The following is a 57,671-nucleotide window of genomic DNA, read 5'->3' on the forward strand; positions in this document are numbered from 1 at the left end:
GAAACTGTTTTTTCAACGCAGTCGCAATATCATCTCTGCAGCATCGCAATGACAATCAAAGCCACAACGCACACATTCATAGCCGTTTAGGCTGTCTTCACGCCACTTGTCTGGATGAATTTTCACCAGTTTGCCGCCATGTTTACTGAAATAGCGTACTGCAGCATTGCCTGGGCTTTGCACCCACAAATGGGCCACGCCGGCCAATGCACCCTGAGCGATAAAAGCCTGTATCGATATCTTCAACAATGCGCCACCAACGCCACTGCCTTGCAGGTCTGGCCGTACCGTATTGCATTTGAAATAACCCACTTGCTCTACCGGGATCCCCCAAAGCGCTGGGCTACACCATTGATCTGGCTGCCATTGACCCGGCGCAAATGCCAGCCGGAAGCCAGCTAAGCCCTGATCATCCAACGCTACCACGCCGGCATTGTGGTGGTTTTTCAGGCCTTGCTGGTAATACGTATTGATAAGTTCCGTCGAAAGATAGCCATCGCCATGCACCTGGTTGCCTAAAGCAATGACCGCAGCAAAATGCGTCGGTGACAGCGGTTGATAGTCGATGGTGGTGGTGTGACGATGAGCCTCTGACATAACAGATCCGAATGGCTTGGAAATTGCGTTTTATCTTGCCATGATGCATCAGGAATTGCAGTAATCAGGGTTTTCTTATGTACGATCCGCTTCACGACCTGTCACCTGGCCAGAGTCAGCCTTATCCCGACAGCTACTGGGCTGCGCATTCCGGGCCGGCACCGGCCGACGATGGCGCGCTGACGCAGGATTGCACCGTTGATGTCGCGATTATCGGCGCCGGTTATACCGGTTTATCTGCGGCTTATCATCTGGCGACGGAACATGGCGTCAAAGCGTTGGTATTAGAAGCGAATCAGACAGCCTGGGGCTGCAGCGGCCGTAACGCTGGTTTTGTGCTGAAATCCAGTGGTCGCAAACCCTATGCCCAGATGCAGAAGCAATGGGGTGAAGCGGTGATGCGCGGCGTTTACCAGGAGTTTAATGCCGGTTTGGACCGGGTGCGCCAGCTGATCAGCCTCGGCATTGATTGTGATCAACAGGAGCCCGGTTATCTGCGGATGGCGCATAAACCGTCGATGGTGCCGACATTACAGGCGCAGGCCCGCTTGCTGCAGCAGACTTTTGGCGCCGAAGTGGAGCTGTTAAGCCGCAGTGAAGTACATCAGCAGTATGTCGCGGACCAGCAAAGTTTTGGCGCGTTACGTTTTGCCGATGCCTTTGGCGTCAATCCGCTGAAATTGGCCTGGGGCTATCAGCAACTGGCCCGCAATGCCGGTGTGATGATCCATACTGCCAGTCCGGTGCAGCAATGGCAGACAGATGGACGCACGCAAGTACTGCATACACCACAAGCTGTAGTGCGGGCCCGCAAGGTTATCTTGGCTACTAATGGCTATACACCGAAACAACTGCATCCGGGCGTGCAATCACGCACTTTGCCGGTATTGTCGCAGATCATCGTGACTGAGCCACTCAGCGCAGCCCAGCTGGCGGCCTGTAATCTATTGACCAGTCAGGTGGTGATGGATACCCGGGCGCTGAAATACTACTATCGAAAATTGCCCGACAACCGGATTTTGTTTGGCGGGCGCGGTGCTATTACCGGCCGGGATGCGGAAAACCCATTTTATGCCGAGCGATTGCTTGAGGTGTTAAAGCTGAGTTTCCCGGCATTACACAATCTGCGTTATGACTACCAGTGGTCCGGTTGGATTTGTATGTCATTAGATGATATTCCCCATATTTATCAGGCGGATGCGCATGCGGATGTCGTGTACAGCATGGGGTATTGTGGCAGTGGTTTGTCATTTTCAGTGCAGGCGGGGAAACGGCTGGCGGATAAAGTGATGGGACTAACGCAACCGGATTTACCGCTATTTCAGTCAGCATTACCAAAATTTCCATTGGCACCGCTGCGCCGGGTGGGTCAGTGGGGTTATTTTCATTACGGTAAGTTAAAAGACCAATGGTGGTGATTATTTAATTGACGTAAATATGGTAAATATATTGTTGCAATGCATTTAGGCTAGCGCTATGGTGAGATCTCTTCATGGATTAGGAGATGTCACAATGGAATTGTTGACTATGGACTGGTCAGGCTTTGTCCTCACGTTTTTCTTCATCTACGGCTTGTATGCGCCTTGTCTGCTGACACTGCTTGATCAGCGGCACGGGCTGCGGCAGCGTTTATTGGCACTATTACCCTGTTTGTTATTGTCATGGCTTGGTTATTGGTTGAGTCAGCGCCAGTTGAAATATGGTGATTTATTGTGAGCTGGTGTGAAAATGACTAATTTTTAGTTATTTTTTGTCGCAAGGCGCTGCCCCTGAAAGATAAACTTATTTAATTTCATTTGGTTAGCACTTGGTACTATCCTTGCCAGACAGAACAATCTGAACTGTAAAAAGGAAGTCCTTATGCCCGGTCCCTTGCCCCTGTTGTTCCGCCAGACCTGGTTGTACAGCCGATTCGAACTTCATCGTTTATTTATGACCCCCAGGGGCTGGTTTGCGCTGGCCGCTTTTACCACGATCTGGTATTTCCTGCTGCGTTATCCAATCTATCAGGCCAGCGTGCAGCTGCAGGAACCTGAGATCCAACAAGTGCTCAGTGGCATGTTGGGTATGGTGGGTATGTACAATCTGCTGAACTGGTCGTTGCCGGAATTATCGGTGTATTGGGCCATGACAGTATTTTTTATGCCGCTAGCCGTGATGTTCTCTGCTGCCGATCAGACCTGCACCGATCGCTCGCGTGGCACCTTACGTTTTCTGACCTTACGTTCCAGCCGCGACAGTATCTTTTTTGGCCGCTTTATCGGTCAGCTGCTAGTGCAGGCGCTGTTGATTGGCCTGAGCCTGCTGGCGACTTTAGTGCTGGCGGTATGGCGTGTCGGTGAACTGCCAGCGACCGCACTGAATGCGGCTTTGCTGATTTGGCTGAATTTGTTGATTGTGCTGATGCCTTTTACCGCGCTGATGGCGTTGTGTTCCGCTTTAGTCCGCTCCAGCCGGCTGGCGATTAGCCTGGCGATTGTCAGTATCGGTGCGGTCGCTGGTGTATTGGGTTATATGGTCTGGCACTTCCCGGATCTGCGTGCGGTGCTGGAGTATCTGCCTGGTGCCCAATTGCCCATGTTATTAGGCGCACAGGGTTGGGATACATTGAAATACAGCGGGTTACCTTTGCTGCAGACGCTGGTGTTATTAATTGCCGGTCGTTTCGTGATGCAGGAGAAAGCATTATGAGTTATCTGATTGAAGCGCGGAATTTAAGCAAATCTTTTGGTCAGAAAACGGTATTGCAGGATCTGACCTTCAGCCTGCCGGCCGGTGAACCTATTGCGCTGATCGGCCCGAATGGCGCCGGTAAGACCACCTTATTCAGCTTGCTCTGTGGTTATCTGCCGGCGAGTAGAGGCGAGTTAAAAGTATTGGGTCATAAACCCGGTAGCAGTGCCTTGTTTGGTCGTGTCAGTGCCTTGCCGCAGGATGCGATGCTGGACCCGAATTTTTCTTTACTGACCCAGTTGAGCTTTTTTGGTCAGCTGCAAGGCATGAGCAAATCAACGGCGGTGGCAGAAAGCCGGCGCGTGCTGAGTCTGGTTGACCTCGCAGCGAACGCAGAGCAAAAAGCCACTGCGCTCAGCCACGGTATGCGCAAGCGAGTCGCGATAGCACAAGCGCTGATGGGCAGTCCTGAACTGGTGATGCTGGATGAGCCAACAGCCGGCCTGGATCCGGTCAATGCACTGCAGGTACGTCAGCTGATCGCCAAACTGTCGAATGAAGCCAGTTTTATCATCAGTTCGCACAATATTTTTGAATTGGAACGGCTGTGCGGCACAGTGTTGTATCTGGAACACGGCAAGTTGGTGCAGCAGAGTCAGGTGCATAGCGCAGCGACGCAAGGTTATCTGACGCTGACTTTGGAAGCGGGTGCGCAAACTGATGTGTTGCCGATGCTCAGGCAGTTACCCGGTGTGATCAGTGTCAGTGATAGTCAGAAACATGAGTATGTGTTGCAGTTTGATGCCGAGCTGGCGCCCGACTTTGATTTAACTCTGTTGATGGCGCTGCGCCAGCATGGTTGGCGTTACCGCATGCTGACCAAAGGCCAGACGCTGGAACAACAGTTGTTTGCTGTAACGGCGAAACAGGCCTGAAGTAGCCGTAGCAACGACCTGGTCAGGTTTGCAGATACTTCAGTTTGTCTGGGACGCCGTTCCAGACATCAGCATCGGCCGGCGCTGGCTCAACTTCAGTAATGTTGGGCCAGATCTCACTGAGTTCGGCATTCAGTTGCAGAAAGTCCTCTTGGCCCGGCGGTAAGGCATCTTGCTGATAAATCGCCTGCGCCGGACACTCGGGTTCGCATAAAGCGCAATCGATACAAGCAGTTGGACTAATAACCAAAAAGTTTGGTCCGGCAAAAAACGCGTCAGCCGGGCATACGGCCACACAGTCGGTGTATTTGCATTTGATGCAATTGTCAGTCACTACAAAGGCCATGACAGCGTTTCCTGAAGTTAATGCCGGTTGGATCCGGCGAATTGTAATGCAGCGCATTGAAATTACAAGGGCCGCAGGACCGGCAGAAAACCGGACAAATTTGCCGGTTTGACGTAAAATAGCGGTTTTATTTCTGCTTTGTGAGCGAAAGCGCGCCGCGTTTTCGCCATGACACCAACAGGAAAGTCCAATGATCCGCATTAACGAACTGAAACTGCCGCTGAATCACAGCGAAGCCGATTTACCTGCTGCCATTTGCGCCCGGCTTAAACTGCAGCCTGAACAACTCTTACAATTCACCGTATTTAAACGTGGCGTCGATGCACGGAAAAAATCCGATATTCAGCTTACTTACACTTTAGACATCGACACCGATCACAATGCGCGTGTATTGGCAGCATTCAGCAAAGATGAGCAGATCCGCCCGGCTCCGGATACCAGTTATAAGTTCGTCGCCAAAGCCCCGGAATCACTGACTGAGCGTCCGATCGTTATAGGCCTCGGGCCTTGTGGCCTGTTTGCCGGTTTATTGCTGGCAGAAATGGGCTTTAATCCAATCATTCTCGAACGCGGCAAAGAAGTACGCGAGCGCACCAAAGATACGTTCGGCTTCTGGCGGAAAAAACCGCTGAATACGGAATCCAACGTGCAGTTTGGTGAAGGCGGTGCCGGCACTTTCTCTGATGGCAAACTTTACAGCCAGGTCAAAGATCCGAAACATTATGGCCGTAAAGTCATGAGTGAGTTTGTCAAAGCCGGTGCGCCTGAAGAAATCATGTATGTCAGCAAACCGCATATCGGCACTTTCAAGCTGGTGACGATGGTAGAGAAAATGCGCGCGCGTATCATCGAACTCGGCGGCGAAATCCGTTTTAGTACCCGCGTTGACGACATTCTGCGGGACGGTGAGCAACTGACAGGCGTGCGTCTGAGTGATGGCAGCGAACTACATAGTCGTTATGTGGTGCTGGCGGTCGGGCACAGTGCGCGTGACACTTTTGAAATGCTATTTAAGCGCGATGTTTATATTGAAGCCAAGCCGTTTTCGGTCGGTTTTCGCATTGAACACCGCCAGTCGATGATCGACGAATGCCGTTATGGTGCCAGCGCCGGCCATCCGTTATTGGGTGCAGCCGATTATAAATTAGTCCATCACGGCAGTAACAACCGCACTGTGTATAGCTTCTGTATGTGCCCGGGCGGGACTGTGGTCGCGGCCGCTTCGGAAGAAGGCCGCGTGGTCACCAATGGCATGAGTCAGTATTCGCGCAATGAACGCAATGCCAACAGCGCCATTGTGGTGGGGATAGATCCGGAACGGGATTATCCGGGCCATCCGCTGGCGGGTATTGAACTGCAACGCAAACTGGAAGCGCAGGCCTTTGTGCTTGGCGGCAGTAATTATGATGCGCCGGCGCAGCGGGTCGGCGATTTCCTCGCGGGAGTGCCGTCGAGCGAATTCGGTGATGTATTACCCAGTTATACGCCGGGCGTCAAACTAACTGACTTGTCGGACGTGTTGCCTGATTTTGTTATTGCCGCCATTCGTGAAGCGATCCCGGCATTTGATAAACAAATCAAAGGGTTTGCCCGGGACGAAGGTTTGCTGACCGGCGTGGAAACCCGCACTTCATCACCGATTTGTATCAAACGTGGCCCAGACTATCAGAGCCTGAATACCAAGGGGTTATTTCCAGCTGGCGAAGGCGCAGGTTATGCTGGCGGTATTCTGTCTGCGGGTATTGATGGGATTAAAGTGGCCGAAGCGGTTGCACTAGCCATGACGGGACAACCGGTGCCAGTTGGTCGCCGCTAACAACATACAACAGATCTGATGCGTGACCGGCGCAACTACCGGCGATTAACGAAGGAGTAAGGAATGCGGAAAAGTTTGATCGCTGCAGCCGTGATTGCAGCAGGGGTATTTGCCTGGTACAAATTTGGCGCGCCGCAAAGCGCAGGTCAGCTGGGTGCACTGGACTATGTGCCAGCCGACACCGCAGTATTTTCCGCCCAGCTGGAGCCGGTCGATCTGCCGAGCTATCTGAGCAGCATCGGCATGGGGCCGCAATATTACAGCGCTGCGGCGCTGGAGCAGCTGGATGCGCAGCTGCAGGCTGCCCAGAGCAGTAGTGAAAAATTTGTGCTTGCGTTGGGCCGGCAGTATTTATCTGCACTGGCAACACCAACGGAAATCAGTGTGAAGACCGGTATCAAAGCCCAGATGCGCAGCCTGCTGTATTTGGTGGGGGTGGCGCCAGTACTGAAAGTCGAGCTGGGTGATGAAAAAGCTTTTTGGGCCATGTTTGATGCGATTGAACAACAAAGTGGTCTGAGTCATAGTCCTCAGCAGCTCAGTGAGCAAAAGTACCGGCAGTACAAACTCAGTCATGAAGAGCTGACGCTGGATTTATTGGTCAGTGTCAAAGATGGTTGGGCGACGTTAACCCTGACCTCTGACAAGCTCGATCCGTCTCATCTGGCCATCGCGCTGGGTACGCAAAAACCGGAACAGAGCCTGCAAAGTACCAAATATTTACAGCACATCAGTAAAAAATACGAGTTAGATCAGGGTTCTGTTGGTTATGTCAGCAGCCTTGAACTGAGTAAAGTGCTGACCAGTAAAGACGGCAACCGACTGGCGAAAGATGTCGAAGCCATTATGGGCACTGAGCTTGGTGTGGCATTCGCGCCATGGCGTGAAGCCAATTGTCAGACCGACGTCGCTGCTATCGCGACCAGCTGGCCGGGTTTGTTCGCGTCGAATCGTTTTAACATCGCTGCGGCAGCGACCACCGTACACAGCAAATTACTGATCCCAACGGAAAACACGCAAACGATCGCCGCACTGGAACAGTTGCAGGGGTTTATCCCGGCCGGTTTAGGTGAAATCAGCGGTCAGACTGCGTTATTGGAAATGGCGCTTGGCATCGACGTTGGTCAGCTATCGGCTTCTGTCGGCAAGTTATGGGATAGCCTGACCACGACGCAGTATCAGTGTGCGCCATTAGTAGAATGGCAACAGGCGCTGAAACAAAACAACCCGATGCCGATGTTGATGATGGCTGGGATGGCCGCCGGTGTGCAGGGGCTGTCACTGAAAGTGAATCAGCTGGAAATTGATGCGGTGCAACAAGTACCAAAAACGGCTGATGCGTTGTTTGTGCTCAGTGCCAGCAATGTGAAGCAGTTATTTGACAGCGTAAAAGCGCTGCAACCTTCGTTAGCGAGCGTAGAACTGCCAGCCGCCGGCGAAACCTTGCCACTTGCAGACAAAATTCCTGAACTGGCCATGCTGGGTATTAAGCCAAGCCTGATGGCGTCAGAGCACCATCTGATGATTTTCAGCGGTGATAAAGCGCAGCAGCAAGCCAAAGAACTCAGCACACAGCCTCTGAGTAAATCGGGTCTGTTGGCGTTTGGTATGGATTATCAGCAGTTCTTCAGCGTGTTAAAAGGCACACTGGAAAGTACTGGTGAACCGGTACCAGCAGAACTGGCGCAGCTGATGCAAACCAATATGCAAGTGGGTATGCAGATGAAAGCGGTGCCGCAGGGCATTCTGCTGCAGTCGACGATGCAAATGGCTAAGTAAATCAAACTTGATGAAAAAGGCCCGCTTGCGGGCCTTTTTTGTCGGCGTATTGCGCCGCAGTTTATGCCGGCACTATAGATATTTCATCAGTTTGCGGAGTAAACCACTGGCTCATCACCATATGGGTTCTGATCCGCACAATATCCGGGTGCGCATCAATTTGCTCACGGATCTGATGCAGACGTTCCATGCTGTCAGCTTCGACAAACAGCATCAAATCCACTTCACCACTGATACCGTGACAGGATTTCAGTTCAGAAAAACTGCGTAAAAATGGGATCAGCTCCTGACAGCGTGCTGCTTTGTGTTGCAGTTCAAAATAGGCCCGGACTTTAGCTTCTGTGGCAGCGCCTAACACGACCTGATAGCCCAGAATGACTTTCTGCTGTTCTAACTTGCGGATCCGTTCGGTAACCGCACTGCGCGACAGATGCACGGCCGCAGCGATGTCGGAGACGCTTTGTCTGGCGTTTTGCCTCAGCTGTTGCAGGATCTGCTGATCAAATTTATCCACTTGGGGCTACTCCGGTGAAATTGCCGGTAGCACCGTCATTTTGCCGGTAATACCTGACAAACTGGCGGTGTTGGATCCGTTACAATGCATTTTTGTGCTATTTGAACGGAAGCATCCGATGAAAGCAACAGGTGGTATTGGCCGTTATCAGGGCGCAGCGTTGCTCGCGACGACATTATTGGGTACCGGTGTCTTTATTTTGCCGCAAGTGTCGTTGCAACAAGCTGGTGGCGCGGCGATTGGCATCTGGTTGGTCCTGACCTTATTGGCGGTGCCGATCACGGTCATTTTTGGTGCACTGGCTGGCGCCATTCCGAATGCCGCTGGTCCGGCTCATTTTGTTGGCGAAGCCTTTGGGGCTGTGGCCGGTCGGGTGATGGGCCTGCTGTTTTTGCTGGTGGTGCCGGTCGGTGGCTCGGCGGCATTGTTGATGACCTGGTCTTTTATTGAACCCTGGTTTGGGGCGCAATATCAGTTAACCGGTCAGCTGCTGTTTCTTGGCGTGTTATTTGCGCTGAACCGGGTTGGCTTTCAGCTGTCTGCCCGCCTGCAACTTGGTTTAACCCTGGCTATTGTCGCTGTCGTATTGCTGCTGCTCGGAGCGTTTTTCTGGCAAGGCGCGCCGCTCAAGGCGCCTGTGCTGGATGTTCCTGCCTGGAGCGGTATCAGCGCCGCGCTGGCGCTCGGCTTCTGGAGTTTTCTTGGGGTTGAAGCGATGACCCATCTGGCACAGGATTTTCGTGATCCGGCCCGTGACATGGTGCCGGCGCTGCTCATTGGTTTAATGCTGGTCGGTCTGATTTATCTTGGCTGCAGCGCCTTGTTGTGGGCTTTAGCTGCGCCAGGAGAGTCGCTGACGATGGCTCAGGCCTTTGACCGGCTTTGTGGTGGTGCCGGCCAGTGGGTGATTGGTATCCTCGGTCTTTGCAGTGGATTAGCTACGGTCAATGTCTACACCGCCAGTGTGGCGCGGTTAACCTGGAGTTTCAGCCAGCAAGGCGTGTTGCCGGCCTGGTTTCAGCCACTGAACCGGCATCAGGTACCGGAACGGGCCTTGTATTTGATCATCGGCCTGATGGCCGCTGTGATCCTGGGCTCTTCGCCATTTCCACAACAGCTGGAAGCGCTGATTGGCTGGGTTAACGGTGTGTTTGCCGTGATCTATCTGGCGTCTATGCTGGCTGCGCTGAAGTTGCTGCCAAGCCGCTATCGTGCGACGGCCATCGTCAGTGCCTTGTTGTGCCTGGGTTTGATGCTGACCTTAGGGACGTTGTTGTGGTATGCCGTGGCAATTATGCTGCTGACAACACCATTGCTGTGGTGGCAACAGCATAGGCAACAGCGCAGTCTGCGCCTGGATTGATGAAAACAAAAAATAAACAAAAAATCACAAATATTTACCTTGTTCATTTTTTGTTTATTTTCGACCGGTTATTCTCCTTGCAGGTCACATGATGGTGACCACTCTACAAAACTAATCAGAAGGGAATGCCGATGTTAAAACGTATCATGTTCACCGCTTTAATGATCACGACTGCTGCACAGGCAGCAGACCAAGGTTTTTATGCCGGGGTCGCTATGCACCGTCCGAGTTTGGAGCTGAGTGTAGGCCCGGTAGACGTCAGTTGGGATTTGACGACTTTAAGTGCGCTTGGCGGCTATCAGTACCATCCAAATTTTGCCATTGAAGGCCGGATTGCGACTGGTATCAATAACGACAGCATCGGCGATGTAAGTGATTTTGCCGAAATTGGCATTGACCGTGGTTACAGTGTGTTTGCCAAAGCAAACTACGAGTTAGGCACTGCGGTCGAAGTCTATGCTCTGGCCGGCTACGATTACACGAAATACAACATCGAAGGCGCTATGGATGGCTTCGTCGAAAGCACCGACACAAGTGAGAGTGGTTTTGCGTATGGAGCGGGCATGTCGTATGCACTGACACCTGCATTCAACGTGGCATTGGAATATCTGGTGCGGCCTGATCTCAGTGACGATATGGATGAAGTCGGTGGCAAGTTTTCCAACCGTGGTTTAGGTCTGACGGCTACATATAAATTCTGATCCAGACAGTCTATCTGCTGCAATAACCGCCTTCGGGCGGTTTTTTTATGTTCAGCGCCGAATATGCCGCCTGATGCTATGCCGTGTTAAATATTTGTTTTAACGATTGTGCCTGCTGCTTTTTTGCTCTAGTTTGGCAACAACGACAGTTGTCGTGACAGCCTCTTTGTTACTGCCAGACTACATATAAAGGGAATGCTATGAAAACAATGAGTTATCCACTGTTAGCCCTGACAGCCAGCTTATTGCTGGCGTGCGGCAAAGCGCCAGAGGTGCCGGCTAGCCCCTCAGCTACAGCAGCAGCTGCTGCACCGGTAAAATTAAGCCAATACACCCCTGAACAGTTTTACGCCACCAAATCTTATCTGGGCAACGATATCAACGCGAGCGGCGATGCCATGCTGGTGGCCTCCGATGAAACCGGCGTGTTTAACCTGTATAAAGTCAGCGTGGACGGTAAAAACTGGCAACCACTGACCCAATCCACGACCGATGCCATCATGCCGGTTAGCTGGTTTCCGCAGGATGACCGCGTGCTGTATAGCGCCGATCAGGGCGGTAACGAGCTGGACCATCTGTATGTCCGCGAATTAGATGGTTCGGTGAAAGACCTGACGCCGGGTGACAAGCTCAAAGCGATGTTTGTCGACTGGGCAGCCGATGGCAGTTTTTATGTGCTGACCAACGAGCGCGACGCCAAGTTTTTTGACCTGTACAAATACGATGGCAAAAGCTATCAACGCAGTCTGGTTTATCAGAATGACGCCGGCTATGACGTCGCTGGCATCAGCCCGGATGGCCGTTATCTTGCGGCGATCAAGTCGCGCACCAATGCTGACAACAATGTGCATTTAATTGATTTGTCAGCAGAAAAACCAACAGAAACGCTGGTAACACCCCATCAAGGCAATATCACCCATCAGGTTTATAGTTTCAGCCGCGACAGTAAAACGCTGATTTTTGGTACTGATGAGCAATCAGAATTCAGTCAGGCGATGGCATTTGATATTGCATCCGGCAAAGCCACACTGTTTAGCAAGGCCGATTGGGACATCATGTATATCGGCTTTAGCAAAGACAATAAATTCCGAGTCGAAGGCGTCAATGCCGATGCCGCGACCAAAGTGACCATCGTTGATCAGCAAAGCGGTCAGCCGCTGACGTTGCCGGCATTACCGGCCGGTGACTTACGCAGTGTCGAATTTTCTGATGACGGCAAGACGCTGAGTTTTTATTTAAATGCTGACAACAGTCCGTCTAATTTATACGTCTGGACTATCGGCAGCGCGAAAGCGGAACGCTTAACGCAGGCGCTCGACAAAGCCATTGATGAATCAGTGTTGGTCGTCAGTGAAGTCGTGCGCTACCCGAGTTTTGACGGTCTGCAAATTCCGGCGTTGCTGTACAAACCCAAACAAGCCACCAATACCGCGCAAGTACCGGCCTTGATTTGGATCCATGGTGGTCCTGGTGGCCAGTCGCGCACCGGTTACAGTGCGTCTATTCAGCATCTGGTGAATCAGGGCTATGCGGTGCTGGCGGTGAATAACCGCGGCAGTAGCGGTTACGGTAAAACCTTTTTCCACCTCGATGACTTAAAGCATGGTGAGCATGATTTACAGGACATCGTATATGGCAAAAAGTATCTGCAGTCGCTGGATTGGATCGCGGACGAACGCATCGGTGTGATGGGCGGCAGTTATGGCGGTTACCTGACAATGGCCGCGATGGCATTCACCGACGAGTTTAAAGTCGGCATTAATATCTTTGGCGTGACCAACTGGGTGCGCACCCTTGAGAGTATTCCACCATGGTGGGAATCGTTCCGTGAGTCGTTATATGCCGAACTCGGCGATCCGGCTAAAGATGGCGAGCGCTTACGCCGCATTTCTCCGGTGTTTCATGGGGATAAAGTGAAAAAACCGGTGCTGGTGGTGCAAGGCGCCAATGACCCGCGCGTATTGCAGGTTGAAAGTGACGAAATGGTCGCTGCAATTAAGAAAAACGGTGTGCCGGTGGAATATGTATTGTTCCCGGATGAAGGCCATGGTTTTGTCAAAAAAGCCAACCGCATCAGTGCGCAGCAAGCCTATCTGAAGTTTTTACAGACGCATCTGTAACGGCAAGATCCCGCAAATAAAAAACAGCGCCAAAGGCGCTGTTTTTTTTATGAACTTCATAAAGCAACCGGGATGCCGCTACGGCAGGCTGGTCACCAGTTTTAAGCCCAGCAGTCCCATCACGGTGCCGGCGGTGCGGTCAATGCCGGTTTTAAATTTCAGATAAGCCTGACGCGGCGCTTCTGCCGACAATAAATACGCCACCAGAATGTACCAGCCGCCATCGATGATCAGCGCCAGGAGCGGCAGAACTGCGTAAAACCAGAGTGGAATAGTGGCCGGCAACAATGCTGAAAACACACTGGCAAATACAATCGCGGTTTTTGGATTGCTGAGCTGCGTCAGCAAACCGCCGAAAAAGGCTCGGCGCAGACTGATCATCGCGACCGGGCTCTCGGTCTGCACTTGCAGTGGCGCTTTGGCACCGCGGAAAATCAGATAGCCGAGATACAGCAGATATAAACCGCCGGCCACTTTTAATGCCCAGAATGCCATCGGTACCGCTGTGAGCACGGCATGCACGCCTAACAGGGCTAAAACGGCAAAAGTTCCGGCACCGAGACCCATGCCACAAGCGGTAGCTAAACCATGACGGCGCGACAGAGCAATCGAATTGCGCGCGACGACAATAAAACTCGGGCCGGGGCTGACGGCGCCGACCGCTAAAGCGCTGGCGATCGCCAGGGCTGACCAGATTGCATCCATCAGTGTCCTCAAAGAAATAAGTCAAAACAGCAGAAGCAACAAATTACCCTGCACAGTTACGTGCTGCAAGTGACGAATCGCTGGAGCAGCAGCTTGAAATTGCCGAACCGCGCGCCCATCTCTGCTGCACAGGCATCGGGCCTCAATCGGAGAGAGACATGATCTACCAACTGACAGTGCCACAATTTAGCAAAATGCTGGATAACCTCAGCGCCATTTTGCAAAAAGCGGCGGCTTATGCCGACAGTAAAAAATTTGATGTGACAGTGCTGCTGAACAGCCGGTTGGCACCGGATCAGTTTGCTTTAATCCGTCAGGTACAAATTACCTGCGATACCGCCAAGCTTGGCGTTGCGCGTTTAACCGGTACTGTCGATCAGGCACCAAAAAATGCCGATGACGAGACCACGCTGGAGCAATTACAACAGCGCATTCGTGACACGCAGGCGTACCTGGCGACGTTCAGCGCAGCAGATTTTGCCAATGCGGCGACCCAAGTGATCACCCAGCCACGCTGGGAAGGCAAAACGCTGAGCGGCGAAGAGTTCCTGCTGCAACATGTGATCCCGAATTTCTATTTCCACCTGACCACGACTTACGCCATTTTGCGTCACAACGGCGTAGAAGTGGGTAAAAAGGATTATCTGGGCCCAATGCCGTATCGTGCAGCCTGATTAGCGACATACTTTGATTAAACCCGCGGCGGCTTGTTTTGGTCGCAGCGGGGCGTTCCGCGCTTGCGCCTGACATAGGCGCGCTTTAGCATAACAACCCCACTCTGGAGCTGTTATGTCCTCATCTGCTGTTTCTGTTCGTTACGCCCATCCGCAGGCCGTGTTGTGGGTTGTTTGCCTGATTGCTCTGATTGCCGTCGCAGGCATTGCTTTACCCTATCCGATCCTGGCACCGCTGTTCGCAGCGACAGCGCTGAATGACTTTAATCACTGGCTGGGCATCGCCCCGGAAATTCTGTTAGGCATTGCGCTGGCGGCCAATCCGCTGGGCATGTTGTTTGGTAGTGCAACTTTAGGGGCGTTATCCGATCACTATGGCCGGCGGCGGGTGTTGGCGTTGTCACTGGCGCTGGCGGTAGCTGGCTATTTAGGCTCGGCCTGGGCATTGTCTGCAGAGTGGTATCCGGGTTTTGTGTTGTTTCGTTTTCTGACCGGTTTGTGTGAAGGATCGGTCAGTATCTGCCGGGCTATTGCCGCCGATTTGCACCCGCAGATCGAGCGTACAGTGGCGATTAGCTGGATGAATAGCGCTTTGTATGCCGCCTGGCTGGTGGGGCCTTTGCTGGGAGGGCTGACCATGCATTTAGGCGCGCATGTGCCTTTTTTGATCGCAGCTGCGGCGATGGTGCCTTGTTTATTGTTGCTGTATTTCCTGTTGCCGCCGGACCTAACGCTGCAGCAGCATCAGCCATTCTGGCAGCAACTACGCCAGCATAATTCGCTGAACTTAGTCCGAGTGCCATTACTGCGGCTGGTGGTCGCAGCGCAGTTGTTGTACACCATTGGTCTGAACGCGTTTTATGAATATTATCCGCTGTGGTTAGTTGAGCAGCAGCAATTCACCGGTCTGCAGATTGGCTTGATCACCGCGGTGTTGTGCGCCGTGATGACGACGGTCAGTGCTGTCGGCATGGCCAGATTAGGCAATCGGCTGCCGGCACTACGCAGTGCTAAAATCGCGGCATTCGGTGTCGCGCTGATGTTGTTCCTGTTGCCATTTACCAGTGGTCAGCTGGCCTGGCTCTGGTTAGTGTTATGCGGCATACCGAATGCGATGTTCAGCGCTTGGTTTCAGGTGTATTGCACCGAACATTTTGGCGAGTTGGGGCTTGGCCGGGTGATGGGCTTGCTGACCTTGTTGATGTGTACCGGCAATGTGATTATCGCGCTGGCTGGTGGTGTCATTGCCCTGTTGGGAGCGAGCTGGATCCTTTGGACTGGTTCGGTGTTTATTGCCCTGGCCGGCCTGATGCTGGTGCGGGAGCAGCGGCGTGCTGCCGGCATGGCTTGAAGTCTGAAATACGTGGGGCGCCTTTATTATTTGTCGCGCTCTGATTCGCGCTTCATCAGCAGGATCGTCAGGTAGATTTTGGTCGGTAATGACAGAATAAGACCCAGCGCACAGCACAAACCGATCAGAATGATACCCTGCACGCCCATAGTTTCATGCAGTTTTAAACCCGACCACAAGTAATGTCCCAGCACCAGTAAGCTGATGCCACACAACATCACAATTTTCAGCAGCCGCAGTGTCTGGCGCTCGGTCATCGTAAATCTCCCATTCGTTGTTTCTAATGTAGACCGTTTCAGCTAAGGTTGATTTGATATGTATCAGCAAATCAGCCTGATTGACGCGGTGGCCTGACACTGCGTTGGAATTTGTCGCTGCATAGTCTGATGTCCTGTCTCCTGAGCACATTGCGGGGTCTGTTATGAGCCGCTGGCTTTGCTGGTTATTTTTACTCGCTATCACGCATCTGCAGGCCAAGCCACTGGCGCTGACCGATGCGCAGCGCGATTATTTGCAGACCAAAAAATCACTGCGGTATTGCATCGACCCCAGTTGGCCGCCATTTGAAAGTGTTAGTCCAGATGGTCAACATCGCGGTATGTCGGCAGATTACGTCAGTTTTTTTCGCAGTCAGTTGCCAATCCCACTCGAATTGCTGCCCACGGCAAGCTGGCCCGATTCAGTCGCCGCCGCTGAACAACGCCGTTGTGATTTATTGCTGTTGGCGATGCCTACGCCGAGCCGGCGTCAGTTTATGAACTTCACTAAGCCTTATCTGGTGATCCCCAGTGTGATAGTGACCCGGACTGAACACCCCCGGGTCAAAAGCGTGGCTGAGCTGGGGAATGCTCTTTATGGCATTCGCCGTGGTTTTGGCTTTGCGGAACTCTATCGCCAGTTCCATCCGACGCTAAAACTGGTCGAAGTACAGAGTTATGAAGAAGGACTGTTGATGGTGCAAAGCGGCCAGTTGACGGGCATGTTTGGCAATATGGGCAGCCTTGGTTACCTGTTACAGCAATATAAAATCACCAATCTGAAAATTGCCGGCCGGCTGCCAGGTGACAGTGAACTGAGTATTGCCAGCCGCAACGACGAGCCATTGCTCAATGAAATTAGTCAGTTATTAATCGAGCAGATAGATCCGGCGCTACAGCAGGAAATCGACAATCATTGGCTGTCGGTCCGCATGGAGACCTCTGAGGATTACCGGCTGGTAATTAGTGTCACTGCAGCCGCCTTGCTGGTGCTGTCGGCGCTGGTCTGGGCCTATCTGCAAGTGCGGCGGTTGAATCGCCAGCTGCTGCAGGCCAATGTCCGGCTAGCCCATCAGACTCGGCATGATGGTTTAACCGGCCTATACAATCGCGCATTTTTGGATGAAAAATTACCGGCTTGTCTGGCGTTGTGTCAGCGCGAAGGAATACCGCTGACATTAGCAGTGTTAGATCTGGACCACTTTAAGCAGCTCAATGATGAGCATGGTCATTTATTTGGCGACCAATGTCTGCGTCAGTTTGCGACCCTGTTACAGCAACATTTTCAACGACCGACCGATATTCTGGTGCGCTTTGGTGGCGAGGAGTTTGTGTTGATCAGTGTTGGTGTCGAAGAAACGGTGATGGCGCAGATGTTACAGCAATTTGTTGACGATTTGGCCAGTCAACCGGTGACACTTGAACAGCAACAAAGCCACTATACCGTCAGTATTGGTTGGATCTGTCAAATCCCACAGCGTGACCAGACTATGGCGCAGTGGCTGGCACAGGCGGACGCGGCCTTGTATCAGGCGAAAGCGAATGGCCGCAACGGGGCTGTAAATGCCCGATCGCCAGACTCCAACTAACTAATATCAGTCATTTTTTTGTTTTTGCCCGACTGGGCTACACTGAGAGTACGCTTTGGCAACTGGCTGGTTTGTACAATCAGCGCGGTTACCCATTACAAAAATGAGGATAATTATGGGAATTCGATCTACAGGTATTCGAAATCGGTTGCTGGCAGGCTTCCTGATTCTGGGCGCTATGGTGCTGGCGCAGGGGCTGATGTCATTGCGCACTATGGCTGAACTGCGGGCGGTCACGGTTGAACTGGAAACCAATACAGTTCCCAGCCTGGAAACTTTGGCTGACTTGAATCTCACTGCCAGCCGTTTGCGGATATTCACCTTACGGTTTTTAATTGCCGAGGGCGCTGATGCTCAAGCGCCGTTAAAGAGCCGGATTATGGAGCTGCGCGATGAACTGGTGGCGCAAAAAGAGACTTATACCAAGCTGATTTCTATCCCGGGTGAAAAAGAGGAATTCGACCAGTTTTCAGCTGCGGCAAAAAACTATATGGCACGCCAACTCGACGTGATAGCTCTGGCGGAAGCCGGGAATAAAGCGGAAGCGGTGGAGCTGCAAAATACGGTGATGAGCGGCTTTGCTGACCAGATGACCGCATCTTTACTGAAGTTGAGTGACATCAACAGTGGGCATATGAAAGAAAGCTCCGCAGAATCTGCAGGGTCATATAGTACCAGTCAGATGGTGAGTTGGTTCCTGATTGCGTTGTCTGTACTCGCGGCTTTTGCCATTGCCGTGGTACTGACCAATAGCATTACCAATCCTTTGCAGAATGCATTGCAGCTGGCAGGCCGGATTGCCGACAGTGATTTAACCTCGCGCATCGACAGCACCGGCAGCGACGAACCGGCGCAGCTGATGCAGGCGCTGGCGCGGATGCAGCAGAATTTACGCGACACACTGGCGCATATCGCCAATTCATCCAATCAGCTCGCCTCTGCTGCTGAAGAGCTGAACTCGGTGACCGAAGACAACTCCCGCGGTCTGCAACAGCAAAATGATGAGATCCAACAAGCCGCGACTGCCATTACTGAAATGAGCTCGGCGGTGGATGAAGTGGCGGAAACGGCGCTGCGTGCCTCAGAGAGTTCCACCGAATCGGCCCGCAATACCGAGTTTGGCAAAACGCAGGTGCAGCAAACCGTCAATGCGATTATGCATATGAACGAAGACGTGGCACAAAGTGCGCAGGTGGTGCAGGAACTGGCTTTGCAGGCGCAGGATATCGGTAAAGTACTGGATGTGATCCGGGCTATCGCTGAGCAAACTAACCTGCTGGCGCTGAACGCCGCGATTGAAGCGGCACGGGCCGGCGACGCTGGCCGCGGTTTTGCCGTCGTGGCAGATGAAGTACGCGCACTGGCAGCCCGCACCCAGTTGTCGACCCGTGAAATCGAAGAGATGATCAAGAAAATCCGTGCCGGCACCGGCACTGCGGTACAGGCGATGCAACAAAGCGGCGAAAAAGCCAGTCAGGCCTTGTCCGTTGCGGAAGCAGCCGGTAAAGCGCTGGAGACGATCAATAGCCAAATCACCAGCATCAGCGATAACAATCTGGTGATCGCCAGTGCGGCCGAAGAGCAAGCCAAAGTGGCACGTGAAATTGATCGCAATATCGTCAATATCAGCGATCTCGCTGCGCAGACCGCCGCCGGCGCCAATCAAACCAGCGCTTCGGCGCATGAGTTATCGCGCTTGGCGGTCGAGTTGAATTCGCTGGTCAGTAAATTCAAAACCTGAGGTGAAACAACCGGCCTGAATGCCACATCAGCCGGTTGTTTGTGGCTGCTTTTCATTACCCTGACAAGGCTGTTGTGCTGCTTGTTGCAGTGCAGTAGCCGTGTCGGCCTGCGGATTATAAAAGGCTGTGGTCTGCTGACCGCTGGCGCGCTGATACAACCAACGCAGCGCGATGCCGATCTGGCCCTGTTGTGCGGTGCTGCTGAGCTGGCAAGGAGGTTGTAAGCGGCCATCTGTCTCGCGGCGAAAGGCAAAATGAAAGCTGTAGTTAGGTGCCAATCCCATCCGCAAATCAGCCAGTAACAACGCCTGCGGCGTGTCCGTCAGCACGACATATTGCTGACTAAACCGCGTCAGCTGCGCGATATGAGGGTTCTGTTGCCATTGCTGCAACAGCACCTGGTCCCGTGGCCAACTGCGCCAGACAATCGGTTCCCCGCCATCAGCCAGCGCATAAAACCCTTCGTGAAATTGCGTGGGGCCGAGCACTAACACTTGCCAGACTTGCGTATTAAATGGTGTGGCCGTCACCAACACCGAAGTCGGATCGGTGTTGGCTGGTAGTTGTTGCAACGCGATAGTTTTTACATGCTGTTGTGCCAGCAAACCAAAACCTAAATACAAAGTGCTGAGCGCGAGCATCCAGTCGTTGCTGCGCAGCGACTGTCGCCTGAGTGCCAGCACCAGCCCGATTAAAAGTGGCAGCGTATAAAAAACATCAATCACAAACACACTGCCGGTGCCAAAAGGCCGGTCACTGAATGGCTGGGCCAGTTGAGTGCCATAGATGGTGAGGGTGTCGAGCAATGGATGCGTGATCAGAATGGCGAAGATGGCCCACCAACACCGGCGAAAGCTCGTCTGAGCCCCCGCGATAGCTCGCCAAAGCCAGGCCAAAGGCCAGCAGGCCAATGTCAGATAAAACAGGCCATGGCTTTCAGCACGGTGGCGTGTCATTTCGCTGATCGGGTCGTCAAATTGCACCAGAACGTCGAGATCCGGCAAAGTCCCAGCGATGGCACCCAACAAGGCAGATTTCCACAGCGGCTGACGACGGCGGAATACCGCAATACTGACGGCTGCACCTAAAGCGATTTGACTGAGCGAATCCATAATTCCCCGAAGCTGACCAGCAATAGCGGCATTACGCTACCACCCAGCCCTTGGTTCAGCGATCAGAACGGCGGTGAACTGACTTGTTGGCAAGCTGGAATCTGCTGGCTTTTTATTTGTTGCCACGCTTTCTGCAGTTTTTGCAGCAAGGCAGGATTGGTCGCCGGATGTGCGGCGAGAAACAGGTATTTTTCCAGCGCATGCGCTGTGAACACCCGGCGCAACTGCGCGCCATGGTCTGGCAATTGCTGCACATAAGCATCAGACACTAACATTAAATCAATGCGCCCTAGCTCCAGCATTTGTTGCAGCTGATGATTGTGGCCAACGACCACCAGATTCCGGCTTTCGCGAAAGCCCTGTTCGCGCAGATACCGATAGTTGGCCTGACCATTTTCGACCCCAACCACATACTTCAGCGCACTATTCAGGTCGTCCGCCTGAACATCGGGTCTGTGACTGCTGGTATAAAACGAAATCCGCATTGGGCACAGAGGCGCAACCCAAGCGAACTCATTTTCACGTTCTTCGGTGCGTAATAACGAAAAAATTAGCGTGTCCGGGATCGAGTGGGCGGTTTTATAAGCCCTGGCCCATGGCATCACGTCAATCTGATAGGGCAATTCGGCTGCTTGCATGATCTGGCGAACAATGTCGACCGACCAGCCATGCAATTCGTCGCCGGATTGTTGCTGATACGGGGGAAACACTTCAGTGACCAGATGAACCGGTGCGGCCTGAAGCCAAAAACTGCACAAAACGGTCAGCCAGATGCTGTGTTGCCATCCCATAAAACATTCTGATTTACCCTGCATATTTTTTTAGCATAGGAGGCGGATCCGGCAGTTGCCAGTATTGATCCTGACTGTTCCAAAGTCGCTGGATTTTCATCAAAAAAATGATCGGAATTCGTATTTAAAATCGAGCTTTGATGAGGGTTATGTTTGGTATTTGTAAACTACTGGGGGGTCTTGGCTGCAATGGGTTTTTCCAGAGCTTGTAACCAGTATTGCAGGGCCTGTTCGCGTTCGTCCGGAGCCAGCGGTTATAGCATCAGCTGTTGATATTGCTGTTGTGTGGCCAGCGTGCGGATGGCGTGATTGAGCCGTGTGACGATTTTTCCACCTTGCTCTGACCGGTTGCAGGCAAAGTGCACCAGGTTAAAAGGCTCAGCTTCAGTCAGCCGCCAGTAGCGCAGTCCGCTGCTGTGACGTTCGACGATTTTTGGATATTCCAGCATCAGGTCGACAAAGCCTTTTTGCAGCATAGGTAACATGCTGCCTACATACTCACCTGCCGTGCTTCTGGTATACAAGGCCGCTTTATGCTGCTGCAACAGGGGATCGAGCACTTCACCATACCTGCGGTTCATTTCGACGCCGAGTAAGGGCGGCCGGTGTAAGCTTAGTAATTGTTGCAGGCTGAGCCGGCCGGCCGGGTCTTTGAGCTGCTCCAGTTGTGCTTGCCAGTGCGAGCTGGGCAAGCTGACCAAAGTAATCGCGCTTTCCAGCATATAAGGCACAGTAAACAGAAAGTCGCGCTCACGCGTGGGAGTCTTATGCAGCCAAGGGATACAGGCGTTGGGGGCGGTCTTGGTCCATTCGCGCGCGCGGTTACGGCTAATGTCGACCAAGGTGTACGAAGATGGGTATTGTTGCAGAATGCGCAGTACAATTTGCGCTTCAACCGGTGGTTGACCGACTCTGGGCTGCAGGCTGGCAAGCGTGTCGACCAGCTGCAATGGTTCGGCTTGCGACCAGTGCCAGGGCAGTAGCAAACACAGGCAGTAACAGCGGAACCACTTCATTCAGGACCTCCGTCAGACCAACGGCGTCCTGCCTGTCCTGCTGCATCAGTTCCGGGATTGATGCTGCTTTTTCAGTTTAACCAATTGCTGAATACATAGCAGATAAGCGATCAGATATCCCAGATTCATGCCGCCAATCGCGCGTTCTGTAATGTGCCAGCCATACATCTGAGTGCAAATTTTTACCAGTGCGGTCAGGATCACAGCAAAGACTACAGTGAGCATAGTCTGGCTTTGCACGAACTGCGCTAAATAAGCCAAGCCCAGACTCATCAGCATGTACTGCACATGCAAAGGGTCCTGATACACTGTACCTTTCATGACACCGGTAAAAATTAAAGCAACGAAATAGCTCAGCAGGAAGAAATAGCTTAAATAACGGGTGGCTTGCAGCATATGCGTCTCGGTGTTTGGTAAAGCAGCATTATGCCAAAAATCAGCTGGCACGTCCGCTGTTCCATCCAATCCTGTTGATAAACTAAGAGCGCAATGGATTTGGAGGATTGATGCAAACAATCATCACCGCGATTTTTTTTCTAGCTGCTGTGGTGCTGTTATTGGCAACAGTCCTCGCCCCTGTGTATTTGGTCTGCAAAAGTCTGCAGCAGCTGTATCCGCGTTATTTTCCCTGGCCAGCGTGGCGCTGGACTCTTATCTGTCTGCTGCTGGCGCTGGGTTATAGCATCTGGCAACAAAGTTTTAGTGATATCTGGCTGCTGACGCAAAGCTTGTTGATTGGATCTTTGGGCTCGGCATCCGTGTTATTGCCATTGGCGGGATTGTGGTGCTGGTGGCAGTCCCGCAAGCAGGTTTCGAGTCGCTGACATCGCTAGCGACCCAGCCACAGCGTCAGGCCCGAACCACCCACAATGCCAATGAAAAATGCCAGACCGACCCAAAGCGTGGTATTCCCGGCGGGGGCCGTTGTTGCCTGGCCGGCCCCGGCCTTGTCTTGTTCCAGCAACTGCTCGCGCGGGATGGAAAAGGCCGTGGCCAGCGCCTTACAGGTTTCCAGCGAACCTAACCCCTGTAGTTCAACCCGCTGCACAGTGCGCAGGCTGATAGCGCAGATCTCGGCCAGCTGTTGCTGGGTCCAACCCCGTTCGGTTCGTAGTTGCTTGATGAGTTGAGGATTTAGTTGCATGGCCGGTCTCAGTGCTTAAACAGCATGGCCACAGCCATACCAAACACAAAGCCTGACGCCATAAACAAGGCAATAAATGACAACCCACCTTTCAGTTTTTTCGGGTCTTTCATCATCAGCTGGCTGTAATCAAATTCATCGCTATCCATCAGTTTGCCGCTGACATAAAGTTCAACGCCGTAGTGGCCGGTCAGAACACCCGCAATGCCTTTGGATTGCAGGCGGATCTCTGCTTGTTGTCCATCAAGAACAAACTGAAACTTGCTGCGACAGGAGGTCAGATTGCGTTTTTTTTCCAGCAATTGGTCGTCCAGATAAAGCCATTCACGGCCGCTGAACATACTGACCTCTAGTCTGATTTCATGGCCGGCATAATCAAACACACTGGCGGCTCTGCTGGTTGCGGTGGTTGTCATTTTCACAGTTCCTTTTGGTTCAACAGCATGTGCTGCGGGAGTTGCTGTTCTTTTTACCCTGCCTGGCCGTTTGTCGTGACGACAGTCGTGCGTCATGGCGCGTCACTTATATGTCATTGCCATGTCATAGCGTGCACTGTCAGGCGACAGTGACGCTGCCACATTGTTTAATGCACTGATTAATAACAAAAATTAGATTGAAATGCTAGCGACGTACCTGTCGCTCTGTCCTCCATCCAAGCGGCGATGATATAGTAAGCCTTTGCTTTTTCCTGTTCCGGAGCTTCCCGCAATGACTAAATCTGTGCAACGTATTTACTCTATTGGCACTGTTGGCACCCCATGGGGCGCTGCGGAAAGAGCTTTGTGGCTCAGTCAGCAGCCGGTCAAACGCAGTTACCAGGCGGAAGTATTGGCGCCGTTACAGCAGCTGCTGACGGCGCCTGCGCTGGCGGCCTGCGCTGAACTGCAGTGCTACGGCACGCTGGATTACAGTTCACACCAGCTAGGGACTTATCCGCTGTATGCCGTCAAAAACCGCCATTTTGATAGCAATAAACCGCTGCTATTAGTCACCGGTGGTGTGCATGGTTATGAGACCAGTGGGGTGCAGGGGGCGTTGCTGTTTATCCGCGAACATTTTGCTCACTATGCTGCGCAGGCCAACGTGCTGGTGCTGCCGTGTATCAGCCCCTGGGGTTATGAAACCATCAATCGCTGGAACCCGGATGCGGTCGATCCGAACCGGTCTTTTGTTGCCGGCGGGCCATCGCAGGAAGCCAATGCCGTGCTGGCGCTGCTCGGTCAATTTCCTACGCCGCTGGTACATATCGATTTGCATGAAACCACCGATTCGGATAACAGCGAATTCCGGCCGGCCAAAGCGGCGCGCGATGGCACTGTGAATACCAACTGGAATATTCCGGATGGTTTTTATCTGGTTGGGGACACCGCAAAACCGCAGCCGGAATTTCAGCGTGTGATGATTGCAGCCGTCAGCAAAATCACCCATGTGGCGGAAGCAGATGACACAGGCTGCCTGATTGGCGAAGCCCTACAGCAATTTGGCGTGGTCAATTATCCGAAAAAATCACTGGGCCTGTGCGGCGGTATGACCGATGCGGTCTATGTCACCACGACCGAAGTGTATCCGGACAGCCCGCGCGCTACACCCGCGCAGTGCAATCAGGCGCAGGTTGCAGTGATTTGTGCCGGTTTCGATTACGCCTTAGCGGCAACCGGGAGCGTGTTATGACCCGGCTGCGGATTGATTTAGTCTCAGATATCGCCTGTCCCTGGTGTGCCATCGGTTATGCCCGCTTGCAGCAAGCGTTGCAGAGTTTGCACGGCGCTATTGAAGTGGATTTACACTGGCGCGCTTTTGAACTGAACCCGGATCCGGCGTTAGTGCCTGAGCCAATCCTGCCGGCGCTGTGCCGTAAATATGGCGTGCCGGCAGCGCAAATGCAGCAGTCGCAGCAGATGCTGATGCAATTAGCCGCTGGGCTTGGGCTTAATTTCAGCGGCATGGAACAGCGGCTGACCTGCAATACTTTTGATGCACACCGGCTGCTGAAATGGGCGGCCGCTGCTTATCCGGCCACCGCAGCGCAAAGCGTATCGGCACAAACGGCGTTAAAGCTGGCGCTGTTTGAGGCCTATTTTGGCCGTGCCGAGCAGGTCAGTGAACATGATGTGTTGTTGCGCTGTGTCGCTGCCGCCGGGTTGGACGCAGATGCCGCGGCGCAAGTGCTGTTGTCGACGCAGTTTGCCGACGATGTGCGGGCCGAAGAAGCTGCGTATCAGCAGGCGGGTATCAGCTCAGTACCGGCTTTTGTCATCAATCAGCGTTACCTGATCTCCGGCGCCCAGGAGCCTGCACAGCTGGCGGAGACTCTGCAACAAATCGCGGCAGAAGCAGAACAAGCCTGATCCGAATCGCTGCCGTTTTTCAGCGCAGCCAGACTGCTATTGACCGCAGTCTGCTGCGTATGACAAAAATAGTAAGTGACCTTACATTTATTTTTCATTATGTTAACCCTGTCCCATAACTCTCTTCAGCATGATGATTGCGATGTTGCCATCGCAACGATTTGACTCAGCAAGGATCCTTGATTTTATGACCGCATTGTTTGTGAAAACACGGCTGGCTTTCGCCGTGACTACTGCTTTGTTTTGCTCAGTGGCGCTTTTCGCAGCTGGCAGCTCTGCCGCCATCCCTGCCGAACGTGATGTATTGCCCGCCGGCGCCAGCCCGCAGTTGTATCAGCTGACCATTGATCCGGATTTACAGAAACTGACCTTTCAGGGCGAACTGACGCTGGATTTTAATGCCACGCAGGCGCTGGACGAGCTGGTACTGAATGCGCTGGATTTAACCATCATCGACGCCAGCCTTGATGGCAAAAAGGTCAACGCCGAAGTCGTCGCCGAAACGCAAAGAGTGCACTTCAAAGCGCCGGTCAGCACAGGTAAACATCAGCTGCGCGTGCGGTATCAGGGCAAAATTTACGAGCAGTCGGCTGGTTTGTTTGTCACCGATTACAGCAAAGCGGATGGCAGCACAGGCCGGATGTTGTCCAGCCAGTTTGAGCCGGGTGATGCCCGCAAATTAGCGCCGATGTGGGACGAGCCCTCGCATAAAGCCATCTTCAAAATCAGTATTATTGAGCCCAAAGGCCAGCTGGCATTGTCGAATATGCCGGAGCAGCGCCGGCAGCCGTTGGCTGATGGCCGCGCCCGCGTTGATTTTGCGCCCAGCGTGAAAATGAGCAGCTACCTGCTGTATGTTGGCGCTGGTGACTACGAGCGGATCTCCGGCCGCTCTGGCGGTATTGAGCATGGTGTGGTGGCGAAAAAAGGCGACGCCGTCAAAGGTACTTTCGCACTGAACGCCTCTTATCAGCTGCTGGACTATTACAACGACTATTTTGGCGTACAGTACCCGTTACCGAAGTTGGATCACATCGCCGTACCGGGTGCCGGTGGTTTTGGCGCGATGGAGAACTGGGGCGCCGTGATGTACTTCGAAGGCACCCTATTGCTGGATCCGCAATTCTCCAACACCAGTGACAAGCAGGAAGTGTTTGCCGTGGTTGGCCACGAAATGGCGCACCAATGGTTTGGCAATATCGTGACGATGCAGTGGTGGGATGATCTGTGGCTGAACGAAGGTTTTGCCTCCTGGATGGAATCCAAAGCCAGCCAGCATTTTTATCCGCAGTGGCATGCTGAATTAGGTGCTGTTGGCTCGCGCAACTACGCGATGTTCCAGGATGCACAGGAAACTACGCACCCGATAGTGCAGCCGGTACGGAATCTGGCAGAGGCCAATGCAGCTTTTGACGGCATTACCTATTCCAAAGGTTTATCTGTCATCACCATGCTGGAAGCCTATCTCGGCGAGGACGCGTTCCGCGCCGGTGTGCGTGCTTACATGCAAAAACATCAGTATGGCAATACGGTCACCAGCGACTTGTGGCAGGCCTTGGCCCAGGCATCAGGCCGGCCGGTTGAAACCATCGCCAAAGATTTTACCAATCAGATGGGTGTGCCTTTAATCAAAGCCGTCAAAGCGGAATGTCAGCAGGGCAACACAACGCTGACCTTAACGCAAGGCCGATTTGGCCTGGATGCCGCATCAAAACAACCGCAACAATGGACAGTGCCGGTGACTGCGCAAGTGGCCGGGCAAGCCGCCGCCCGCGCTGAAATTCGCGGTGATGCACCGCAAACCATGACGGTGCCGGGTTGTGGAGCTGTGACGGTCAACGCCGGCCAGACCGGTTATTACCGGGTTGATTACAGCGACGCCCTGTTCGCCGACGTGGTGAAAGGTTTTGCCGGGTTACCGGCGGTCGACCAGCTGGGCTTACTCAAAGACAGCGTGTCGCTGGGCTATGCCGGTTACAGCGACATCAGTCGTTATCTGGCGCTGACCCAGCAACTGCCGGCTGATGCCAATCCGATCATCGCCACCGACGTGGTGGAGCAACTGGAAGGCTTTACCGACTTATACCGCGGTCTGGCGGGTGAGCAGGCTTATAAAGCTTTTGCGCTGAAAAAAGCGCAGGCGTTGTTTGCCAAAGTCGGCTGGGAAAAGCAGCCCGGTGAATCCGACAATACCAGCATTTTGCGTAGCAGCCTGATCGGGGTGCTGGCGGATCTGGGCGATGGTGCAGTCATTGCAGAGGCACGCAAAAGATTCGCTGCCAGTCAGACCGATAAATCAGTATTACCCGGCGATCTCTATGGCGTCGTGCTGAAAATTGTCGGCACTCAGGCTACTGCTGCGGACTTTGCTCAGCTGAAAACGCTTGCCGCAAAAACCAGTAACAGCACGGAAAAACGTCGTTTGTTAGGCGCGTTGGCGTCGGCCAAAGATGAAGCATTGGCGAAACAGGCGTTGGCATTGATTCTGACCGATTTAACGCCAAAACAATTTGGTCCGGGCTTGTTAAACCGGGTCGCGCTGGAACATACGCAGCTGGCCTACGATTTTTATCTGGCCAATCAGGCGGCTTTTGACGAGCGCTTAGACCCGCTGCGCCGCGACGGTTTTGATGCGTCGCTGTTGGGCGCTTCCCGCGAGGCAGCCACCGCGACCTTGCTGCGGCAAAAAGCGGCGACTGCCACGACCAAACCGGTGAAAACCGCCTATCTGGAAGCTGCTGCCGGCATTGAACGGCGGCTGGACCGGGTCAAACGCATCCCGGCGCAGGTCGACGCCTGGCTGAAAACGCAGCGGTGAGACCAGTATTGCCGCAAGGCGGTGTAGGCGACCCACAGGCGCGCTTGCGCGTTTATGTCGCCAAAGCGCCGCCGATGGCCGAGTTTGCTGGGCTTGATGCTTGCTTGGCGCTGTTGCCTGGCCAAATCGACCAGATTTATCAGCACTGCGGCAATGGCTGGCGCAAGGTGTTTAATGTCTATGCCAAGCTGGTGTGGGCATTGCCTGCGCCCTGGCAGCCCAATTTGCAAGGCGCCCGCAGCTGGCAGCAATGGCGTGATCAGTCGTTGTTGCAGGCGGGATCGGATACGGCGTTGTTGTTTGGCCAAACAGGATTTGCTGCATCAGACTGCGGCGTAGACACAATCCATATCATTGCTGGCCGGCAGCACGCGCGTGATTTACTGGCGCAAGGGCTGTTACCCGATACATGGACCGGTGGTTTAGTCTGGCTCGATGATGAATTTGCTGTAGCAAAGCGGGTTCGGCTGGTGGTGTGTCCTTATCTGGATTACCGGCAGCTCAGTGATGTGAAGATAACGCGGTTAGTGCAGCTGATCCGGCAGTGGCCGGCAATAGCTGATTAATGGTGGCAGATTAGTTGCGGCAGAATAGCAGGCAAGAAAAAGGGGCGGAATCTTGCGATTGTCGCCCCTTTTTATCATGCCGGTTATACGAACCTTTGCCTTTTTTCGCTTTGACCACCCGGGTTCTGAACAGCGGGCTGGTCACCATGGCTTTGAGCATATTGTCTTGGATTTCGCCGCGCTGGTGATCATGCGGCAGTGGTTTTTTCATCGTCAGACTCCTTGGTATTGTTGACGCGCTGATTAAAAAACCAGCGCAGTATATCAGGTTGTCTGGCGTTGTGTTTATTCTTCGCCGAGTAATAGCCTGACATCAGTCCCGAGCAACAGCTGTTCGATCAATGGCTGCGCGCTGGCCGGACTTTGTGCCCGCAGCACCCGGACAAAATCCATCGAACTTGCCGGCGTTGCCGGATACCGGTGTTGCTGCCAGAGCTGACGCAGGGCCGCAATGATCACCGCATCACCGAGTTCTGCTCTGAGCTTGGCAAACACCAGTGTGGCGCGGGAATACTGATCATAAGACTCGTCGGCATCAATCAGACTGCTGGCGGCCGCCAGACTGCCGGCCTGCGCCCGCGCATAGCGTTGTTGCTCGTAATCGACCAGCCCTTGCATCGCCGCGCGGCCAAACCTTTGCTCCAGCAGCACCAGTTCCGCGTATTTAGCCAGCGACTCGACCAGAAAAGCACCATCGCCGGGGACACCATTGCCGATGCCATGGCCAAACCATTGATGTGCGGTTTCATGTGCTGCGCGCCGGTAGACCTGGCTAAAAGGCGCATCTGCGTTTGGCTTGGCCCGCACACCAACCCGATGATTAATCAGCACCAGCTGTGGTAGCGCGTAGCCGGTTGGGCCTATGTCCGGCATGATCACCAGCCGCAGTGCGTCGCCCGGATAAGCGCCGATCTGCTGCGAAAACCATTGCACTGTGTCACGCATCGCCTGCATGGTTAAATCGGTGGTGGCATTAAATTCCGGGCTGTAAATCTGCAGTGGCACGCCTGCCGCAGTGCTGCTTTGCTGCTGCCACGGCACTGCGATCAGTGCCGGCAAATTGCGCACCGGTGCTTGCGTGCGGTAGTGGAAATACTGCTGCCCTTCGGCCTGCCAGCTATTGAGTAAAGTACCGGCGGCGATACCCTGATAACCAATGGGCACTGCGATGGTGGTGTCGAGCGTGGCCCAGTCATAGCGCGCATTGGCGGGCGTGGCCAGTACCGAGGGTTGATGCTGCGAGGCCGGTAACGCAGCCAGACCAAAGCGGGCGCGATCGGCGTCGTCACGCAGGCGTAATTCCGGCACAAATCCGAGCTGCGGCAATAGCTGTAATAACCGCAGGTAGCTAAATTCCGCTCTTAACACCTGATGATTAGGCATTGCGGTGATGGCCGGTTGATGTAGTGCCAGCTGGACTTGCAGTTCAATACGGGCACCGGGCGCCAGCGCTGGTTGCAGGGTAAACACCTGCTGACCCAATGCAGCGTCGATAGTTTCGGCCTGTGCATCTTGTAGCTGCAGGCTTTGCAGCTCAGCCCCGAACTGCAGGCGCGGGAACCCCAGCAATAGCTTTGAAATGGCAGTCGAATGTGGATTCTGCAAAGTGATGGTTGCGCTGATGCTGGCTTGTTGTGCCTGAGGTTGCAGGCTGGCGCTAAGTTTGACCTGCCGTACCACCGGTTGCGGGACTGTCTGCCAGTGTTGGTATTGTCGCTCATAAGCGGCCTGTTTCGCCTGACGCTCGTCGCGGCTTTGCAGCGCGCCGGCTTGGTCAAGTTGTTGATGTAAAGACCAGCCTTGCGTCAGCGTCAGCATAGCGAATAGCGCGGCACAGACGGTCAAAGGTGTCAGCTTGGTGGCAAGCCTCGGGCTGCTAAAACCGGTGCCGCGATGATAAAACTGCAAGGCCAGCGCAAACAGGCATAGCGCCAATAAAGCCCACAGCAGCAGATAAGGCCAGAAGCCGCCGCTACTGAGATCACCGGCTAAGGTTTGGGCCGAGTTGCCCAAAGCGCCCTGATAGCCCCACAGACTGTCGGGTAGATCTAACTGGCTTTGGCCGATGCGCCAGAGCGGATGCTGCAGTTGCAGCAAGGCCGGTAGCGGGGATAGGCCAAACGCCAGCAAGCCGGCGACCGCCAGATTGGCCCACAGTGGCTGGCGCAATACCGCATGACAAGCCAGTAATAACGTTGCCCAGACTAACAGCGGCAGCACTAATAACAAGCCTTGCTGGCCGTATTCAAGCAGATCCAGCGGTACCTGCAGCAGCATTTGCGCCAGCGCAACCGCCGCCAGACTCAGCACGACCAGTAGCAGGACCAGCCCATATAACACCACGAACTGGCTGGATAACAACAGCGAGGATGGCACCGGTGTGGCGGCGATCAAACCGTCGATGCGCTGCTGGCGGTTCAGCCAGGCTATCTGATACACCCAGAACGCCAATAACAACAAACCAAAGCGTGGGACCACATCGCCACTGACCCGGTTGATGGCGTCCCGGCTACTTGGCAGCAACTGACTGAACTGCTCGGCATAGCCCAAACCGGTGTAGACCTCACTGAAAATCAGGCCGCACAGCGCCAGTAAAGCCAGTAGCGTACTGCGTTGCCAGCAGAGTTGTTGCCATTGCAGCTGTATCAGACCGCGAAAGACCGGCCAAAAGGTCAGCGCGCCGGGCGGGCAAGGCTGATACTGACCCTGTGTCTGATTTTGTAGCAGGCCGTTTGCCGCAGCGCTTTGTGCAGCGGAGCGCATCGACAGCGCCCTGCGCCGATGTTCCGGTTGTGGCAAAGCGGATGTCCCGGGCCGCAGCGCCCGCCAACAGATCCAGGCGGCAAGACTGACAATCAGCATGCGATTCAGCCAAAAGGTCATCTCAAGCTGCAGCAGGCCAGCCGGCATTGCGCCTTGTTGTTGCAGTTGCGCCAGCAGCGGGTTGAGCGCATACAGGTCCAGATACAGCATCAGTTGACTGAGCAGCGGCGAAATCGACTGGCTGTTCGCCATCAGCGGTGACCCGGTTGCTGCCGCCAACAGCATATAGCCGAGCCAAATCCCTGCGCCTTGTAAATAAAGCGCCAGCGGCGACTGACTGTGACGGCTTAACCACAAGAACAGCGCGACCAGCAAGGTGATGGCCGGCACTTGCTGGACCAGTAACAGGATCAGCGACCAGCGCCAGATGCCGCTGCTATCCGCCAGCCCTTTTGACATCACCAGCGCCACCATCACGAGGAAAATCAGCTGCATTGCCATGGCAGTGAGCCATAAACCGGTGGCGCGCACGGCCAAACGCTGGCGCAGACTTTGCGCGCTGACGTCAATCAGCGCGCTGATGCCATGCTGGCTATCGCGGCAGAACGCCAGCGGGGCTAAGACGGCAAGCAGCAGCGGCTGAATGGACATCAGCAGCATGCTATGACGCAGCAACAGCGCCTTTTCCGGTTGCGCATCGATAGAACCCGGATTCAGATTGACCAGCGCGGCAAAGGCCAGCGCCAGCAACAGGCAGAGCCAGAATTGCGGCTGTACCCGGTAAAACCGCCATTCGTTGTAAAGCAGAGCCCCAAGTTTCATAACGCACGCTCCATTTGAGCCAGAGCATGAGCCTGAGCCAGTGCCAGAAAATAGCGATCCTGCAACGTGGCGGCGACCGGTTGAAAGTCTGGGCCTGGACTTTGTGGTGCAAACACGCGCAGCAGCGGGATACCGCGCTGGTAGCTGCGCTGCAGCAGTTGCGCCTGTGGCGGTACTGCGACCGAAGCGCCATATGCCTGCCAAATTTGTCCGGTTAGGGGCGTGATTAAATCCTGGGTGTCGCCTTGCAGCACAATCTGGCCCTGCAGCAAGATGGCTACGTTTGGACACAGCTGTTCGATGTCATCAACAATATGACTCGACAGCAGCACCAGCCGGTCCCGGCTTATTTCACAAAGCACGTTATGCAGCTGCGCGCGCTCCTGTGGATCCAGCCCAGCGCTTGGCTCATCAAGGATCAACAGTTTCGGATCGCCAAGCAGCGCCTGCGCGATGCCAAAGCGCTGGCGCATGCCACCGGAAAACTGCGCCACCGTTTTGCCGGCCACGGCGCTGAGGTTGGTCAGCGCCAGCAACTGCGCTATCTGTTCGCGCCGCGCTGTGGCCTGATGCAGGCCTTTGAGCACGGCGATATGTTCAAGCAACGCCTGACACGACAAATGCGGATAGACGCCAAATTCCTGTGGTAAATAACCGAGTTGCCGGCGCAGCCGCTCCGGCTCTTGCTGCACGTCAATGCCATCAAACAGCAGCGTGCCGCTGTCAGCGCTTTGCAGCGTGGCAATAGTGCGTAACAAACTGGATTTACCGACGCCATTGGGCCCGAGCAGGCCAAACAGCCCGCGGTCGGCCGTCAGGGTCAGCTGACGCAGTGCCTGGGTGCCGTCGGCATAGGTTTTGGAGAGTTGTTGGATCTGTAACATCTGGCTGCTTCTTGCTGTGGTCAATGCCGCACAAGCTAAAGCCACAGCGCGTGGTGGCTCAAGCCGGCAATGACCAACCGGCCTGTTGTGATGACCAAGCCAAAAAAACCGCAGAAAACCGGTTCGTCAGGCCAAAACCGGTTTTTGTCAGCGGACAGATGACAAGCACGCTGGCGGCAGGCAGCATAAGACCATCGCCCTTGGACTCTCTGTACTGATGAAATTTGCCGATCTGACAAAAACAGAACATCTGTTAGCGCTATTGCCGGTGCTGCTGGCCTGGCTGTGGGTGCTGATTTCGCCGCAGATGTTGCCGGCAGATGTGGCCGCCTACACTCCGATCCCGCCGTTTTGGATATCAGCGTTGCTGTCGGCACTGTTGTATTTGCCGTTGTTGTTCGCTCAGGGCTGGCTCAGCCATAGCCTGCAACCAGAGGACGGTTCAGCGAAATCCCAACGACACACGATAAAGCTGATTTTGCTTTGGTTTGCCGCCTTTGTGCTGTATCCGGCGTGCTGGTGGTTTTGGAGCCAAAGCAGCGCGCAGGCCTTTCGCTTCGAGGTAACAGACTGGCTGTTGGTTGGCATGTTGTCGTTATTGTATTGGTGTCATCTGGCTTATCAGCGCCGGCAACGCAGCGGGCCGCTGACCGGCTGGTCGCGGCTCTGGTCGCTCGATGCGGCGCTGCTGCTGTTACTTGGCCTCTGGACTTTGGCCTGGGCTTGTTTACTGACTTCCCATTCGCCCGGCTTTGCTGTGCAGCCGATCCCGGCGCGTGTTGACTGGTCGCGGATAGCTGCACAGCCGGTTCTGTGGCTGTGGTATTTGTGGCAATTTGCCGTGATGGCTGCTGTGATGTTTGGCTGTTACTGGCTGACGCGGTATTTGCTGATCCGCCGGTTGCTGGCGCGGCACGGGTTGTTGCCGTTTGTGCTGCTGAGCTTGCTGTTGATCCTGTGTTGTTACGCGCCACTGGCCTGGTTGTTACTGCAACTGCCGATGAATCATGGCGTTGATGTGCCGGCCGTGCCGGGTGGTAGTCAGGATCCGTTTGACTGGTACAACTGCAATTTTATGCTGCTGCAGTGGCTGCTAACGACGCCTTTGATCCTGGCTTTTGAACGCCAGCAACAGGATAGCGCGCTGGCTCAGCTGCATCATCAGCAGGTCCGCACTGAACTGCAATTGCTGCAACAGCAAATCAATCCGCATTTTTTGTTTAACACGTTAAATAACCTGTATGCGCTGTGTTTGCTGAAGTCAGACGCGGCGCCGCAGCTGGTGCTGAAGCTGGCGGATTTGCTGCGTTATGTGGTGTATCAGGGCCAGCAGGCGCGTGTGACGCTTGCGCAGGAGCTGGACTATCTGCAGCATTATCTCGATCTGCAGCAGCTGCGCGTCAGCAATAAAACCAGTGTGCATATCGATTTTCCTGCGGCGCAAAGCCATTGGCAGTTGCCACCGCTGTTACTGATCATGCTGGTAGAAAACGCATATAAACATGGCGTGGAGACAAGCGCTGCGCCCAGTCAAATCTGGCTGTCGGCCTCCATTACGCAGCAGCGGCTGGTGTTTATTTGCCGCAATACGCTGCCAGATCAGGCTGCAGGCGCGACTGGTGCGGGCATGGGGCTGGAGAATCTGCGCCGGCGTTTGCAGTTGTTATACGGTTCTGATTTTATGCTGCAGAGCGGTCCAACCTCAGATAATCCCTTGTGCTGGCATGCCGAATTACAGCTGCCGCTGTGGACTGAACAGGAGGCGGCATGAATAAACCGCTGCAACTGCTGATCGTTGACGACGAGCCGTTGGCACATCAGGTGCTGATGCATCACTTAGCGGCGCATGCTGATGTGGTGGTGGCCGGGCACTGTTACAGCGCCGCGGAGGCGATGGCCGTACTGGCGACCCAACCGGTGGATCTGATTGTGCTGGATATTCAGCTGCCGGTACTGACTGGTTTGCAGATGCTGAAGCTGTTGGCAGAGCCGCCACAAGTGGTGCTGGTGACGGCTTATGGCGAATTTGCGCTGGAAGGGTTCGCGCTCGATGTCACTGACTATCTACTGAAGCCGGTCAGTAGCGAACGGTTGGCTGTTGCGCTGGACAAAGTGCGGCGGTGGGCCGGTTTGCTGCTGCCGGTTGCTGCGCCGGCAGCTGCAACGGCTGCGGCAGAGAGTGCGCATATTGTGCTGAAAGTCGACCGTGAATTACGCCGCTTTGATTTGGAGACGATTTGTTGTTTTGAAGGCTATGGCAACTACGTCAAAGTGTGGCAAGGCGAGCGGATGACGCTGGTCAGCGCCACGCTTAAAGCCATCAGCGAACAGACCGCTGGCTCTGGCTTTGTGCAGGTACATAAATCATTTCTGGTGAATCCGCGTCAGGTACAGAGCCTAGACAGTCAGAGCCTGCGACTGAGTAACCAGCAGCAGATCCGCATCGGCGAGGCCTTTAAAGAACAAGCGCGGCGTATCTTCACGCCGCGCTGAGGTCATCTAAACAATTCGCTTGCTTTTCGGTTATCGCATAACGGAAATCGCATTGGTGCAATTCGCAAGCTCATTGCACCCTACGGCAGACAAAAGGCCGGATGTAGGGTGGGTAGCGCGAAGCAAAACCCACCGAACGGTTATCGCATAACGGACATGGGTGCAATTCGCAAGCTCATTGCCCCCTACGGCAGATAAAAGGCCGGATGTAGGGTGGGTAGCGCGAAGCAAAACCCACCGAACGGTTATCGCATAACGGAAATCGCAGATCCGGCAGTTACAACCACGCCGCCAACAAGCCCTGGCGCCAGAACACCCAGGTCGCGACCACAATCACGATTAAAATCAGCCACAAGCCCGAGTTACTTTTCTCTTCAAACGGGTCGGTCAGTGAGCGGCTGGCGCCGGTTGGCAAGCTCGCGAGCGCGGTTAAACGGGTGCCAAATTTGATGCTGAGTTTGGCATTGGTATTCACTGCCCAACCGTTGGCATCCAGCAATGGCGCCAGATTGCGCGCGCGCAGTTTAAACCAGGCCAATAACATCGACGGGCCGGAAATAAACAACACGATCCCAAGCAGCGCCAACGGCATTTGCCACCAGACCAGCCCGAGGAAACCGGTCACAACCGCCGCCAGCGCGGTACCGATGGCACCAATAGCTAAACCAATGGCAGCAAAAATACCGGCAAATTTGGCTACATCAAAAGGTGCCGGCGGTTTGGCCGGAGCGGGCGCTGCGGCCACTTTGGCGGCATCACCGACGCCGGCAGCACTTTGCGCTTCAATTTCTTTATCTTTAGCTGCAGCAAATTTCTGGATTTGATCGGAAATCATCCGGCCAATCCGTTGATAAGGCGTGAAAAAGGCTTCGCGGATACTGATTGGGTTGCTGACAATCTGGATCACGGTCGCATCCCAGTCGACACCGGCGCGGTCATAAAACACACCATTGCGACCGACCATCAGATTGCCGGCATCGCCGGCGGTCATTGCGGCGACGATAGATTTTTTCTCACCGTTGCTGCGCACACAATCGATGTATAACAAGTACATACCGCTTAAACCGGCCAGTTTGGCGTGTTTGCCGGCGTCGTTGACGTTCAGGCATAAATCACAGCTGCGTCCGTCAATATACAAGCGACCATTCTGGAAAATCGCTGGTTTTTCCAAACTATAGAAACTCTCAAAACTGACGAAATTACGCAGTAAATCGCGTAATGAGGCCTGATAGCGGATTAACTTGTCGACATCCAGCACTGATTCAGCCTCGGCCTGTTGCGCCAAATCCTGACTGATCAAGTCATTGGCCGCAGCCAGCACCTGCGCGTCGAGGCACGCCGCTAACAACTCAGGCGCCAGTGTGGCGGCCTGGCTGACCGGCTGTAACGCCTGCCAGTCGGCATAAGGCTGCAGCGCGTCGGTCAGTTGCTGCCAGTCTTTGCTGTTGATGTGTTTAACTTCGCCCCACAGCGCGCCGGCCAGTTCGGCCAGTCGCGCCAGCGCTTCCGCCCAGTGTGGGTGCACGCCTTTATGCAGTGCCAGTTTGCCATCGGCACTGACTGCAGCGAGCGGTAAATGATTGGTGTCGCTGGACGCCTGAGATAACAGCTGACGCGACAGCGCAGCATAATCTTCGGCCGTGCCATTCAGCGCCACTGTGGCATTGGCGTCATACGCCGCTAACTGACAACGGGTGAAATAGTCGGTCACTTTGGCATGCAGGCTGCTGTGCAGCTGCCAGGCTTCGTCGGTGGCTGCCCCCAGCGTGGTCGTGATGTCGGTACCGCTTTGTTGCCATGCAGTAAAAGCCTGGCCGTCGGCGACAAACAGATCCAGCTGTTCCTGATTAATCCCCGGCGCACCACTGCGATCTGTGCTTTGAATGCCGAGCTCAAGCAGTGTGTTGATCAGCTGTTTCAGCGCGTCGCTGTTGGCTAGTTCCGCCGTGATAATGCCATCGCCATTGAGCTGGTCGGCCGGGAAAATCAGCGACAGATCGGCTGTGTCATCAACCGTCAGCTCTGTTGCATCGGTTTTCCCGAGGTTTTGTAAAATACGTTTGGCGGAAGCCAGCAACTTCTGGCCAGCTTCGCTTTGACTGCAAATCGCGCCTAACGGCAACGCCTGCCCGCTGAGTAATACTTCTGGTTTTTGCAGTACTGACAAGGCCCAACTTACTGCCGCCTTGATTTCATCAATCCGCACGCGGCCATCATTGTCGCTGTCTAAGTAGGCCATGGTGCGCGAATCGAACTCCAGCCCTTTCACCGGGCAACTCAGCGCCGCCCACAGTTTCGGGTCCAAAGACGACAGCTGCTGCCAGTCCTCAATTTTGTCCAGTCGTACCTGATCAAAACCGCCGGAGCGGAAAAAACGCCATTGATGTGCCATGCAACTTTCCTTATGAAATGACGCGGCGCCAGCAAAACCCATGCTATGCCAGCAGCGGATACATCAATATTTCATTGTTTTAGCCGCGCCGCAACCGGAACTGCCTGAAAAATGGCAGGAAAATCAGCGGGACTTTGTTATTCCCGCTCATCACAGCTATCGCTTTCCTGCGCGGGTCAACCCCTTGCCAGCAAAGGCTTCAGATACTGTCCGGTGTAAGACTTGTCACAATCTGCCACTTGTTCCGGCGTGCCGGCGATCAGGATTTCGCCGCCGCCGCTGCCGCCTTCCGGACCTAAATCGACAATCCAGTCGGCGGTTTTGACCACGTCCAGGTTGTGTTCGATCACCACGACGGTATTGCCGGCGTCGCGCAGTTTATGCAGCACGTTCAGCAGTTGCTGAATATCGTAGAAGTGCAGGCCTGTGGTCGGTTCGTCGAGGATATACAGCGTTTTGCCGGTGTCGCGTTTACTCAGTTCGCGTGCCAGTTTGACGCGCTGCGCTTCGCCGCCCGACAACGTCGTCGCCGACTGGCCGAGTGTGATGTAGGTCAGGCCCACATCCATCAGCGTCTGCAGTTTGCGCGAAATCGCCGGAATGCTGTCGAAGAATTCGCGTGCATCTTCCACGGTCATTTCCAGCACTTCGTGGATGTTTTTGCCTTTGTATTTCACTTCCAGCGTTTCGCGGTTGTAGCGTTTGCCTTTGCAGACATCACAAGGCACGTACACATCCGGCAAGAAATGCATTTCGACTTTGAGCACACCGTCGCCCTGACAGGCTTCGCAGCGCCCGCCTTTGACGTTAAAACTGAAACGGCCAACCTGATAGCCGCGTGAGCGCGCTTCCTGAGTGCCGGCGAATAAATCGCGTACCGCGGTAAAAATACCGGTGTAAGTGGCCGGGTTAGATCGTGGTGTGCGGCCGATCGGGCTCTGGTCGATGTCGACGCATTTATCAAAATGCTCCAGGCCTTCAATGGCGCGGTGCGCGGCCGGGTCGTCGCCCTCGCCTTTATTCAGCACTTTGTGCGCGACGCGAAACAGCGTGTCGTTGATCAGCGTCGATTTGCCGGAACCGGATACACCGGTGATGCAGGTCAGTACGCCAAATGGAATGCTGAGATCGACATTTTTCAGGTTATTGCCGGTGGCGCCTAATACTTTGAGCTCTTTGCCTTTTTTACCTTTATGCCGCGTGTCGGGCACGGCGATTTTGCGCGTGCCGGATAAATACTGGCCGGTTAGCGATTCAGGCGCCGCCTCGATGTCTGCCAGCGTCCCTTGCGCGACGATATAACCACCGTGCACGCCGGCGCCCGGGCCGATGTCGATGATATGGTCGGCGAGACGCACGGCGTCTTCGTCGTGTTCGACCACAATGACGGTATTGCCCAAATCACGCAGGTGCGTCAGGGTACCGAGCAGACGGTCATTGTCGCGCTGGTGCAAGCCAATCGACGGTTCGTCCAGTACATACATCACGCCAACTAAACCGGCGCCAATCTGACTGGCGAGGCGAATACGCTGTGCTTCACCGCCGGACAAAGTCTCGGCGCTTCTGGATAAGTTGAGATAGTTCAGGCCAACGTTGACCAGGAACATCAGCCGGTCCTGAATTTCTTTCAGGATCTTTTCGGCGATTTTGGCTTTCTGGCCAGTCAGTGTCAGCGCAGTGAAAAACTTGTGGCAATCGCCGATCGACAGCTCAACGATGTTGGGCAAATTGGTTTTGCCGATAAACACATGGCGTGCTTCTTCCCGCAGGCGTGAACCTTCACAAACCGGGCAAGTGGTGGTGGCGAGATATTTCGCCAGCTCTTCGCGCACCGCATTGGATTCGGTTTCGTGATAACGCCGTTCCATATTTGGCAAAATGCCTTCAAACGGATGTTTGCGTAGAACTATGTCGCCACGATCGTTTAAGTATTTGAATTCAATCTCTTTGCGTCCGCTGCCGCTCAGAATAGCTTGTTGTTGTTCGGCTTTGAGGCTGCTAAAAGGCGCGTCTACGTCAAAGCCATAATGCTCGGCCAGTGATTTCAGCATTTGGAAATAATAGAAATTGCGTTTATCCCAGCCGCGAATAGCGCCGCCGGCCAGACTTAGCGCCGCATCAACAATGACTTTATTGGCGTCGAAATATTGTTTCACACCCAGGCCATCACAGGCGGTACAGGCGCCGGCCGGATTGTTAAAGGAAAATAGTCGCGGCTCGAGTTCTGCCATCGAATAACCACAGGTTGGGCAGGCGAAATTGGCGGAGAAAATCAGCTCTTCGGCGGACGGGTCGTCCATCGACGCCACTTTCGCGATACCACCGGATAACTCCAGCGCCGTTTCAAAACTTTCGGCCAGGCGCTGTTTGATGTCGTCGCGCACTTTAATCCGGTCAATCACCACTTCGATGGTGTGTTTTTTGTGTAAGTCGAGTTTTGGCGGATCGGATAAATCACAGACTTCGCCGTTAATGCGGGCGCGGATGTAGCCTTGTGCCGCTAAGGTTTCCAGCGTTTTGACGTGTTCGCCTTTACGTTCTTGCACCACAGGCGCCAGCACCATCAGTTTGCTGCCTTCCGGGAATGCCACCACTTTGTCGACCATCTCGCTGATGGTTTGCGCGGCCAGCGGCAGATCGTGGGTCGGACAGCGCGGCTCGCCAACGCGGGCAAACAGCAGGCGCAAATAATCGTAGATTTCGGTGATAGTGCCGACCGTAGAGCGCGGGTTGTGTGACGTCGATTTCTGTTCAATCGAAATAGCCGGCGACAGGCCTTCAATATGATCCACATCCGGTTTTTCCATCAGGCTGAGGAACTGGCGGGCGTAGGCCGACAAGGATTCGACATAACGGCGCTGGCCTTCGGCGTAAAGCGTATCAAAGGCCAAAGACGACTTGCCTGAACCGGATAAGCCGGTGATCACAATCAGCTTGTCGCGCGGGATCTCCAGCGAAATATTTTTCAGGTTGTGAGTACGGGCGCCGCGGATGTCAATTTTGTGCATAAAGTTCTCAACTCAAAAGGTCAGTCAAAGTGCCCGCTTAGGGTCAGATGCGGGCCGGCAGCGGCATCGGTCAGGCGACTATGCGTCATGCGGGCTGTCGGATCAGTATTGGCGTTGATTATCAGTGTAGTACTGTATATAAATACAATTGTTTGAGCAAGTCAGATGTCGGGGAAGTCGGGCTTACAGTTGCATTTGTCAAACGTGGCGCCTAAGGTGAATTGTTCACGTTTTCTGCTACAGGTAGTTCGACTAAAAACATGACGACAGAACAGATTTACACTTTGGCCATGATGCAACTTGCGCTGGTGATTTTGCTTGCCAGTACAAGGGTAGCGCCGCCACTGCAGGATTTGCGCAGTTTACGCCTGTTCCAGATCTCTGTTGGCTGTGATGCACTGAGCTGGTTGTTTTATTTGTGGCCCATGCAGCCGATGTTGTTGTTGATCTCCAGTCTGGCCGCGGCAACCAATTTCTGGTTACTGCTGGCATTTGCTTTGAGCCGCTGTAATAAAGCGGTGCCCTGGCCATTGTTGGTGCTGATGATCCCGCTGCAGGCAGGTATTTATACCTGGCTGAATCTGCACGGCATGGAATACGCCGCTTTGCATTTTATGACGCTCATTACAGCTCTGGTGGCGTTGCCGATTGCGTGGTTGTTCTGCTTTCAGAAACCGAACCGCACAGTATCGGATCAAGGTTTTGCCTTGGTCATGTTGTGCTGGTTTTTGGTTTGTGTGTTACGGACAGTGACAGTTGAGTTTCATGAAGACTGGATTTTATCGGGGTATTTGGTGTCGCAGGTACTATGGCCCGGCATTATGGCGGCCTACGGTTTGATGGCCATCACCGGCTATCTGGAAGAAACGCAGCAGCGACTCCGGGCCGAGGCTGTGCATGATCCGTTAACCGGCCAGTTAAACCGACGCGGGTTGAATGAAGCGGTCGCGGCTTGCTTATCGTACTTACAAAGAAATCAGCAACCGGCGGCATTGTTGATGATTGACCTTGACCATTTTAAGCGGGTCAATGACCAGTTCGGCCACGACGGTGGCGATGTGGTGTTGGTGCAGACGGCAAAAGCCATCAAAACAATGCTGCGGCAAAGTGACGTGCTGGCACGGTTTGGTGGCGAAGAGTTTTTGATTTTTCTGCCGGCAGCGAACCTGCAGATGGCGACGACCACAGCACAGCGTTTGTTGGAAGGGATCCGCCAACTGGAGTGGCCTGCGTCGATGCCGGAAGATTATCAGCTGACGATCAGTATTGGTGTCAGTGTGTTTGGGCCGGATTATGATTTTGGCCGTCAGCTGCGCCTCGCCGATCAGGCACTGTATCGCGCCAAACAGAACGGCCGCGACCGGATCGAATTCGCTGGGACAGCTGCCGACAGTTGAAGCCTTGTGGTACAATCGCCCACTCTTTTGTCGCCACGCTTCTTGCTCTGCCACTGGCGCTGTCTGAATCGATTTGAGATCCATCACTAATGCAAAATTTTACCGCACTGGAACGGCGGGCAGCGATTTCGCTGGCGCTGGTATTTGCGTTCCGAATGCTGGGTTTGTTTATGTTGATCCCGGTATTCGCAATCTACGGCAAAGACCTTATCGGCTTTTCGCCGCTTTGGATCGGCCTCGCCATTGGCGCTTATGGCCTGACTCAAGCCATTTTGCAGATCCCGATGGGCTGGATGTCGGACCGGATTGGCCGTACCCCGGTGATGTTACTCGGCCTGACTTTGTTTGCTGTGGGCTCGGTAGTTGCTGCGCTGGCTGATTCGGTTTATGGCGTCACTATCGGACGAATTTTACAGGGCATGGGCGCTATTTCCGGCGCCGTGCTGGCCTTAGCGGCAGACGTCACGCGGGAAGAACAAAGACCAAAAGTGATGGCAGTGATCGGCGCGACGATCGGCTTGTCTTTTGCGGTGTCGATGATTGCTGGCCCGGCCATTGCCGCGGCTGGTGGACTCAGTGCTATTTTTTGGTTTACCGCCGCGCTGGCGCTGGCTGGCATCGTGATAGTCCTGACCATAGTGCCTAAAACCCAACATCAGGCGATCGACAGTGAAGCGCTGGCCCGCCCCGGTTTTATTGCTGAATTATTCCGCCACCCACAACTGCGTTTACTGAATCTGGGTGTGCTCGTTTTACATTTACTGTTAACGGCAATCTTTGTCGTGCTGCCGTCGCAATTACAGACCAATGGTTTGGCTGCGCCGGAACACTGGCAGGTATATTTGCCGGTTTTTGTCGCGGCTTTTGTATTGATGGTGCCGCTGATGATCTTGTCGATGCGGCGGCAACAAGAAAAAGGTTATTTTTTATTCGCTATCGGCTTGCTGATTGTAAGTTTATTGTTAATGATTAATGGCGGGTTGTGGCCATCAGCGATCGCACTGCTGCTGTTTTTCACTGGTTTTAACTATCTGGAAGCCAGTATGCCTGCGCTGGTGTCGCGGATTGCACCGGCGGGTCAGAAAGGCACAGCGATGGGGATTTACGCCAGTCTGCAGTTTTTCGGTGCCTTTTTAGGCGGTGTGCTCGGTGGCATTATTTCCGGCCAGTTTGGGGCAGCAAGCGTGTTTGCCCTCGCTGGCGGAATTGGTTTAATATGGCTTTTTCTGGCCCGCCGCATGCAAGTCCCGCAGCGAGCCCAACGCTTATCTTATCTGGTTGGTGACGTCGATGACGCCGCAGCCAAAACGCTGGTCAGCCAGCTCAGCAGCCTCAACGGCGTGCTGGAAGCGACAGTGGTCGTCAACGAACAACGCTGTTATTTAAAAGTCAGCTCTACTGGTTTTGACCCTAAACAGGTCGAAGCGCTGCTGAGTCGTCACAGTTAATCAGGAGAATGCGCATGGCGCGTGGAATTAATAAAGTCATTTTGATCGGTAACTTAGGTGCAGATCCTGAAGTTCGTTACATGCCAACCGGCGGTGCAGTGGCCAATATCACCATTGCAACTTCTGAGTCCTGGACTGATAAACAAACCAATGAGAAAAAAGAACAGACCGAATGGCACCGTGTGGTGATCTATCAGCGTCTGGCCGAGATCGCTGGTGAATACCTGCGTAAAGGCAGCAAAGTATATATTGAAGGTCGTCTGCGTACGCGCAAATGGCAGGATCAGCAAGGCGTTGAGCGTTTCACTACTGAAATTATCGCCAACGAACTGCAAATGTTAGATGGCCGCGGCGAAGGCCAAAGCGCCCAGATGGGTGGCGCACCAGGAATGGGCGCAGCGATGGGTGGCGCGGCAATGGGCGGCATGGCTGCTCCGGCACAAGCCTACCAGGCACCACAAAACCGGGCGCCACAAGCTGCTCCGGCGGCGCAGCAGAATTACAACCGTGCACCAGCTGCAGCCCAGCAAGGCTTTAACCAGCCAGCTCCTGCTGCTGCACCAGCCTACAATCAGGCGCCGGCACAACCTGCTTACAATCAGCCACAACAAGGTTTTAACCAGCCACAACAAGGCGGTTTTGGCCAGCAGCGTGGCCCGATGGAACCGCCAATCGATTTTGATGACGACATTCCGTTCTGATCTTTCGTTTCAGCATTGCAGTGTAAGCAAATCCATTGCTTACACTGCGTTGATGCCACTTTTGTTGTCTAATCTGCGCGAAACAAATCACTACTTTATTCAGTATAGGCAGACGCTGTTTTCAGGCGGGTACCAACGGTGTGACCGCATGAACCACCGCGTGACACAGCGCATTAAAAGCGCCAGCCTGTAAGCTACCGCTACCGACCAGCACTCCATCAATATCGTCTTGCCGCAGATATTCGCCGGCATTCTGATTATTCACACTACCGCCATACAGAATGCGGATGCGCTGACAGTCTGCTGCGCTATACCAACGCTTTAGCATCAGGCGGAGTTGCTGATGCATTTGTTGTGCAGATTGCGCCGACAACGGTTTACCTGAACCAATAGCAAACACAGGTTCATAGGCCAGCACCAAAGGCCCTGCTGTCGCTTGACCGTCAAGTACTTCAGCCAGTTGTCGCATCAGTACCTCACATGTTTGGCCCTGTTGGTGCTCGAGCGCGGTTTCGCCGACACACAGCACCGGCGTGATGCCCGCTTGCCACAAAGCGCTCAGCTGCCCCCGGCGTGCACTTGCTGTTTCATCGAACCACTGCCGCCGCTCCGAATGGCCAATCAGCGAATAAGCCACCTGAAATTCACTGAGCATCGCCGCCGACACCTCACCGGTGTAAGCGCCGCCGCGAAACGCAGAAACCAGTTGTGCCCCGGCCTGCACCTGACTTTGCAGCTCAGCGCGTTGTTGTCTGAGCTTTGCCAGATAAGGCAGCGGCACGCATAACACCCGGCATATCTCAGGTAAATCAATCGCGCTGACACTGGTTAACCAGTCCGTTAATGCGGCTTCGCTGCCATGCTGTTTCCAGTTTGCCATGACCAATGGTGTTCTGGTTTTCATAAAATCCTTGTCATACACTCAATTATCGTATAAATACTATATAACGATTTGGCACGATACAAGCACCACCGGAGACGTTTTTTGTTTGAGATCAGCACCCCGCAGGGATTGTCGGTAAAAATCAGCGCGATTGGCGCCACGGTCTGCTCTATCAAGCTCGATGGTCAGGAATTGACGTTGGGTTATGCCGACGAATCCGCTTATCTGCAGGATCCGTTTTATTTAGGTTGTACCGTCGGGCCTTACGCCAATCGCATCCGCAATGCCAGTTTCTGGCTTGAACAACAGCAGGTTAATTTAACTGCCAATGACGGTGAGCATTGTCTGCATGGTGGAAAGACCGGCCTGAACCGCTTGCGCTGGCAATTAGAAACACATGAGACCGATCAGCTTACGCTGAGCTGCAGCGCGGCGCACGGCGACGGCGGCTTTCCCGGCAACCGGCAGTTTCGTTGCCATTTCAAAGTGCATCAGACCGAACTGCAGCTGCGGTTTGAAGCCACGACAGATGCGGCAACCGTGCTGAGCCTGACTAATCATTGTTATTTCAGCCTCGATGCACAAGCACAGAACATTGATACGCACAGTCTGCAGTCGCCGTTGTTACAGGTGCTGGACAAAGATGCGACAGGTATCCCAACCGGGCGTTTATTGAGCTGTGCTGAGCGTTATCCCGGTCTCGCTGCCGGTGAGCAACTGAGCCAGATGTTCCGCCATTCCGGTGCGCTGGATCATTGTTTTGTCGTGCAGAACGCCGGCAACAGCCTGCAGCCGCTGGCGACGCTGACGTCGCCTGATCAACAGTTGAGCCTGACGGTCCTCAGTGATTTGCCCGGTGTGCAAATTTATAGTGGTGACGCCTTAACAACACCTTTTACGCCCAGACAGGGCATCTGTCTGGAAGCACAATATTGGCCCGATGCGCCGAACCAGCCAGAGTTTCCGTCACCGGTCCTACTGGCTGGTGAAAAATATCAGCATCAAATCATTTACCGTTTTGCCCGCCAAAACGGCTTAGATTCGAATGATTAATCAGATAAAAAAGTTGCAGTTGGCGCAACTTTGCAGTATTTATATGATAAATATTCTAATAAGAAGTTTTAGTTAAAAACACAACACTAGACAATGACAGGGGAGTTCGATGATGACCAGAGCGAATACATTCGCATTTAAACACTCGGCAGTCTGCCTTGCCGTAGCCGGCGTGCTCAGCACTTATTCGGTTGCGGCACAAACGACAACGGCAGATGCGGCCAAAGCACAGCAAACTGAAGTTGAAGTAATTGAAGTCCGCGGCATCCGCAGCAGCTTGAAAGCGTCGATGCAGGACAAAAAAGAATCCAGTCTGGTATCAGACGGTATCGCGGCAGAAGACTTAGGTAAGTTTCCGGATCTGAACGTAGCTGAATCGCTGCAACGGATCACCGGCGTGTCGATTGACCGCAGTGGTGGTGAAGGTCAGGCGGTGACTATCCGTGGTTTTGGTCCGCAGTTTAACACTGTGCTGGTCAACAACCGTCAGATCGCGACCGACAGTAACGGCCGTGAATTTAACTTCGACATTCTGGCAGCAGACCAAATCACCGGTGCTGATGTATTCAAGAGTAACAGCGCCCGGCTGCAAGAAGGTGGTATCGGCGGTACGATCAACGTAAAAACCGCTCGCCCTTTTGACTATGACGATTTCCGCATCGCTGGTTCCGTCAAAGGCATGTACGAAAGCCTGTCAGAGAAAACCTCACCGGCCGCTTCTGTGTTACTGACCCGCAACTGGGATGATAAATTCGGTGCTTTGTTAGCGCTGAGCCATCAGAAACGTGATGTGCAGATCAACCAGATTGCCACAGCCGGCTGGCGCTCAGGCCAAACAATCTCCAACAAACGCGACGGTGTTTTGTTCACTAATGCTTATATCCCACGCAACTGGGACCAGATTATTGACCAGCAGGAGCGGACGCGTGATAACGCCAGTCTGGTGCTGCAATATGCCCCGTCAGAAGATGTCACTGTGACCATGGATGGTCTGGTTTCCCGTTTTGAAGTGGATTCAACCGTGACAGATTTGGCTTCCTGGTTTGAACCGGATCGGGTCGGCAGTGCGACTATTGACCCAGCCACCGGTACTTTGCTGACTTTCTCACAAGACGTTGGTCTGCATCAGGGCAGCGGCGATCCGGCAACGGATTTCGTGTCGCATACCCGTAACTCCCGCGACATCAGCACCAATGCTTTTGGCCTGAACGTTGAGTGGAAAATTACCGAACAGCTGACAGCGAATTTTGATGCATCTACATCAAACGCCGAAAACGACCGTGCTGGTCGTGACCGCTTTAACGTGGTTGGGATGATCAACAGCTATGCCTTTGATGGCACCGGTTCAGTGCCAACCGTCAAACATAACGGTTTTGGTGGCAGTACGCTGCCAGCGGCGAGCCTGGCGCGGATGCACTATAACGAAAAAGGTAACCAATTCTCAGATGAAGATGAAGTTACTGAATTAAAAGCAGATTTTGAATACGTTGCCGAGAAAGGCGTATTCCAGAAAGCCAACTTTGGTGTTTACAGCCAAGAGCGCGAAAAATCCAGCTTCCAGATCTATGGCGGTCAGTGCTTCTACTGCGGCTATGCCTTACCTGCTCCGGTCGATACCATTAAATTCCAACCGTTCACCGCGAAGAACTTCTTCCCGGGTCTGATCAATACGTTCTACAGCTATGACGGCGATGCTGTGGTGAAATACCTGGCCGATAGCGGTCATCCAATCACGACGACACTGCAGAATAACCGATATACCATCAATGAAGACGTGACCAGTCTGTATATGGATTTCACGCTGGCTTATGACCTCGGTGATATGCCGCTGACCGTGAACCTCGGTGCCCGTTATGCCGAAACCTCCGTTGACGTGGCCGCGGTGCAGAGCTTTGTTGTGGACATCGTGCCAACTGCTGACGCGACCTTGTTCCAAAACGTGTTAGGCCCTGCGACCAATATCAATCAGGGCACCAAATACGCCAACCTGTTACCAAGCCTGAATATCAAGCTGGAAGTTCAGGACGACATGATTGTCCGTTTTGCGTCTTATGATTCACTGACTCGTCCGACGATGGGCCAGATGTCTCCTGCGACCACCTTCAACGAGCCACGCCGGCAAAACCTGACCGCCAACGGCGGTAACCCGGCACTGAAACCGTTCCGTGCAGAGAACTGGGATCTGGCCTACGAATGGTATTACCAGGATGCCAACATGTTCAGCTTCACTGTGTTCAACAAAGAAGTTGAAGACTTTATTGTGACGCTTACCGGTCAGGAAACGTACAACATGACGGCGCGTAAAGGCCCACTTTACAACTGTGTCAGCGCACCGCTGTGCAGCAGCAGTGTAGTGCCGACAACGGCAGAGCTTAATGGCGCGAGCGAAGTGTATACCGTCAGCCGGCCACAAAACGGTGAGTCTGCCCGCATCACCGGTTATGAAGCTGCACTGACCCATATGTTCGATAACGGCTTTGGTTTCACCGTCAACGCCACTGTGGTCGACAGTAACCTGAACGTCGGTGCCGATACCACGCAGAGTTTTGCGCTGGAAGGCTTAGGCGATTCACAGAACTTTATTATGTTCTACGAACAGGGTGACTATCAGGCCCGTATCGCGTTTAACAACCGTGAAGCCTTCCTGCGTCAACTCGATAACGGCTTTAACGGCGAGCCGATCAACACTGAGCGTTTTGGTCAGTGGGATATCAGCGCCAGCTACGACGTGAACGAGTATCTGACCGTGTTCTTCGAGGGGATTAACATCACCGAAGAAGAGCTGGTCCAGACCGGTCGCTTCAAAAACCAGATTTACTCTGTCGAGGATAACGGCTCCCGCTATGCGGTAGGTGTGCGAGGGGCATTCTAAGTCCCGTTCCTGTGGCTGGGTCTTGTTGACCCAGCCTTTTTTTCGCTGTAAGCCAAGCTGGTAATTCAGTGTTGGCTGACGCGCAGGATCGCGCAATACTGCTGTACTCGCGTTTAAATCGGGTTACCTATGACACAAGCTATCACCAATATTGTGGTGGTGGGGGGCGGCACCGCCGGATGGCTGGCGGCCGCGCTCATTGCCTCTTACCATCAAAAACCAGATGGCCCGGCGTTATCGATCACCTTGATCGAATCGGCCGATATCCCGACTATTGGGGTCGGTGAAGGCACCTGGCCGACGATGAAAAATACCCTGCAGCAAATCGGCTTGTCCGAAAAGGACTTTTTCCGCAGCTGCCATGCCGCATTTAAACAAGGCGGAAAGTTTGTTAACTGGTGCGAAGGCACCGGCGATTTTTATTATCACCCTTTTACTGTGCCGCTGGGTTATGGCCGCCTCGATGTGGCGCCTTATCTGTCGGACATCCGCGATTATGCCCGCCAGTCCAATATGCAGCATGAATTATGCGAAGCTGGCAAAGCGCCACGCCCGGTCAGCGAAGGTGAGTATCAGGGCTCATTGAATTATGCCTATCACCTCGACGCCGGCGCTTTTGCCGATGTACTGAAACAGCATGCCAAAACCAAACTGGGTGTGTTGCACCGCGTTGCCACCGTCGAGCAGGTGCTGTTGACCGATGATGGTCAGATCGCCGCGTTAAAACTGAATGACGCTGCCACGCCGGTCAGCGCCGATTTGTATATCGACTGCACCGGCATGGCGTCACTGCTGCTTGGCAAAACGCTGCAGGTGCCGTTTATGTCGGTTGAACATCAACTGTTTAACAACAGAGCGCTGGCGCTGCAGGTGCCATACGATCAGCCGGATGCTGCGGTCGCCAGTCATACCATTGCCACTGCACAAAACGCCGGCTGGATTTGGGATATCGGCTTGTCGCATCGTCGCGGCACCGGCCATGTCTATGCCAGCCAGTTTTTGAGTGATGACGAAGCGGCTGCTAATTTGCGGCGCTATCTGGGCCCGGCCGCGGCCGAGTTAGAACCCCGGTTGATCAAGTATCAGACCGGCTACCGCGAACGGTTCTGGCAAGGCAATTGTGTCGCCATTGGTTTGTCTGCCGGTTTTGTCGAACCGCTGGAAGCGACGGCCATCATGCTGGTTGAAGTGTCGGCCCGTTATGTCGCCGAAAACCTGCCGGCAGACCAAAGCCTGATGCCTCTGGTGGCCAAACGCTTTAATACCCAGATGCGCTATCGCTGGCAGCGCATCATCGATTTCCTGAAGCTGCATTACATGCTGACCAAACGCACTGAGCCTTATTGGCAAGCGCATCTGGATGTTGAAACCTGGCCTGAGTCGTTACAGGAAGACCTCGCGGTTTGGCGTTATCGTGGTCCGGCGGTCAGTGACTTTCAGGGCCCGCTGGAATTGTTTCCGGCCGCCAGTTACCAATATGTGATGTATGGCATGGGCTTCAAGCCTGATTTTTCCCGTCAGGCCCATCTTTACCGGCAACAGGCGCAGGCGGAGCAAATCCTGCGGCGCAATCAGCAACTGACCCAACAATTGCAGCAAAGCCTGCCATCGAATCGCGAATATCTGCAGCGCTGGCTGGCGCAAGGGAGTATGACATGAGCCGTTTTCTGACGCCGCAGCAACTGGCTGCGCAGCGCCTGGGTTTAGTGCCGGATGCTGGTTTGGTGTACGCCGCACGTGCACATTTATTGCCGCTGACGGTGGCGGATGTCAGCAGTATGGTCTGCGATTTTCCGGTCCTGGTCAGCCGCAACAGTGAGGACGGCACGCTGATGCTGTCTGCGCTTTGCAGCTTTGTGCCGGGGCACAATCTGCTGGCGGACGCACAGGGCTGGCAGGCGGTATACCGGCCTTTGGCGTTGCAGGCTTATCCTTGTTATTGCTTGCTGCAGGATGGCCAGCGCCAGTTTGTGTTTGCGGCTGACCCGCAGGTACTGCAACCGGCCGCGATGCCATTGTTTGCGGACGACGGTGCCGCCGATGCCGCTGCGCAGCGGCTGATGCACAATGCGCAGGAACTGTACGACCAGGAACGACGCACTTATCTCAGCCTGCAGCAATTGCAGGCGCTGAAATTACTCAGACCCATCGAATTGCAGGTACAGCCGGAGCAAGGCGAGTTACAGCGTATCCGCGGCCTGATGACGATCGATGAAGACCAGCTGCATAGTGTCGATGCCACGACCTTAAAAACTCTGCAGCAGACCGGCAGCCTGCAACTGGCGCAAAGTCTGTTGAATTCGTTGTTACAACTGAACCGGCTGATCCAGCGGCACAATCAACGTGCCGCTTTGGGCCAACCCGGTTTCCACCGCATCCAGCAGTTAAAAATTGAAATAGATCGCGATAGCGGATTTTTGTGATACCGCGCCGGATGGGCGGTATTTTTTTGCGTGTTTTTCCCGGAGAGATGTTATGTCAGATAGTGTGTTGCAGACTGCGGTCTTTGTGCTGGTTTCTGCACTGATAGGGGTGTTGACCTACCTGAAATGTCGCGGTAAGTCGGACCGCAGCGGCTCGCAAAATCGCGAGTATTTCCTCGCCGGTGGTGGCCTCAGTTGGGTTTTTGTAGCGGGATCTATTACGCTGACCAACTTAAGTACCGACCAGCTGGTGGGCATGAACGGCAACCAGATGGCGCTGCTGGCGGTGTGGGAATTCTCCGCCATCATCGGTCTGATTATTCTGGCCAAAGTGTTTATTCCGGTTTACTACCGCTATGGCTGTACCACAACCACCGAACTGTTAGAGCGGCGTTATCACAACAAGCATATCCGTGCGGTGATTGGTGGTTTGTTTTTTCTCGGCAATGCACTGATTTATATGCCGGCGGTGATTTATTCCGGCGCTTTGCTGATGCAGACCATGTTTAAAGTCGATATTCCGCTGATTCAAATTGCGGCGGTGTTTGCCCTCGTTGGCGCTGCGTATGCATTCTTCGGCGGGTTGCGCGCTGTTGCGGTATCTGACACCTATAACGGTGTGCTGGTGCTGGGCATGGCATTGCTGATCACTTTCCTGGCGCTCTATGCCATCAATTTTGACTTCAGTGGTATTCCGGCAGAGCGTCTGACGCTCATCGGCGATGAGAATTCGCCGGTGCCATGGCCGACCTTGCTGACCGGGATGATTTTTATTCAGATGTATTATTGGGGCACCAACCAGACCATTACCCAACGGGCGATGGCAGCTCCGACGATGGAAGAAGCGCAAAAAGGCGTCTATGCCGCAGCACTGATCCGCTTTTTGATCGTGCCTGCCATTGTGGTCTTACCGGGCATTGTGTCTTACAAACTCTATGGGGACATCGGCGATACAGCGTATGGCCGTCTGGTCGGTGATCTGTTACCTCCGGTGCTGATCGGTTTATTCGCGGCGGCCATGGCGGCGGCTGTGTTATCGACCTACAACAGCCTGCTGAACTCAGCGACTGCACTTTATGTTTGTGACATTCACGAAGCCTATGTCAGCGACAAACCCGATGTGGTGAAACTGAGCGCCTGGGTGACGTTGCTGCTGAGCGCACTTACACTGATTCTGGTGCCGGTTTATCAGCAGGCCGACAGTATTATCAATCTGCTGCAGCAATTAAACGGTCTGCTCAGCATGCCAATCCTGTCGATCTTTATCGTTGGGTTGTTGTTTAAAGATGTTGATGCACGCGCCGCCATTATTGCGGTGATCTTTGGTGTGTTGTTCTACGGCAGCCTGACCTTTGAATTCTCACCGCTCTATACCACGGTGCATTATATCCACCTGATGGCTGTCACCTTGTTCAGCTGTGTGGCGGTGGCGCTGCTTAGCAACAGATTTATCTTCGGCAAACAGCATCGCTGGGCCGGCAAAACCCTGGAACTGCCTGCGTCTTCGTAGGCGGATGGCTCCGTTAGCCGGCTTAGGCCGGCTTTTTTTATGGTGCCGGCGATAGCCGACATCTGATTCACTATCCACGCGCAGTTCAGTGCCAAAAGCGGACATTTTTTAAATGCCATGTACGGCGGCGCTGACGCTTGCGCGTACCTACTCGCTAATTAAGATCGTAGGTACCGGCAAGCGCAGCCCGCTGGGCGTCACACGCCGTACATTACCCAATATTCGATGACTGCAACTCGCTCAAGCAGTCATCCCAAACTCCACCAAAGCCAGCAGCTGCAGAGTGTGCGGTTAAGAGTGAACGCAAGTGGAATTTCCTGATCACGTTCCTCAACATTGGTGCTGTGGGTTAACTACTTCATTATTTGGTATTTTGTTAACTTGAATTGCACTTTGAGTTACGATGCATTAACTGCTTGTCTGTGATTTTTGTGGTGATACAAACGATAGTGAGTAGATAAAAGACCGCGGCTGGCAATTTATAAACAAGGACAGTTACAGATGATAAAAACGGCTGTTGCAGCAACTGTTGCTGCACTTTTTACTTTTACCGCATCAGCTACCGCACAGTTTACGTATGCGCCAACATCAAGAGATGATGTTGGTTTATATCTGGGCGGCCAAATCTGGCAAAGTGAAGCAAGTGGTAGTTTGGGTGAAGAAAATACGCTTATTGATTTTAATTTAAATAAAGAACACCAAATTAACTACTTTATTGGCGTGAAACACCCTATTTCTTCGCTTCCTCAGGTTCGTATTTCAAATACCCAACTGGAGACCTCAGGTCAAACCACGTTAACGCAAAAGTTTTATTTCAACGATAAGACTTTTTCTATTGCTGATACAGTTGATGCCAGATATCACGTGAGTTATGTCGATTACACCCTCTATTATGCATTGTTTGATAGCGCAAAGTTTTCATTGGAGTTGGGCTTAACCGCCAGAGATTTCAATGGTGATGTCACTGTGTCTGGGACAACAAAAAGTGATCATGATCCTTGTAATGATCCTAACCCCTCTCCTGATGATCCTTGTATAGATCGAGGAAATACTGCAATTTCCAGTGGTACGATAAAAACTGACGACATGAAGCCTATGTTGTTTGTTGCCACCAACATTCGCTTGCCGTTCAATCATTTAAATGTATTTGCCCAAGCTGATGTTTCATTACTCAATGACCACACACTTTCTGACTATCAAGTTGGCTTCAGTTACGGTCTCATCAAAATCACCAGGATGGATCTCAAAGTGAACTTAGGCTATCGCGTCGTGAACATGGAATTCGAAGATTTAAACCGGTTATATACCGATCTTGAGTTTAAAGGTGCATTTGTTGGCATGATTGCCCACTTTTAACAACGGACCCGTGAAAAAAAACCGGCGTGTAGGCGCCGGTTTTGTCGTGTGAGCCAAAGCGTCAGCGGTAAATTGCGACGCCGTAACCGTCCAGTGTAGCGCTGCCGAGCAGCCATTGGGCGTTTGCCGGAGCCGCAACTTTGCTGGGCTTCGCACTGTAATTAAACAGGAAGGTTAAGCCACCGCGACGCGCCAGACGCACATCATGCGGCAACACCACAGTCTCGACACAGGCCTGTTTCAGTAAGTCGGCAAACAAGGCTTTGAGGAAGTCATCGCAGCTGACGGTGGCGACATAGACAGCGCGCTGATGCTGTGCGGCGGCTGGCAGACCGTCGTGATAATGCGCCAGCACCTGGCAGCTTTGCGGTACTTCCAGTTCCTCGCGCCAGCATTGGCTCTGATACTGCTTTTGGCCGATGAATAATGGCTCAGCACAGTCGGGTCTGATGGTTTCGACTGACAGCACTTTGACCGGGACCAGCGCCTGTAATAAGCCAGGCGCTAATTGCGGCACCAGCTGGAATTCCGTGGTTTTACTGCCGGTGCGTGGGCCAAATACCAGCAATGCGCCGCTGTCCTGGCAACGCTTAACAAACTCGGGCCGAACCACCGGCATACAAGGCACCAGCACCAGTTTGTAGCCGGTCAAATCCTGCTCCGGCGACACAAAATCCACATCAACGCCAAGCTGGCGTAATGCTGAATACCAGGCAAATTCGACTTCCTGCTGATTAAAACTATCGCCCTGACGTTCGATTTCACAGACCCACTGATTTTCAGTGGTGCTGACCATCGCGACGGTCGCTTTGACCTGCTGCTCTAGCAGATCCGGGCATAGCGCCATTTCGCGCACCAGCTGCTCGATTTCTGGCCAGGCGGCGGCTTTGGAGTTGTCGATGCGTTTTAAACCGGCATGCATTTGTTCTTGCGCAAAAGGCGCCTGACGCCAGCGGAAATAACTGACTACATCGGCGCCGTGGGCAAAAGATACCCAGGACCACAACCGCACCATGCCAGGTTCTGGCCGCGGATTGTGCTTGGCCCAGTTCACCGGGCCCGGTTGTTGTTCCATGATCCAGAAGTGTTTGCCGGTCAGGCCACGGGTCTGGTCGAAGTAGTAACTAGAAAAGTCCGGGTGGCCGGTACGCATATAAGGTTTAAACATCGCCGCGCCGCGCTTAGCGAAAAACAAGTCGGAGCGCCCCAGCGGGTAGTTGTCGAAACTGGCAAAATCCAACGGCTTCGCCAGCGCATAGTTGTCGGTCTGGGTGTCGACCATCGGGATAAAGTTGTGCGTGACAAAGCGCCCCGGCGCGTGGGCGCGAATGATCCGCACCATCTCGTCATGAAAGTGTACCACCTGATCTGAACTGAAACGGCGGTAGGCCAGCTGATGAGCCGGATTGGTTTCTGTGACGGCCAGAATGGGCAGCTCGATTTCGCCAAAATGGCGGTATTCCATCGACCAGAATACATTGCCCCAGGCGCTGTTCAGCGCGTCGATGTCGCTGTAGTGCTGCTGACACCAGGCACGAAACGCGGTTAATGCTGCCTCGGAACCGCTGTGGGTGGTATCGTGACAGGCCAGTTCGTTGTCGGTTTGCCAGCCAACGACTGCCGGATGCTCACCATAACGTTCGGCCAGCACTGTGGAGATGCGCATCGCTTCGCGGAAATAGTCCGGGCTGGAGAAATCGTAATGACGGCGGGAACCAAAACCACGGCTGTGACCGGTTTTGATGTCGACCGGCAAAATCGACGGATACAAATCTATTAACCATTTCGGCGGCGTGGCGGTTGGCGTACACATCACCACTTTTAAACCCGCATCGGCTAACGTGCTAATCGCACGGTCGAGCCAGTCAAAACGGTATTGACCCGGGCTCGGTTCCAGTCGCGACCAGGCAAACTCAGCGATCCGCACATAACGGATGCCGAGCCCATACATTTCTGCGGCGTCCTGCGCCCACATAGATTCAGGCCAATGCTCAGGGTAATAACAGATTCCTAACATAATATGCTCCTGCCAGAAGGGGCTGCCTTGACCAGAACAGCATGACTGATCTGCGTTGCAGCGGGCGATAAAATTGTTTTGTATGATATATAGTATTTGATGGCGATTCTATAGTTTAATGTAAGCTATCTCTGCTTTCTTTTTTGCCCTGAAGGAAATGTTATGCCGGCTTTACCCTCATTTGTTCGTCTGGACAGCTCCCGTCTGACTTTGATCCTGGATTGCCGCGGCCGTACGCCGGCCTTGTTGTATTTTGGCAGCCAGTTGAGCGCAACAACGACACCGCAGATGCTGGCGCTGCTGCGGACACGGCAAGAAGCGAAAAACTCGGTGATAGATGAGGCGGCTATTGGTCTGACGCCGTTATCCGCTGAAGGCTTTACCGGTGCGCCGGGACTGGAATTATCGGATCACAGCGATGGCTGGGCCTTTGGCCCGTCGCTGGTCTCGGTTGAGCAACTCACCACAGCCGATGCGCAGCAGCAGGTGCGTCTGGTGAGTATCGATGACAAACGCCAGCTGCAGCTGACGCATGTGCTGACACTGGACCCGGACAGCCACGTGCTGAGTCTGCAAACGTCACTGCAAAACCTCGGGACCATGCCAAGAGCGCTGCATTGGTGTGCCGCCGGCACTATCTTGTTGCCAGACCATCTGCAGGAGCTGACCAGCTTTGAAGGCCGCTGGTCGAA

At 53.8% G+C, this 57,671-nt stretch carries 48 protein-coding genes (1 of these 48 only partly in view); 30 read left to right on the plus strand and 18 right to left on the minus strand.

Features of this window, described 5'->3' with window-relative positions; all coding sequences use genetic code 11:
• Positions 1-12: 12 nt before the first annotated feature.
• The gene (locus ACFFJP_RS15300) at positions 13-597 is read right to left on the minus strand and encodes a GNAT family N-acetyltransferase (RefSeq protein ID WP_377245940.1); all 585 of its coding nucleotides are present in this window, start codon (positions 595-597) and stop codon (positions 13-15) included.
• Positions 598-674: 77 nt separating this feature from the next.
• Between ACFFJP_RS15300 and ACFFJP_RS15305 the strand changes: the two genes are divergently transcribed.
• From ACFFJP_RS15305 to ACFFJP_RS15320, 4 genes are all read left to right on the plus strand, one after another.
• Positions 675-2,015, plus strand: coding sequence for an NAD(P)/FAD-dependent oxidoreductase (locus ACFFJP_RS15305; RefSeq protein ID WP_377245943.1), 1,341 nt, complete (start codon positions 675-677; stop codon positions 2,013-2,015).
• Positions 2,016-2,109: 94 nt separating this feature from the next.
• Complete coding sequence (locus tag ACFFJP_RS15310) at positions 2,110-2,313, plus strand: hypothetical protein (protein ID WP_377245946.1); 204 nt, start codon at positions 2,110-2,112, stop codon at positions 2,311-2,313.
• A gap of 144 nt (positions 2,314-2,457) precedes the next feature.
• Complete coding sequence (locus ACFFJP_RS15315; protein WP_377245949.1) at positions 2,458-3,288, plus strand: ABC transporter permease subunit; 831 nt, start codon at positions 2,458-2,460, stop codon at positions 3,286-3,288.
• Positions 3,285-4,205, plus strand: coding sequence for an ABC transporter ATP-binding protein (locus tag ACFFJP_RS15320; protein WP_377245952.1), 921 nt, complete (start codon positions 3,285-3,287; stop codon positions 4,203-4,205). Before ACFFJP_RS15315 ends, ACFFJP_RS15320 begins: the two co-directional genes overlap by 4 nt.
• A 22-nt stretch (positions 4,206-4,227) precedes the next feature.
• Here ACFFJP_RS15320 and fdxA read toward each other — a convergent pair whose 3' ends face one another.
• Entirely contained in the window at positions 4,228-4,551 is a 324-nt protein-coding gene (gene fdxA, locus ACFFJP_RS15325) for a ferredoxin FdxA (protein ID WP_377245955.1), read from the minus strand.
• Positions 4,552-4,741: 190 nt separating this feature from the next.
• Between fdxA and ACFFJP_RS15330 the strand changes: the two genes are divergently transcribed.
• Entirely contained in the window at positions 4,742-6,367 is a 1,626-nt protein-coding gene (locus ACFFJP_RS15330; RefSeq protein ID WP_377245958.1) for an NAD(P)/FAD-dependent oxidoreductase, read from the plus strand.
• Positions 6,368-6,430: 63 nt separating this feature from the next.
• Complete coding sequence (locus ACFFJP_RS15335) at positions 6,431-8,146, plus strand: hypothetical protein (protein WP_377245961.1); 1,716 nt, start codon at positions 6,431-6,433, stop codon at positions 8,144-8,146.
• A 61-nt stretch (positions 8,147-8,207) separates the two neighbouring features.
• Here the strand turns inward: ACFFJP_RS15335 and ACFFJP_RS15340 are convergent, their stop codons facing one another.
• Entirely contained in the window at positions 8,208-8,660 is a 453-nt protein-coding gene (locus ACFFJP_RS15340) for an Lrp/AsnC family transcriptional regulator (protein ID WP_377245964.1), read from the minus strand.
• 118 nt (positions 8,661-8,778) lie between these two features.
• Between ACFFJP_RS15340 and yjeH the strand changes: the two genes are divergently transcribed.
• The 3 genes from yjeH (at position 8,779) to ACFFJP_RS15355 (ending at position 12,844) form a co-directional block, all read left to right on the plus strand.
• The gene (gene yjeH / locus ACFFJP_RS15345; protein WP_377245967.1) at positions 8,779-10,023 is read left to right on the plus strand and encodes an L-methionine/branched-chain amino acid transporter; all 1,245 of its coding nucleotides are present in this window, start codon (positions 8,779-8,781) and stop codon (positions 10,021-10,023) included.
• A gap of 131 nt (positions 10,024-10,154) precedes the next feature.
• Positions 10,155-10,724: a porin family protein gene (locus tag ACFFJP_RS15350; protein ID WP_377245970.1), complete on the plus strand. Its 570-nt coding sequence runs from the start codon at positions 10,155-10,157 to the stop codon at positions 10,722-10,724.
• A 200-nt stretch (positions 10,725-10,924) separates the two neighbouring features.
• Positions 10,925-12,844: a S9 family peptidase gene (locus ACFFJP_RS15355; protein WP_377245974.1), complete on the plus strand. Its 1,920-nt coding sequence runs from the start codon at positions 10,925-10,927 to the stop codon at positions 12,842-12,844.
• Positions 12,845-12,922: 78 nt separating this feature from the next.
• On the opposite strand, the gene ACFFJP_RS15360 is transcribed toward ACFFJP_RS15355, so the two are convergent.
• Positions 12,923-13,549 (minus strand): LysE family translocator, encoded by a 627-nt coding sequence (locus tag ACFFJP_RS15360; protein ID WP_377245977.1) that lies wholly within the window; start codon positions 13,547-13,549, stop codon positions 12,923-12,925.
• A gap of 158 nt (positions 13,550-13,707) precedes the next feature.
• On the opposite strand from ACFFJP_RS15360, the gene ACFFJP_RS15365 reads away from it, so the two are divergent.
• Both ACFFJP_RS15365 and ACFFJP_RS15370 read left to right on the plus strand, forming a co-directional pair.
• Positions 13,708-14,223 carry a DUF1993 domain-containing protein gene (locus tag ACFFJP_RS15365; RefSeq protein WP_377245980.1) on the plus strand — a complete coding sequence of 172 codons (516 nt, stop codon included), beginning with the start codon at positions 13,708-13,710 and terminating at the stop codon, positions 14,221-14,223.
• A gap of 115 nt (positions 14,224-14,338) precedes the next feature.
• Entirely contained in the window at positions 14,339-15,574 is a 1,236-nt protein-coding gene (locus ACFFJP_RS15370) for an MFS transporter (protein ID WP_377245983.1), read from the plus strand.
• 26 nt (positions 15,575-15,600) lie between these two features.
• Here the strand turns inward: ACFFJP_RS15370 and ACFFJP_RS15375 are convergent, their stop codons facing one another.
• Positions 15,601-15,831, minus strand: a complete 231-nt coding sequence (locus ACFFJP_RS15375) for a hypothetical protein (RefSeq protein WP_377245986.1) — start codon at positions 15,829-15,831, stop codon at positions 15,601-15,603.
• Between the two features lie 164 nt (positions 15,832-15,995).
• Here ACFFJP_RS15375 and ACFFJP_RS15380 point away from each other — a divergent pair, with 164 nt between their 5' ends.
• Positions 15,996-17,420 carry a diguanylate cyclase gene (locus ACFFJP_RS15380; protein WP_377245989.1) on the plus strand — a complete coding sequence of 475 codons (1,425 nt, stop codon included), beginning with the start codon at positions 15,996-15,998 and terminating at the stop codon, positions 17,418-17,420.
• Positions 17,421-17,535: 115 nt separating this feature from the next.
• Positions 17,536-19,161 (plus strand): methyl-accepting chemotaxis protein, encoded by a 1,626-nt coding sequence (locus ACFFJP_RS15385; protein WP_377245992.1) that lies wholly within the window; start codon positions 17,536-17,538, stop codon positions 19,159-19,161.
• 27 nt (positions 19,162-19,188) lie between these two features.
• On the opposite strand, the gene ACFFJP_RS15390 is transcribed toward ACFFJP_RS15385, so the two are convergent.
• From ACFFJP_RS15390 to ACFFJP_RS15405, 4 genes are all read right to left on the minus strand, one after another.
• Positions 19,189-20,274 (minus strand): metal-dependent hydrolase, encoded by a 1,086-nt coding sequence (locus tag ACFFJP_RS15390; RefSeq protein WP_377245995.1) that lies wholly within the window; start codon positions 20,272-20,274, stop codon positions 19,189-19,191.
• Between the two features lie 62 nt (positions 20,275-20,336).
• Entirely contained in the window at positions 20,337-21,065 is a 729-nt protein-coding gene (locus tag ACFFJP_RS15395; protein ID WP_377245998.1) for a substrate-binding periplasmic protein, read from the minus strand.
• A 254-nt stretch (positions 21,066-21,319) separates the two neighbouring features.
• The gene (locus ACFFJP_RS15400; protein WP_377246001.1) at positions 21,320-22,081 is read right to left on the minus strand and encodes a hypothetical protein; all 762 of its coding nucleotides are present in this window, start codon (positions 22,079-22,081) and stop codon (positions 21,320-21,322) included.
• A gap of 45 nt (positions 22,082-22,126) precedes the next feature.
• Positions 22,127-22,528, minus strand: a complete 402-nt coding sequence (locus ACFFJP_RS15405; protein ID WP_377246004.1) for a hypothetical protein — start codon at positions 22,526-22,528, stop codon at positions 22,127-22,129.
• A 59-nt stretch (positions 22,529-22,587) separates the two neighbouring features.
• Here ACFFJP_RS15405 and ACFFJP_RS15410 point away from each other — a divergent pair, with 59 nt between their 5' ends.
• Positions 22,588-22,905, plus strand: a complete 318-nt coding sequence (locus tag ACFFJP_RS15410) for a hypothetical protein (protein ID WP_377246007.1) — start codon at positions 22,588-22,590, stop codon at positions 22,903-22,905.
• A 5-nt stretch (positions 22,906-22,910) separates the two neighbouring features.
• Here the strand turns inward: ACFFJP_RS15410 and ACFFJP_RS15415 are convergent, their stop codons facing one another.
• Together ACFFJP_RS15415 and ACFFJP_RS15420 are read right to left on the minus strand one after the other, a co-directional pair.
• Complete coding sequence (locus ACFFJP_RS15415; protein ID WP_377246010.1) at positions 22,911-23,225, minus strand: helix-turn-helix domain-containing protein; 315 nt, start codon at positions 23,223-23,225, stop codon at positions 22,911-22,913.
• Positions 23,226-23,233: 8 nt separating this feature from the next.
• A complete protein-coding gene (locus ACFFJP_RS15420) occupies positions 23,234-23,641 on the minus strand; it encodes a hypothetical protein (protein ID WP_377246013.1) in 408 nt (135 codons plus the stop codon).
• Between the two features lie 292 nt (positions 23,642-23,933).
• Between ACFFJP_RS15420 and ACFFJP_RS15425 the strand changes: the two genes are divergently transcribed.
• From ACFFJP_RS15425 to ACFFJP_RS15440, 4 genes are all read left to right on the plus strand, one after another.
• Entirely contained in the window at positions 23,934-24,896 is a 963-nt protein-coding gene (locus ACFFJP_RS15425; RefSeq protein ID WP_377246016.1) for a M14 family metallopeptidase, read from the plus strand.
• On the plus strand, positions 24,893-25,573 hold the full coding sequence (locus ACFFJP_RS15430) for a DsbA family oxidoreductase (RefSeq protein ID WP_377246019.1): 681 nt from the start codon (positions 24,893-24,895) through the stop codon (positions 25,571-25,573). The genes ACFFJP_RS15425 and ACFFJP_RS15430 overlap by 4 nt, the downstream gene beginning before the upstream one ends.
• A 187-nt stretch (positions 25,574-25,760) precedes the next feature.
• Positions 25,761-28,391 carry a M1 family metallopeptidase gene (locus ACFFJP_RS15435; RefSeq protein ID WP_377246022.1) on the plus strand — a complete coding sequence of 877 codons (2,631 nt, stop codon included), beginning with the start codon at positions 25,761-25,763 and terminating at the stop codon, positions 28,389-28,391.
• Complete coding sequence (locus ACFFJP_RS15440; RefSeq protein ID WP_377246025.1) at positions 28,388-28,957, plus strand: DUF6942 family protein; 570 nt, start codon at positions 28,388-28,390, stop codon at positions 28,955-28,957. Before ACFFJP_RS15435 ends, ACFFJP_RS15440 begins: the two co-directional genes overlap by 4 nt.
• A 10-nt stretch (positions 28,958-28,967) precedes the next feature.
• Here the strand turns inward: ACFFJP_RS15440 and ACFFJP_RS15445 are convergent, their stop codons facing one another.
• From ACFFJP_RS15445 to ACFFJP_RS15455, 3 genes are all read right to left on the minus strand, one after another.
• Positions 28,968-29,168, minus strand: coding sequence for a ribosome alternative rescue factor ArfA (locus ACFFJP_RS15445; RefSeq protein WP_377246028.1), 201 nt, complete (start codon positions 29,166-29,168; stop codon positions 28,968-28,970).
• A 74-nt stretch (positions 29,169-29,242) separates the two neighbouring features.
• On the minus strand, positions 29,243-32,542 hold the full coding sequence (locus ACFFJP_RS15450) for a M1 family aminopeptidase (RefSeq protein WP_377246031.1): 3,300 nt from the start codon (positions 32,540-32,542) through the stop codon (positions 29,243-29,245).
• The gene (locus ACFFJP_RS15455) at positions 32,539-33,426 is read right to left on the minus strand and encodes an ATP-binding cassette domain-containing protein (RefSeq protein WP_377246034.1); all 888 of its coding nucleotides are present in this window, start codon (positions 33,424-33,426) and stop codon (positions 32,539-32,541) included. Before ACFFJP_RS15455 ends, ACFFJP_RS15450 begins: the two co-directional genes overlap by 4 nt.
• Positions 33,427-33,643: 217 nt before the next feature.
• On the opposite strand from ACFFJP_RS15455, the gene ACFFJP_RS15460 reads away from it, so the two are divergent.
• Both ACFFJP_RS15460 and ACFFJP_RS15465 read left to right on the plus strand, forming a co-directional pair.
• A complete protein-coding gene (locus ACFFJP_RS15460; protein ID WP_377246037.1) occupies positions 33,644-35,197 on the plus strand; it encodes a sensor histidine kinase in 1,554 nt (517 codons plus the stop codon).
• Positions 35,194-35,919 (plus strand): LytR/AlgR family response regulator transcription factor, encoded by a 726-nt coding sequence (locus ACFFJP_RS15465; protein ID WP_377246040.1) that lies wholly within the window; start codon positions 35,194-35,196, stop codon positions 35,917-35,919. The genes ACFFJP_RS15460 and ACFFJP_RS15465 overlap by 4 nt, the downstream gene beginning before the upstream one ends.
• 277 nt (positions 35,920-36,196) lie before the next feature.
• On the opposite strand, the gene ACFFJP_RS15470 is transcribed toward ACFFJP_RS15465, so the two are convergent.
• Both ACFFJP_RS15470 and uvrA read right to left on the minus strand, forming a co-directional pair.
• The gene (locus tag ACFFJP_RS15470) at positions 36,197-38,311 is read right to left on the minus strand and encodes a hypothetical protein (protein ID WP_377246043.1); all 2,115 of its coding nucleotides are present in this window, start codon (positions 38,309-38,311) and stop codon (positions 36,197-36,199) included.
• A gap of 176 nt (positions 38,312-38,487) precedes the next feature.
• Positions 38,488-41,319, minus strand: coding sequence for an excinuclease ABC subunit UvrA (gene uvrA, locus ACFFJP_RS15475; RefSeq protein ID WP_377246046.1), 2,832 nt, complete (start codon positions 41,317-41,319; stop codon positions 38,488-38,490).
• A 260-nt stretch (positions 41,320-41,579) separates the two neighbouring features.
• On the opposite strand from uvrA, the gene ACFFJP_RS15480 reads away from it, so the two are divergent.
• The 3 genes from ACFFJP_RS15480 to ssb all read left to right on the plus strand — a co-directional run bounded on the left by ACFFJP_RS15480 (position 41,580) and on the right by ssb (position 44,865).
• Positions 41,580-42,716 carry a GGDEF domain-containing protein gene (locus ACFFJP_RS15480; RefSeq protein WP_377246049.1) on the plus strand — a complete coding sequence of 379 codons (1,137 nt, stop codon included), beginning with the start codon at positions 41,580-41,582 and terminating at the stop codon, positions 42,714-42,716.
• 89 nt (positions 42,717-42,805) lie between these two features.
• Complete coding sequence (locus ACFFJP_RS15485; RefSeq protein WP_377246052.1) at positions 42,806-44,164, plus strand: MFS transporter; 1,359 nt, start codon at positions 42,806-42,808, stop codon at positions 44,162-44,164.
• A 14-nt stretch (positions 44,165-44,178) separates the two neighbouring features.
• Positions 44,179-44,865: a single-stranded DNA-binding protein gene (ssb, locus tag ACFFJP_RS15490; RefSeq protein WP_377246055.1), complete on the plus strand. Its 687-nt coding sequence runs from the start codon at positions 44,179-44,181 to the stop codon at positions 44,863-44,865.
• A gap of 121 nt (positions 44,866-44,986) precedes the next feature.
• On the opposite strand, the gene tpiA is transcribed toward ssb, so the two are convergent.
• Complete coding sequence (tpiA, locus tag ACFFJP_RS15495; RefSeq protein WP_377246058.1) at positions 44,987-45,769, minus strand: triose-phosphate isomerase; 783 nt, start codon at positions 45,767-45,769, stop codon at positions 44,987-44,989.
• An 81-nt stretch (positions 45,770-45,850) separates the two neighbouring features.
• Here tpiA and ACFFJP_RS15500 point away from each other — a divergent pair, with 81 nt between their 5' ends.
• The 6 genes from ACFFJP_RS15500 (at position 45,851) to ACFFJP_RS15525 (ending at position 54,962) form a co-directional block, all read left to right on the plus strand.
• On the plus strand, positions 45,851-46,801 hold the full coding sequence (locus tag ACFFJP_RS15500) for an aldose epimerase family protein (protein ID WP_377246061.1): 951 nt from the start codon (positions 45,851-45,853) through the stop codon (positions 46,799-46,801).
• Positions 46,802-46,910: 109 nt separating this feature from the next.
• On the plus strand, positions 46,911-49,673 hold the full coding sequence (locus ACFFJP_RS15505) for a TonB-dependent receptor (RefSeq protein WP_377246064.1): 2,763 nt from the start codon (positions 46,911-46,913) through the stop codon (positions 49,671-49,673).
• Between the two features lie 129 nt (positions 49,674-49,802).
• On the plus strand, positions 49,803-51,332 hold the full coding sequence (locus tag ACFFJP_RS15510) for a tryptophan halogenase family protein (RefSeq protein WP_377246067.1): 1,530 nt from the start codon (positions 49,803-49,805) through the stop codon (positions 51,330-51,332).
• Entirely contained in the window at positions 51,329-52,096 is a 768-nt protein-coding gene (locus ACFFJP_RS15515; RefSeq protein ID WP_377246070.1) for a SapC family protein, read from the plus strand. Before ACFFJP_RS15510 ends, ACFFJP_RS15515 begins: the two co-directional genes overlap by 4 nt.
• A gap of 52 nt (positions 52,097-52,148) precedes the next feature.
• Positions 52,149-53,606 carry an SLC5 family protein gene (locus tag ACFFJP_RS15520; protein ID WP_377246073.1) on the plus strand — a complete coding sequence of 486 codons (1,458 nt, stop codon included), beginning with the start codon at positions 52,149-52,151 and terminating at the stop codon, positions 53,604-53,606.
• A 501-nt stretch (positions 53,607-54,107) separates the two neighbouring features.
• Positions 54,108-54,962: a porin family protein gene (locus tag ACFFJP_RS15525; protein WP_377246076.1), complete on the plus strand. Its 855-nt coding sequence runs from the start codon at positions 54,108-54,110 to the stop codon at positions 54,960-54,962.
• 61 nt (positions 54,963-55,023) lie between these two features.
• On the opposite strand, the gene ACFFJP_RS15530 is transcribed toward ACFFJP_RS15525, so the two are convergent.
• A complete protein-coding gene (locus ACFFJP_RS15530; protein ID WP_377246079.1) occupies positions 55,024-56,979 on the minus strand; it encodes a beta-galactosidase in 1,956 nt (651 codons plus the stop codon).
• A 162-nt stretch (positions 56,980-57,141) separates the two neighbouring features.
• Between ACFFJP_RS15530 and ACFFJP_RS15535 the strand changes: the two genes are divergently transcribed.
• Positions 57,142-57,671, plus strand: partial view of an alpha-galactosidase gene (locus ACFFJP_RS15535; RefSeq protein WP_377246082.1) — the beginning only. 1,618 nt of this gene lie beyond the right edge of the window; 530 of the gene's 2,148 nt are visible here — the first part of the coding sequence; it begins with the start codon at positions 57,142-57,144; the stop codon falls past the right edge of the window.

The organism is Rheinheimera tilapiae (assembly GCF_042432165.1).
Classification (GTDB): domain Bacteria; phylum Pseudomonadota; class Gammaproteobacteria; order Enterobacterales; family Alteromonadaceae; genus Pararheinheimera; species Pararheinheimera tilapiae.

Coding starts and splice junctions, on each gene's coding strand:
- yjeH (WP_377245967.1), top strand. CDS start 8,779: ATGAAAGCAACAGGTGGTATTGGCCGTTATCAGGGCGCAGCGTTGCTC.
- ACFFJP_RS15375 (WP_377245986.1), bottom strand. CDS start 15,831: ATGACCGAGCGCCAGACACTGCGGCTGCTGAAAATTGTGATGTTGTGT.
- ACFFJP_RS15455 (WP_377246034.1), bottom strand. CDS start 33,426: ATGTTACAGATCCAACAACTCTCCAAAACCTATGCCGACGGCACCCAG.
- ACFFJP_RS15520 (WP_377246073.1), top strand. CDS start 52,149: ATGTCAGATAGTGTGTTGCAGACTGCGGTCTTTGTGCTGGTTTCTGCA.
- ACFFJP_RS15435 (WP_377246022.1), top strand. CDS start 25,761: ATGACCGCATTGTTTGTGAAAACACGGCTGGCTTTCGCCGTGACTACT.
- ACFFJP_RS15380 (WP_377245989.1), top strand. CDS start 15,996: ATGAGCCGCTGGCTTTGCTGGTTATTTTTACTCGCTATCACGCATCTG.
- ACFFJP_RS15415 (WP_377246010.1), bottom strand. CDS start 23,225: ATGCAACTAAATCCTCAACTCATCAAGCAACTACGAACCGAACGGGGT.
- ACFFJP_RS15350 (WP_377245970.1), top strand. CDS start 10,155: ATGTTAAAACGTATCATGTTCACCGCTTTAATGATCACGACTGCTGCA.
- ACFFJP_RS15485 (WP_377246052.1), top strand. CDS start 42,806: ATGCAAAATTTTACCGCACTGGAACGGCGGGCAGCGATTTCGCTGGCG.
- ACFFJP_RS15320 (WP_377245952.1), top strand. CDS start 3,285: ATGAGTTATCTGATTGAAGCGCGGAATTTAAGCAAATCTTTTGGTCAG.
- ACFFJP_RS15450 (WP_377246031.1), bottom strand. CDS start 32,542: ATGAAACTTGGGGCTCTGCTTTACAACGAATGGCGGTTTTACCGGGTA.
- tpiA (WP_377246058.1), bottom strand. CDS start 45,769: ATGAAAACCAGAACACCATTGGTCATGGCAAACTGGAAACAGCATGGC.
- ACFFJP_RS15445 (WP_377246028.1), bottom strand. CDS start 29,168: ATGAAAAAACCACTGCCGCATGATCACCAGCGCGGCGAAATCCAAGAC.
- ACFFJP_RS15395 (WP_377245998.1), bottom strand. CDS start 21,065: ATGGGATGGCAACACAGCATCTGGCTGACCGTTTTGTGCAGTTTTTGG.
- ACFFJP_RS15515 (WP_377246070.1), top strand. CDS start 51,329: ATGAGCCGTTTTCTGACGCCGCAGCAACTGGCTGCGCAGCGCCTGGGT.
- uvrA (WP_377246046.1), bottom strand. CDS start 41,319: ATGCACAAAATTGACATCCGCGGCGCCCGTACTCACAACCTGAAAAAT.
- ACFFJP_RS15390 (WP_377245995.1), bottom strand. CDS start 20,274: ATGGATTCGCTCAGTCAAATCGCTTTAGGTGCAGCCGTCAGTATTGCG.
- ACFFJP_RS15505 (WP_377246064.1), top strand. CDS start 46,911: ATGATGACCAGAGCGAATACATTCGCATTTAAACACTCGGCAGTCTGC.
- ACFFJP_RS15335 (WP_377245961.1), top strand. CDS start 6,431: ATGCGGAAAAGTTTGATCGCTGCAGCCGTGATTGCAGCAGGGGTATTT.
- ACFFJP_RS15330 (WP_377245958.1), top strand. CDS start 4,742: ATGATCCGCATTAACGAACTGAAACTGCCGCTGAATCACAGCGAAGCC.
- ACFFJP_RS15370 (WP_377245983.1), top strand. CDS start 14,339: ATGTCCTCATCTGCTGTTTCTGTTCGTTACGCCCATCCGCAGGCCGTG.
- ACFFJP_RS15430 (WP_377246019.1), top strand. CDS start 24,893: ATGACCCGGCTGCGGATTGATTTAGTCTCAGATATCGCCTGTCCCTGG.
- ACFFJP_RS15305 (WP_377245943.1), top strand. CDS start 675: ATGTACGATCCGCTTCACGACCTGTCACCTGGCCAGAGTCAGCCTTAT.
- ACFFJP_RS15300 (WP_377245940.1), bottom strand. CDS start 597: ATGTCAGAGGCTCATCGTCACACCACCACCATCGACTATCAACCGCTG.
- ACFFJP_RS15355 (WP_377245974.1), top strand. CDS start 10,925: ATGAAAACAATGAGTTATCCACTGTTAGCCCTGACAGCCAGCTTATTG.
- ACFFJP_RS15315 (WP_377245949.1), top strand. CDS start 2,458: ATGCCCGGTCCCTTGCCCCTGTTGTTCCGCCAGACCTGGTTGTACAGC.
- ACFFJP_RS15460 (WP_377246037.1), top strand. CDS start 33,644: ATGAAATTTGCCGATCTGACAAAAACAGAACATCTGTTAGCGCTATTG.
- ACFFJP_RS15310 (WP_377245946.1), top strand. CDS start 2,110: ATGGAATTGTTGACTATGGACTGGTCAGGCTTTGTCCTCACGTTTTTC.
- ACFFJP_RS15465 (WP_377246040.1), top strand. CDS start 35,194: ATGAATAAACCGCTGCAACTGCTGATCGTTGACGACGAGCCGTTGGCA.
- ACFFJP_RS15470 (WP_377246043.1), bottom strand. CDS start 38,311: ATGGCACATCAATGGCGTTTTTTCCGCTCCGGCGGTTTTGATCAGGTA.
- ssb (WP_377246055.1), top strand. CDS start 44,179: ATGGCGCGTGGAATTAATAAAGTCATTTTGATCGGTAACTTAGGTGCA.
- ACFFJP_RS15425 (WP_377246016.1), top strand. CDS start 23,934: ATGACTAAATCTGTGCAACGTATTTACTCTATTGGCACTGTTGGCACC.
- ACFFJP_RS15420 (WP_377246013.1), bottom strand. CDS start 23,641: ATGACAACCACCGCAACCAGCAGAGCCGCCAGTGTGTTTGATTATGCC.
- ACFFJP_RS15410 (WP_377246007.1), top strand. CDS start 22,588: ATGCAAACAATCATCACCGCGATTTTTTTTCTAGCTGCTGTGGTGCTG.
- ACFFJP_RS15510 (WP_377246067.1), top strand. CDS start 49,803: ATGACACAAGCTATCACCAATATTGTGGTGGTGGGGGGCGGCACCGCC.
- ACFFJP_RS15360 (WP_377245977.1), bottom strand. CDS start 13,549: ATGGATGCAATCTGGTCAGCCCTGGCGATCGCCAGCGCTTTAGCGGTC.
- ACFFJP_RS15480 (WP_377246049.1), top strand. CDS start 41,580: ATGACGACAGAACAGATTTACACTTTGGCCATGATGCAACTTGCGCTG.
- ACFFJP_RS15525 (WP_377246076.1), top strand. CDS start 54,108: ATGATAAAAACGGCTGTTGCAGCAACTGTTGCTGCACTTTTTACTTTT.
- ACFFJP_RS15365 (WP_377245980.1), top strand. CDS start 13,708: ATGATCTACCAACTGACAGTGCCACAATTTAGCAAAATGCTGGATAAC.
- ACFFJP_RS15400 (WP_377246001.1), bottom strand. CDS start 22,081: ATGAAGTGGTTCCGCTGTTACTGCCTGTGTTTGCTACTGCCCTGGCAC.
- fdxA (WP_377245955.1), bottom strand. CDS start 4,551: ATGGCCTTTGTAGTGACTGACAATTGCATCAAATGCAAATACACCGAC.
- ACFFJP_RS15385 (WP_377245992.1), top strand. CDS start 17,536: ATGGGAATTCGATCTACAGGTATTCGAAATCGGTTGCTGGCAGGCTTC.
- ACFFJP_RS15530 (WP_377246079.1), bottom strand. CDS start 56,979: ATGTTAGGAATCTGTTATTACCCTGAGCATTGGCCTGAATCTATGTGG.